The 57,671-nt window shown below is 67.0% G+C and carries 54 protein-coding genes and 1 riboswitch (1 of these 55 only partly in view); of the genes, 27 read left to right on the forward strand and 27 right to left on the reverse strand.

Features of this window, described 5'->3' with window-relative positions; all coding sequences use genetic code 11:
* A protein-coding gene (locus MKW15_RS11005) for a citrate synthase (protein ID WP_240857658.1) crosses the window boundary here: on the reverse strand, positions 1–234 show its 5' end (the start). Its footprint begins 1,089 nt before the window's first position; only the first 234 of its 1,323 coding nucleotides appear in the window; it begins with the start codon at positions 232–234; the stop codon falls past the left edge of the window.
* A 60-nt stretch (positions 235–294) separates the two neighbouring features.
* Positions 295–1,242, reverse strand: coding sequence for a carbohydrate kinase family protein (locus MKW15_RS11010; RefSeq protein WP_240857659.1), 948 nt, complete (start codon positions 1,240–1,242; stop codon positions 295–297).
* An 87-nt stretch (positions 1,243–1,329) separates the two neighbouring features.
* Between MKW15_RS11010 and MKW15_RS11015 the strand changes: the two genes are divergently transcribed.
* From MKW15_RS11015 to MKW15_RS11025, 3 genes are read left to right on the forward strand one after another with little or no spacing between them, the layout of a single operon-like run.
* Positions 1,330–1,983, forward strand: coding sequence for a 5-oxoprolinase subunit B family protein (locus MKW15_RS11015; RefSeq protein ID WP_240857660.1), 654 nt, complete (start codon positions 1,330–1,332; stop codon positions 1,981–1,983).
* The gene (locus MKW15_RS11020; RefSeq protein WP_240857661.1) at positions 1,980–2,852 is read left to right on the forward strand and encodes a 5-oxoprolinase subunit C family protein; all 873 of its coding nucleotides are present in this window, start codon (positions 1,980–1,982) and stop codon (positions 2,850–2,852) included. The genes MKW15_RS11015 and MKW15_RS11020 overlap by 4 nt, the downstream gene beginning before the upstream one ends.
* 46 nt (positions 2,853–2,898) lie before the next feature.
* Positions 2,899–3,975, forward strand: a complete 1,077-nt coding sequence (locus MKW15_RS11025) for an oxygenase MpaB family protein (RefSeq protein WP_240857662.1) — start codon at positions 2,899–2,901, stop codon at positions 3,973–3,975.
* A 105-nt stretch (positions 3,976–4,080) separates the two neighbouring features.
* Here MKW15_RS11025 and MKW15_RS11030 read toward each other — a convergent pair whose 3' ends face one another.
* From MKW15_RS11030 to pdxH, 3 genes are all read right to left on the reverse strand, one after another.
* Positions 4,081–5,154: an isopenicillin N synthase family dioxygenase gene (locus MKW15_RS11030; protein WP_240857663.1), complete on the reverse strand. Its 1,074-nt coding sequence runs from the start codon at positions 5,152–5,154 to the stop codon at positions 4,081–4,083.
* Between the two features lie 28 nt (positions 5,155–5,182).
* Positions 5,183–6,478, reverse strand: a complete 1,296-nt coding sequence (locus tag MKW15_RS11035; protein ID WP_240857664.1) for an MFS transporter — start codon at positions 6,476–6,478, stop codon at positions 5,183–5,185.
* Between the two features lie 70 nt (positions 6,479–6,548).
* Positions 6,549–7,244, reverse strand: coding sequence for a pyridoxamine 5'-phosphate oxidase (pdxH, locus tag MKW15_RS11040; RefSeq protein ID WP_276614861.1), 696 nt, complete (start codon positions 7,242–7,244; stop codon positions 6,549–6,551).
* Positions 7,245–7,383: 139 nt separating this feature from the next.
* Between pdxH and MKW15_RS11045 the strand changes: the two genes are divergently transcribed.
* Entirely contained in the window at positions 7,384–8,511 is a 1,128-nt protein-coding gene (locus MKW15_RS11045; protein WP_240857666.1) for a citrate synthase 2, read from the forward strand.
* Between the two features lie 85 nt (positions 8,512–8,596).
* On the opposite strand, the gene MKW15_RS24550 is transcribed toward MKW15_RS11045, so the two are convergent.
* From MKW15_RS24550 to MKW15_RS11065, 4 genes are all read right to left on the reverse strand, one after another.
* Positions 8,597–9,175, reverse strand: coding sequence for a DUF559 domain-containing protein (locus MKW15_RS24550; RefSeq protein WP_240857667.1), 579 nt, complete (start codon positions 9,173–9,175; stop codon positions 8,597–8,599).
* Positions 9,176–9,635: 460 nt separating this feature from the next.
* On the reverse strand, positions 9,636–11,258 hold the full coding sequence (locus MKW15_RS11055) for an ABC transporter permease (protein WP_240857668.1): 1,623 nt from the start codon (positions 11,256–11,258) through the stop codon (positions 9,636–9,638).
* Entirely contained in the window at positions 11,258–12,151 is an 894-nt protein-coding gene (locus MKW15_RS11060; RefSeq protein ID WP_240857669.1) for an ABC transporter ATP-binding protein, read from the reverse strand. Before MKW15_RS11060 ends, MKW15_RS11055 begins: the two co-directional genes overlap by 1 nt.
* On the reverse strand, positions 12,148–12,819 hold the full coding sequence (locus MKW15_RS11065; protein WP_240857670.1) for a TetR/AcrR family transcriptional regulator: 672 nt from the start codon (positions 12,817–12,819) through the stop codon (positions 12,148–12,150). Before MKW15_RS11065 ends, MKW15_RS11060 begins: the two co-directional genes overlap by 4 nt.
* 537 nt (positions 12,820–13,356) lie before the next feature.
* On the opposite strand from MKW15_RS11065, the gene MKW15_RS11070 reads away from it, so the two are divergent.
* The 4 genes from MKW15_RS11070 (at position 13,357) to MKW15_RS11085 (ending at position 16,896) form a co-directional block, all read left to right on the forward strand.
* Complete coding sequence (locus tag MKW15_RS11070) at positions 13,357–13,662, forward strand: hypothetical protein (RefSeq protein ID WP_240857671.1); 306 nt, start codon at positions 13,357–13,359, stop codon at positions 13,660–13,662.
* 31 nt (positions 13,663–13,693) lie between these two features.
* Positions 13,694–14,839, forward strand: coding sequence for a phosphoserine transaminase (serC, locus tag MKW15_RS11075; protein WP_240857672.1), 1,146 nt, complete (start codon positions 13,694–13,696; stop codon positions 14,837–14,839).
* A 188-nt stretch (positions 14,840–15,027) separates the two neighbouring features.
* Complete coding sequence (gene sepH, locus MKW15_RS11080) at positions 15,028–16,116, forward strand: septation protein SepH (RefSeq protein WP_240857673.1); 1,089 nt, start codon at positions 15,028–15,030, stop codon at positions 16,114–16,116.
* 3 nt (positions 16,117–16,119) lie between these two features.
* Complete coding sequence (locus MKW15_RS11085; RefSeq protein WP_240857674.1) at positions 16,120–16,896, forward strand: DUF6928 family protein; 777 nt, start codon at positions 16,120–16,122, stop codon at positions 16,894–16,896.
* Positions 16,897–17,583: 687 nt separating this feature from the next.
* On the opposite strand, the gene MKW15_RS11090 is transcribed toward MKW15_RS11085, so the two are convergent.
* Positions 17,584–17,877, reverse strand: coding sequence for a DUF2537 domain-containing protein (locus tag MKW15_RS11090; protein ID WP_240857675.1), 294 nt, complete (start codon positions 17,875–17,877; stop codon positions 17,584–17,586).
* Positions 17,874–18,728 (reverse strand): TrmH family RNA methyltransferase, encoded by an 855-nt coding sequence (locus MKW15_RS11095; RefSeq protein ID WP_240857676.1) that lies wholly within the window; start codon positions 18,726–18,728, stop codon positions 17,874–17,876. The genes MKW15_RS11090 and MKW15_RS11095 overlap by 4 nt, the downstream gene beginning before the upstream one ends.
* A gap of 97 nt (positions 18,729–18,825) precedes the next feature.
* Between MKW15_RS11095 and MKW15_RS11100 the strand changes: the two genes are divergently transcribed.
* Entirely contained in the window at positions 18,826–20,061 is a 1,236-nt protein-coding gene (locus tag MKW15_RS11100) for a GNAT family N-acetyltransferase (protein ID WP_240857677.1), read from the forward strand.
* 7 nt (positions 20,062–20,068) lie between these two features.
* Here MKW15_RS11100 and MKW15_RS11105 read toward each other — a convergent pair whose 3' ends face one another.
* Complete coding sequence (locus MKW15_RS11105; protein ID WP_240857678.1) at positions 20,069–20,509, reverse strand: MarR family winged helix-turn-helix transcriptional regulator; 441 nt, start codon at positions 20,507–20,509, stop codon at positions 20,069–20,071.
* 116 nt (positions 20,510–20,625) lie between these two features.
* Positions 20,626–22,107, reverse strand: a complete 1,482-nt coding sequence (locus MKW15_RS11110; RefSeq protein ID WP_240857679.1) for an NCS2 family permease — start codon at positions 22,105–22,107, stop codon at positions 20,626–20,628.
* A gap of 22 nt (positions 22,108–22,129) precedes the next feature.
* Here MKW15_RS11110 and MKW15_RS11115 point away from each other — a divergent pair, with 22 nt between their 5' ends.
* A complete protein-coding gene (locus MKW15_RS11115; protein WP_240857732.1) occupies positions 22,130–22,378 on the forward strand; it encodes a DUF2530 domain-containing protein in 249 nt (82 codons plus the stop codon).
* Here the strand turns inward: MKW15_RS11115 and MKW15_RS11120 are convergent.
* The 5 genes from MKW15_RS11120 to MKW15_RS11140 all read right to left on the reverse strand — a co-directional run bounded on the left by MKW15_RS11120 (position 22,360) and on the right by MKW15_RS11140 (position 29,359).
* A complete protein-coding gene (locus tag MKW15_RS11120) occupies positions 22,360–23,019 on the reverse strand; it encodes a hypothetical protein (RefSeq protein WP_240857680.1) in 660 nt (219 codons plus the stop codon). The two genes, MKW15_RS11115 and MKW15_RS11120, sit on opposite strands and share 19 nt — an antisense overlap.
* Positions 23,020–23,621: 602 nt before the next feature.
* Positions 23,622–24,686 carry a phosphotransferase family protein gene (locus MKW15_RS11125; RefSeq protein ID WP_240857681.1) on the reverse strand — a complete coding sequence of 355 codons (1,065 nt, stop codon included), beginning with the start codon at positions 24,684–24,686 and terminating at the stop codon, positions 23,622–23,624.
* A 14-nt stretch (positions 24,687–24,700) separates the two neighbouring features.
* The gene (locus tag MKW15_RS11130) at positions 24,701–25,951 is read right to left on the reverse strand and encodes an acyl-CoA dehydrogenase family protein (RefSeq protein ID WP_240857682.1); all 1,251 of its coding nucleotides are present in this window, start codon (positions 25,949–25,951) and stop codon (positions 24,701–24,703) included.
* A 79-nt stretch (positions 25,952–26,030) separates the two neighbouring features.
* The gene (locus MKW15_RS11135; RefSeq protein ID WP_240857683.1) at positions 26,031–28,661 is read right to left on the reverse strand and encodes an outer membrane protein assembly factor BamB family protein; all 2,631 of its coding nucleotides are present in this window, start codon (positions 28,659–28,661) and stop codon (positions 26,031–26,033) included.
* 110 nt (positions 28,662–28,771) lie between these two features.
* Positions 28,772–29,359, reverse strand: a complete 588-nt coding sequence (locus tag MKW15_RS11140) for a phosphatase PAP2 family protein (protein ID WP_240857733.1) — start codon at positions 29,357–29,359, stop codon at positions 28,772–28,774.
* Between the two features lie 121 nt (positions 29,360–29,480).
* Here MKW15_RS11140 and MKW15_RS11145 point away from each other — a divergent pair, with 121 nt between their 5' ends.
* Both MKW15_RS11145 and MKW15_RS11150 read left to right on the forward strand, forming a co-directional pair.
* Complete coding sequence (locus MKW15_RS11145; protein WP_240857684.1) at positions 29,481–31,661, forward strand: MMPL family transporter; 2,181 nt, start codon at positions 29,481–29,483, stop codon at positions 31,659–31,661.
* Positions 31,662–31,825: 164 nt separating this feature from the next.
* Positions 31,826–32,596: a hemerythrin domain-containing protein gene (locus tag MKW15_RS11150; RefSeq protein ID WP_240857685.1), complete on the forward strand. Its 771-nt coding sequence runs from the start codon at positions 31,826–31,828 to the stop codon at positions 32,594–32,596.
* A gap of 225 nt (positions 32,597–32,821) precedes the next feature.
* Here the strand turns inward: MKW15_RS11150 and MKW15_RS11155 are convergent, their stop codons facing one another.
* Complete coding sequence (locus MKW15_RS11155) at positions 32,822–33,961, reverse strand: acyl-CoA dehydrogenase family protein (RefSeq protein ID WP_240857686.1); 1,140 nt, start codon at positions 33,959–33,961, stop codon at positions 32,822–32,824.
* A gap of 91 nt (positions 33,962–34,052) precedes the next feature.
* Here MKW15_RS11155 and MKW15_RS11160 point away from each other — a divergent pair, with 91 nt between their 5' ends.
* Positions 34,053–34,631, forward strand: coding sequence for a TetR/AcrR family transcriptional regulator (locus tag MKW15_RS11160; protein WP_240857687.1), 579 nt, complete (start codon positions 34,053–34,055; stop codon positions 34,629–34,631).
* Positions 34,632–34,848: 217 nt separating this feature from the next.
* On the opposite strand, the gene MKW15_RS11165 is transcribed toward MKW15_RS11160, so the two are convergent.
* Both MKW15_RS11165 and MKW15_RS11170 read right to left on the reverse strand, forming a co-directional pair.
* Positions 34,849–37,620 (reverse strand): sacsin N-terminal ATP-binding-like domain-containing protein, encoded by a 2,772-nt coding sequence (locus MKW15_RS11165; protein WP_240857688.1) that lies wholly within the window; start codon positions 37,618–37,620, stop codon positions 34,849–34,851.
* Complete coding sequence (locus tag MKW15_RS11170; protein ID WP_276614846.1) at positions 37,617–38,444, reverse strand: DUF3027 domain-containing protein; 828 nt, start codon at positions 38,442–38,444, stop codon at positions 37,617–37,619. The genes MKW15_RS11165 and MKW15_RS11170 overlap by 4 nt, the downstream gene beginning before the upstream one ends.
* A 65-nt stretch (positions 38,445–38,509) precedes the next feature.
* Here MKW15_RS11170 and MKW15_RS11175 point away from each other — a divergent pair, with 65 nt between their 5' ends.
* Both MKW15_RS11175 and MKW15_RS11180 read left to right on the forward strand, forming a co-directional pair.
* Positions 38,510–40,540, forward strand: a complete 2,031-nt coding sequence (locus tag MKW15_RS11175) for an MFS transporter (protein ID WP_240857690.1) — start codon at positions 38,510–38,512, stop codon at positions 40,538–40,540.
* Between the two features lie 15 nt (positions 40,541–40,555).
* On the forward strand, positions 40,556–41,095 hold the full coding sequence (locus MKW15_RS11180; RefSeq protein WP_240857691.1) for a DUF2771 family protein: 540 nt from the start codon (positions 40,556–40,558) through the stop codon (positions 41,093–41,095).
* Between the two features lie 198 nt (positions 41,096–41,293).
* On the opposite strand, the gene MKW15_RS11185 is transcribed toward MKW15_RS11180, so the two are convergent.
* Positions 41,294–41,707 (reverse strand): cold-shock protein, encoded by a 414-nt coding sequence (locus tag MKW15_RS11185; RefSeq protein WP_240857692.1) that lies wholly within the window; start codon positions 41,705–41,707, stop codon positions 41,294–41,296.
* Between the two features lie 196 nt (positions 41,708–41,903).
* Between MKW15_RS11185 and MKW15_RS11190 the strand changes: the two genes are divergently transcribed.
* From MKW15_RS11190 to MKW15_RS11210, 5 genes are all read left to right on the forward strand, one after another.
* Positions 41,904–42,113, forward strand: coding sequence for a hypothetical protein (locus tag MKW15_RS11190; protein WP_240857693.1), 210 nt, complete (start codon positions 41,904–41,906; stop codon positions 42,111–42,113).
* A gap of 4 nt (positions 42,114–42,117) precedes the next feature.
* On the forward strand, positions 42,118–42,657 hold the full coding sequence (locus MKW15_RS11195; protein ID WP_240857694.1) for a flavin reductase family protein: 540 nt from the start codon (positions 42,118–42,120) through the stop codon (positions 42,655–42,657).
* Entirely contained in the window at positions 42,657–43,757 is a 1,101-nt protein-coding gene (moaA, locus tag MKW15_RS11200; RefSeq protein WP_240857695.1) for a GTP 3',8-cyclase MoaA, read from the forward strand. The genes MKW15_RS11195 and moaA overlap by 1 nt, the downstream gene beginning before the upstream one ends.
* A gap of 7 nt (positions 43,758–43,764) precedes the next feature.
* Complete coding sequence (locus tag MKW15_RS11205) at positions 43,765–44,013, forward strand: MoaD/ThiS family protein (RefSeq protein WP_240857696.1); 249 nt, start codon at positions 43,765–43,767, stop codon at positions 44,011–44,013.
* Between the two features lie 264 nt (positions 44,014–44,277).
* A riboswitch (cyclic di-AMP (ydaO/yuaA leader) is annotated at positions 44,278–44,457 on the forward strand.
* Positions 44,458–44,463: 6 nt separating this feature from the next.
* Positions 44,464–45,099, forward strand: coding sequence for a transglycosylase family protein (locus MKW15_RS11210; protein WP_240857697.1), 636 nt, complete (start codon positions 44,464–44,466; stop codon positions 45,097–45,099).
* A gap of 665 nt (positions 45,100–45,764) precedes the next feature.
* Here MKW15_RS11210 and MKW15_RS11215 read toward each other — a convergent pair.
* The 4 genes from MKW15_RS11215 to MKW15_RS11230 are packed head-to-tail and all read right to left on the reverse strand — an operon-like array spanning position 45,765 to position 47,424.
* Complete coding sequence (locus tag MKW15_RS11215; protein ID WP_240857698.1) at positions 45,765–46,199, reverse strand: molybdenum cofactor biosynthesis protein MoaE; 435 nt, start codon at positions 46,197–46,199, stop codon at positions 45,765–45,767.
* Positions 46,196–46,696, reverse strand: coding sequence for a MogA/MoaB family molybdenum cofactor biosynthesis protein (locus MKW15_RS11220; protein ID WP_240857699.1), 501 nt, complete (start codon positions 46,694–46,696; stop codon positions 46,196–46,198). Before MKW15_RS11220 ends, MKW15_RS11215 begins: the two co-directional genes overlap by 4 nt.
* Entirely contained in the window at positions 46,689–47,195 is a 507-nt protein-coding gene (gene moaC, locus MKW15_RS11225) for a cyclic pyranopterin monophosphate synthase MoaC (RefSeq protein WP_240857700.1), read from the reverse strand. The genes MKW15_RS11220 and moaC overlap by 8 nt, the downstream gene beginning before the upstream one ends.
* A 4-nt stretch (positions 47,196–47,199) precedes the next feature.
* Positions 47,200–47,424: a hypothetical protein gene (locus MKW15_RS11230; protein ID WP_240857701.1), complete on the reverse strand. Its 225-nt coding sequence runs from the start codon at positions 47,422–47,424 to the stop codon at positions 47,200–47,202.
* Between the two features lie 154 nt (positions 47,425–47,578).
* Here MKW15_RS11230 and MKW15_RS11235 point away from each other — a divergent pair, with 154 nt between their 5' ends.
* Positions 47,579–49,780: a protein kinase domain-containing protein gene (locus tag MKW15_RS11235; RefSeq protein WP_240857702.1), complete on the forward strand. Its 2,202-nt coding sequence runs from the start codon at positions 47,579–47,581 to the stop codon at positions 49,778–49,780.
* A gap of 161 nt (positions 49,781–49,941) precedes the next feature.
* Here the strand turns inward: MKW15_RS11235 and MKW15_RS11240 are convergent, their stop codons facing one another.
* The gene (locus MKW15_RS11240; protein ID WP_240857703.1) at positions 49,942–51,051 is read right to left on the reverse strand and encodes an alanine racemase; all 1,110 of its coding nucleotides are present in this window, start codon (positions 51,049–51,051) and stop codon (positions 49,942–49,944) included.
* Between the two features lie 60 nt (positions 51,052–51,111).
* Here MKW15_RS11240 and MKW15_RS11245 point away from each other — a divergent pair, with 60 nt between their 5' ends.
* The 6 genes from MKW15_RS11245 (at position 51,112) to MKW15_RS11270 (ending at position 57,609) form a co-directional block, all read left to right on the forward strand.
* Positions 51,112–53,442, forward strand: a complete 2,331-nt coding sequence (locus MKW15_RS11245; RefSeq protein WP_240857704.1) for a helicase-associated domain-containing protein — start codon at positions 51,112–51,114, stop codon at positions 53,440–53,442.
* Positions 53,443–53,533: 91 nt separating this feature from the next.
* Entirely contained in the window at positions 53,534–54,745 is a 1,212-nt protein-coding gene (locus tag MKW15_RS11250; RefSeq protein WP_240857705.1) for an RtcB family protein, read from the forward strand.
* 91 nt (positions 54,746–54,836) lie between these two features.
* A complete protein-coding gene (locus MKW15_RS11255) occupies positions 54,837–55,460 on the forward strand; it encodes a TetR/AcrR family transcriptional regulator (protein ID WP_240857706.1) in 624 nt (207 codons plus the stop codon).
* A gap of 525 nt (positions 55,461–55,985) precedes the next feature.
* A complete protein-coding gene (locus MKW15_RS11260) occupies positions 55,986–56,144 on the forward strand; it encodes a hypothetical protein (RefSeq protein ID WP_240857707.1) in 159 nt (52 codons plus the stop codon).
* Entirely contained in the window at positions 56,141–56,692 is a 552-nt protein-coding gene (locus MKW15_RS11265) for an oxygenase MpaB family protein (RefSeq protein WP_240857708.1), read from the forward strand. The genes MKW15_RS11260 and MKW15_RS11265 overlap by 4 nt, the downstream gene beginning before the upstream one ends.
* On the forward strand, positions 56,689–57,609 hold the full coding sequence (locus MKW15_RS11270) for an oxygenase MpaB family protein (RefSeq protein WP_240857709.1): 921 nt from the start codon (positions 56,689–56,691) through the stop codon (positions 57,607–57,609). Before MKW15_RS11265 ends, MKW15_RS11270 begins: the two co-directional genes overlap by 4 nt.
* Positions 57,610–57,671 lie beyond the last annotated feature (62 nt).

Consider the following 57,671-nt stretch of genomic DNA (forward strand, 5'->3'; position numbering starts at 1 on the left):
CAGGATGCCCACGTCGCCGTCGATGTAGGTGATCGCAGACTTGGTCGACGCAGTGTTGACGAAACCACCGTCGAACGTGGTCAGGCCGGTCTCGGCGAGGAACTTTCCGAGTGCGACGGAGTCGCTGCCCTCGGTGGCCTTCAGGATCGGCAGCTCCAGCTGTCCACCGGGGTAGGTGACGGTTGCTGATGCGGTGTCGGATGCCTGGTCGGCTGGGACTGTTTCAGCAGACACACGAACCCCTTTGCTCAGGTCAGAGTTGACGATGTCCGGGTGGGACATACAGGTATAAACCTAGTCGCTTCTGAGCTCGCTCGCCCACGGAGGGTCCGCGCCCGGGCGGGTGACGGTCACCGCAGCGACGTGAACTGCGAATTCGGCGACGCTGCGCCACTGTTCGGACCCCAGCGAACCGACGGCTGCGGGAGTGAGCGCGCCGAGCCGGTCGAGCCCGTGCAGGACGCCGCCCATGATGCTGTCGCCGGCCCCGATGGTGTCGACGACGTCGACCTCGGGCGCAGACACTGTCACGGTGTCGCCGGCGGTCCGGATGCTCAGGCCGTCGGCTCCGGCGGTGGTCACGACCGCGGTGACCCCGTTGTCGATCCAGTCCTGCGCACCACTTCCATCGGTCCCGGACGCCAGGAACGCGGCGTCCTCGTCGGATAGTTTCACGACGTCGACGAAGGGCATCCAGGCCCGGAACCTGCGGCGATAGGCGTCGGCGTCGTCGATCACGGCCGCGCGGATGTTCGGGTCGAGGGCCACCAGCCGACCGTCGTCGTGGCAACGGCGCAGCAGGTTCTCGTACACCGTCGCGCCCGGCTCCAACACCAGCGAGAGCGTGCCGAAACAAACGGCGGCAACGGTCGCCGGCAACGAACCCGGGTCGCCGACCGCACGATCCGCGGTGCCCCCGACGTAGAACGAGTAGTGCGCAGCACCATCGTCACCGATCGTCGCCAGCGCGAGTGAGGTGGGCTCGTCGCGGCGCTGGACGAACGCGGTTCCCACGCCACTGGCCTGGAGGGCGTCGAGGATTGCGGTGCCATATGTGTCCGACGACACCGCTGAGAGAAACGACACCGCACTGCCCAGCCGACCGAGCGTCACCGCAACGTTGAACGGGCCGCCCCCGAGTGCGGGCTGCAGCGGCGACAGGGGGCGCCCCGACCCACGTGCCACGCGATCGGTCGCCACGACGTCGACCAGCGCCTCACCGCAGACGACGATCTCCCTCATCGAGCCATCCGATCGACGCATGTCACGGGCCCAGTGTGCCACTGCGTGATACCCGCTCGGGGCGTTCCACGCCGGTAGGCTCGGTTCATGCGGGAGTTGCCGGCCGGTCACGACGCGGTGGTGCTCGATTTCGCGCTCGACGAGTCGCCCACCGACGCTGTTCTGGCTGCGGTGTCGGCACTGCGGGCGGCCATCGAGGCGGGCGGGCTCGTCCACGTCACCGACGTGATCCCCAGCGCCCATACGGTCGTGGTGCAGGCAACCCCGGGACGCGGCATCGATGTGCTGGGAGTTCATCGGGCGCTGCGATCGGGTCGCGCGCGGGATGATCCCGCGCGAGCGCCGGCCGAGGTCGAGATCCCGGTGATCTACGACGGCGACGACATCGACGACGTGGCACGGTTGCTCGACACCTCCGCCGAGGAGGTGGGCCGATTGCACCGCGACACCTCCTGGCGAGTCCAATTCATGGGCTTCGCACCGGGTTTCGGATATCTGGTAGCGGCGGGTCCGGCGTCGGACCCGTTTGCCACCGTCGGTCGGCGCTCCGAGCCGCGCACGCGGGTACCCGAGGGGGCGGTCGCGATCGCCGCAGGCTACAGCGCCGTCTACCCCCGGCAGAGCCCGGGTGGCTGGCAATTGTTGGGCCGCACAGAAATTGCGCTCTGGGATCAGACCGCGACGCCGCCCGCGCTGCTGGCGCCGGGCACGATCGTCCGGTTCGTCGAGGCCCGCACATGACGGTCGTGACCGTCGTCGCCACCGGACCGCTGGCGACGATCCAGGACCTCGGCCGTCCCGGGTACGCACATCTCGGGGTGCCCGGTTCCGGCGGCGCCGACCGCGCCGCGCTCACCCTGGCCAATCGCCTTGTGGGCAACCGCATCTCGGCGGCGGCCGTCGAGTCGACCTTCGGCGGGTTGCGGTTGCGCGCCGACACCGACGTCCTGGTGGCGGTGACCGGCGCAGAGGCCACCGTGCGCCTCGCGGGCACGCCGGTCGGGCTCGCCGCCGGCATCGTGTTGCGCGCCGGGGCCGAACTGACCGTCGACCCACCGACGTGGGGATGCCGCAACTACCTCGCGGTCCGCGGCGGCTTCGACGTGCCGGCGGTCCTCGGCTCGCGGTCCACCGATGTGCTGTCGGGTTTGGGTCCCGACGCGCTGGCCGCCGGCGACCGGCTGCCGGTCGGCACGGACGCCGGCGAGTGGCCGGAGGTGTCGTCGGCGCCGCGGGACTCCACACACGCAGCGGTGCCAGTACTCATCTGCTCCCCCGGTCCGCGCACCAGCCACGTCGCAGAACCCGCCGCGCTGTTCACGGGGCGCTGGGAAGTGGGAGCGGAGAGTAACCGCGTGGGCGTCCGGCTCGGCCGAATTCAGAACTCCGACGAGCCGTTGATCACACATCGTCCGGACGCCGAGGAACTGCGATCCGAGGGCATCGTGCACGGATCGGTCCAGGTCCCGCCCAACGGGCGGCCGGTCATCTTCCTCGCCGATCACCCGGTGACCGGCGGCTATCCGGTGATCGCGGTCCTCGACGCCGCGTCGATCGATCTCGCGGCGCAGCTGGTCCCTGGTTCGACGATCCGGTTCCGACGACGCTGACCCGGCTCGTTGACACCTGATTGAGACGAACATAAACTTTCGTCTCATGACCGAGCTTCTCAACGACTCCGCGGCCACCTGCCCGATGCACCACATGGACGACGAGGGCTCGATTGGTGCCGACACGATCGCCACCACCGGCGCCAAGAACACCAGCGAGTACCCGCCCTTGGGTCCCGACTCCCTCACCTGGCAGATCTGGGGCACCTGGACCGGCATGTTCCAGGGACTGTGGGCCGGTTCGATGCAGAACATGCACCCCAAGCTCGGCGCCGCCGTCTGGGACCACTCGGACTTTTTCGGCGAACGCTGGCAGCGCCTGATGCGGTCGCTGTATCCCATCAGCGGCGTCGTCTTCGACAGCGTGGCCGGCGCGGAGACCGGGCACGAGGTGCGTGACTACCATCGCGAGATCAAGGGCACGATGCCCGACGGCTCGCGCTACCACGCTCTCGATCCCGACGTCTTCTACTGGGCACATGCAACCTTCTGGTACGGCAACGTCCGCCTCTGCGAGCGGTTCGGTCCGTGGCTCACCGAGGACCAGAAGCGGCAACTGTTCGAGGAGTCCAAGGCCTGGTACGCCCAGTACGGCGTGTCCATGCGCCCGGTCCCGGAAACCTACGAGGACTTCCTCGAGTACTGGGACCACATGTGCCGCAACGTTCTTCGCGACCACGAGTCGGTTCGGGTGGTCCTCGACATCTCCGTGCTCCCGCCGCCGCCGTTCCTGTCGTTCATCCCCGACGGCATCTGGCACAAGTTCATGGTGCCCACCAATCAGCGGTTCTTCACCTGGCTGACCACCGGCTTCTACGACGAGTCGATCCGCGAGATGATGAACCTGCCGTGGACCGAGCGCGACGAGCGACGTTTCCGGCTGCTGGGCAAGGTCGTCAACCTCGTGATGCACCGCCTGACCCCGAAACGCTATCTGCGCCATCCTCGTCCGCGTGACGCCTGGGATCGGGTCAGCGGCCGCGTCGCCAAGGACGCTCCGCTGGTGCAGACACCGGCGCGCAACCTGCCGCCGGAGAACGAACGCGACAATCCGATGCATTACTGCCCGGTCGGCGCCGCCCGGCGGGCCACCTACCCGGGCCATGTCAGCGAAACCCGTTGATGTCGGCCCGGCGGAGGCGCTCCTGACACTCTGTGTCCAGTTGGTGAATCTGTGTGCTGCAGCGCACAGATTCACCGATTCGGCACAGGGTGTGGGCTGAGGCCACTACTGCTGGCCGAGACCGCGCTGCATCGCGCGCTGGACTCGGGCAGCCTCCCGCTTGGCATACGGATTCGATTGTCCCGCACGCGAACCCGCCAATTTGGCGCCGATGTGCTCGCCGACGGTGATCGGCGAGTAGCGGCTGCCCGCGCCGACGCAGGACGGCAAGGTGGAGATCGTCGCGTCGATGTTGCCGTCGTGGAAGTAGGCCGCCGAACGTCGACGCTGGATGGTGCCGTCGACGATGGGTGGTTTGACCCGATGCAGCGTCGACATCCAGCGTTCGTTGGTCCAGCGCGCCATCAGGTCGCCGAGATTGATCAGCAGCGCTCCCTCGGTGGGTGTGACGTCCTGCCACTGTCCGTTAGGGTCGAGCACCTGCAGGCCGCGGACCTGATCGGCCCACAGCACGGTGACGATGCCGTAGTCCGTGTGCTCGCCCATCCCGGTCAGTTCACCATCCAGCGTTACCTCACCCGGCTCGAGCGCGTAGTTGTTCATGCGCAGGACATCGAGCGAATGGTCGGTGTAGCCGTCGAAGAAGTCCGGCGGGAGGTCGAGGGCGTCGGCGAAGATCCGCGTCAGGGTGTGCGCCACGCGTCGGGCCTCGGAGAAATAGGTCGACACCGCGGCCTGGAAGTGGTCGACCTGCGGCCAGGTGTTGTCGGCGTACTGATCGGCGGGGAGTTCCAGCTCGGGATACTCGCCCGCCTCGACGCCGACATTGAACGCCTCGAAGAAATCGTTCATCCCGGCCGCCGACTCGAGGCCGAGACTCAGCGACAGCGACTCCGATTTCGGCGGCGCATACCCGCGGTTGATCTCCGGCGGTGTGCGATAGGCCTTCTTGTCCTCCAACGGCAAGGCGAAGAAGTCGTCCATCACCGCGGTGAACTCCTCGATCACCGCGGACGGGATCTCGTGACCGACGATCTGGATGAAGCCAACGGAACTGGCTGCGTCGTCGATCTGGGCGGCTACCACCGCGCGGTCGGCCGCAGTTCCGTTGGCGGTGTAGGCACTGATGTCGACAATGGGCACACGAAAACCGGTGGTGGCGGCGGTCATGGCATCCATGGTGACATCGAATCGGCAAACGCGCTGATCAGGCCGTGGGCGGTGCGGCGTCGCGTCCCTTCGGCTGCCCGACGCGATAGCGCACGAAGGCCGGAATCAGCAGCGCCGCAACGATGGTCAGCACCACCACGCCGATGCCGCCGAAGGCTGTCGTCACCGCGACACCGAAGGACGCGGCGGCCGCACCATGCAACACGTCGGCGATCCGCGGTCCGCCCGCGACGACCACGATGAAGACGCCCTGCAGACGACCCCGCACCTCGTCGGTGGCGGCGGCCAGCAGGATCGACTGCCGGAACGCAGCCGACGCCATGTCGGCCGCACCGCCGATCATCAGCAGGACAAGCGTGATCGGCAACATCGGAATGGCCGTCCCGCCGGCCAGTCCGACGGCGATGCCCGTCCCGGTGATCGCCAGACCCCAGATGATGATGCAGACGATCACCGCGAGCCCTTGCCGCTTGACCCGGGTCACCCAACCGGAGAAGATGCCGCCGACCACCGCGCCCGCCGAGATGGCGGTGAACAGCAGCGCAAATGCCCACCCGCCCTCTGTTGGACCACCGAAATTCTCGTGCGCCATCTGCGGGAACAGCGCCCGCGGCATGCCGAAGATCATCGCGATCAGATCCACGAGGAACGATGCGAGCAGGATCTTGTGCCCGCCCAGGTAGCGGAGGCCATCGATCACCGACCGCAGGCCGGGCACCTTGGGCGCGTCGTCGCTCTCCGGTCGCAGCGACGGCAGCCGGATGACGGCCCACAGCGTCGGGATCAGGAAGATCGTGTCGAGGAAGTAGAGCAGCGAATAGCCGAGCACCGGGATCATGGCTCCGCCGACCAGCGGCCCGGCGATCGCGCCCGCCTGCATCACCGTCATGTTGAGCGACAACGCCGCCGGAAGCTCACGATCGTCGAGCAGCCGCGGGAGCACGGCCGTCCGCGTCGGCTGGTTGATGGCGAAGAATGCCTGCTGAATTGCGAAGAGCACCAGGATGATCCAGACATTTCGGACACCCATGGCCGACTGTGCCCAGAAGAGAGCACTACAGACGATCAGGCCGCACGTGGTGATGACGAGCAACGTCCGACGGTCGAAGACGTCGGCGAGCGCGCCTCCCCACAGCCCGAAGACGACCAGCGGCACCAGACCGAACACGCCCGTCAGGCCGACGTAGGCCGAGCTCCCCGTCATGACGTAGATCTGTGCTGGCACCGCGACGATGGTCAGCTGCGCCCCGATGACGGTGATGATGTTGGCCGTCCACAGCCGCCGGAAGTACGGATTCTGCAGCGGGGTGGTGTCGGCGAGAAGACGTCGCACCAGAGAAGCTTAGGTGAGGTAACGGACCATGTGGATCGCCGCCGCCCGCGGGGTCAAGCTCCCGGGTCGGTCAGGGCTGTAGCCGACCGGCATGCCAGCCGTCGTCGGAGTGCGTGAGTCGTACCCGGTTGTGCAGGCGATTCGCGCGGCCCTGCCAGAACTCGACGACGGTCGGAATCAGCCGGAACCCACCCCAGGTGGGTGGCACCGGAACGTCTGCGTCGCCGTCGAACCCACCGAACTGCTCGGCCACGGCAGCGGCCTTCGCCTCGAGGTCGGGGCGGGTGCCGATGGGCCGGGACTGGTCGGAGGCCAGCGCCGACAGTTGCGAGCCGCGCGGCCGGTTGAACCAGTAGGCCTCGGTTTCCTCCATGCTCACGTGCTCGACGGGTCCACGGAAATGCACCTGACGCTCGAGGGCGATCCACGGAAAGGTCACCGACGCGAACGGATGGGCGGCGAGGTCGCGGCCCTTGTCGGAGTCGTAGCCGGTGAAGAAGACGATGCCACTCGCGTCGACCCCCTTGCACAGGACGGTGCGGGTGGCGGGATGACCCTCGGCGTCGGTGGTGCCCAGCACCATGGCATTCGGTTCGGCGATGCGCGCGTCGACCGCTTCGCGCAGCCACACCGTGAACAGCTCGAGCCAGGGCGGATCACCACGCAGCCAGCTCGGGTCCAGATTCTCTCGGATGCCGTCGGCACCGGCGGCGCGATCCCCTTCGCCGATGTTCGGCGGAATACCGCCGCCATATCCGACGCGCATGTTCGGAAGGTCTATCGGTTGGTCCGCCACCCTTGGAAAGGCTACTCCCCGGTATGCCGACGGGGGCGGACTGTCCTACAGTTCAGTTAGTTCGTATCAACTCAGCACACGATGGCGTGTCGACGAGGGGTAGATCAGCATGTCCAACACGGTTCCCGACGATTTCGTCCCCGGTCTCGAAGGCGTGGTGGCATTCACCACCGACATCGCCGAACCCGACAAGGATGGCGGCAATCTCCGCTACCGCGGCGTCGACATCGAAGACCTCGTCGAGAACAAGGTCACCTTCGCCGACGTGTGGGCGCTGCTGGTCGACGGGAAGTTCGGGGACGGATTGCCGCCCGCCGAACCGTTCCCGCTGCCCATCCACACCGGCGACGTTCGCGTCGACGTGCAAGCCGCATTGGCGATGCTCGCCCCGATCTGGGGTTACGAACCACTTCTCGACATCGACGACGCCACCGCGCGCGAGAATCTCGCCCGGGCGTCGGTGATGGCGCTGTCGTACGTCGCACAGTCGGCGCGCGGCATCCATCAGCCAGCGGTACCGCAACACGTCATCGACGAATGCGACACCGTTACCGCGCGATTCATGACCCGCTGGAAGGGCGACCCGGACCCGCGTCACATCGCGGCGATCGACGCCTACTGGGTGAGCGCCGCCGAACACGGACTCAACGCGTCGACGTTCACCGCGCGGGTGATCGCGTCGACCGGGGCCGACGTCGCGGCGTCGTTGTCGGGCGCGATCGGCGCTATGTCGGGACCGCTGCACGGTGGGGCTCCGGCGCGAGTACTGCCGATGATCGAGGAGGTCGAGGAGACCGGCGACGCACGCGCATTGGTCAAGGGCATCCTCGACCGCAAGGAGAAGCTGATGGGCTTCGGTCACCGGGTGTACCGGGCCGAGGACCCCCGTGCACGCGTATTGCGTCGCACCGCAAAGGATCTCGGCGTTCCACGCTACGAGGTGGCGGCCGCGTTGGAGCAGGCCGCCCTCACCGAGTTGCGTGAGCGTCGTCCCGACCGCGCGATCGAGACCAACGTCGAGTTCTGGGCCGCGGTGATCCTGGACTTCGCCGAGGTCCCGACGCACATGATGCCCGCCATGTTCACGTGTGGCCGCACCGCCGGCTGGTGCGCGCACATCCTCGAGCAGAAGCGTCTCGGCAAGCTGGTACGACCCGCCGCGATCTACACCGGCCCCGCACCGCGACGCCCGGAGGACGTCGAAGGCTGGGGCGACGTCGTGAAGCCCGGCCTCTGACCGTCACCTCGTCGACCGTGCACCCCAAACCGTTGACCGTGCGTCGTAATCCGTCGACCGTGCGTCGTAATCCGTTGACCGTGCATCAGTAAGCCCCACGCGCTCGCAACGCGGTGTTGATCTCGACGACGACCCCGAATGGATCCTCGCGAAGTCGCTTCTTGTCGACACGGATGATGATCCAGCCCAGCTCTTCCAACTTGGCTTGACGTTCCTCATCGTGCGCTTGCTGTTCCGGTGTCGAGTGAAAATCCTCACCGTCGTACTCGATCCCAATTCTCAGGGCCTCGTATCCGAGATCGATCTTCGCGAAGACCCAGCCCGACTCGTCGGCCACCTTGATCTGTACGTCGGGCGTCGGCAATTCCGCCTTGAACATCAGGTGGGCCACCCAGCATTCCGGCGGCGACTCCGCTCGCTTGTCCACGAGCAGGGCGAGTTCTCGAGCTTGCACGACGTGACGAACATGTCGTTGGCGTTGCGCGTATCGCAGCAGTTCCTTGGGATCGATTTCGACGGCGCGGGCGAGCATGGAGACGTATCCGAGTGCCCGCCAAGCAGGCTTGATCCGCAGGAGATCGAATGCCGTCCGCAATGGGGAGGTCACCTTGATGCCGTCGATCATCACGATGTCTGCCGCGTCGAGGTCCACTCTGCGCGTCACCGATCCCTCTGCGGGGCGGCCGGAGCAGGTCGGCTGTCGAATCAGCTCAATCGTGAAATCATCGTCGTACCACTCAGTTCCAAGCATGATGCTCGCTGCGGTCCCACACACGACGGGATCGCCCTGGGCCGACCGAGCCGTGTTGATGATCCACTCACGCGCGCTCAGGATTGCCGATCGATCGATCGAGTTTCCGTTACGCAGGTGCCGAAAGGCCTTGCTGAACTCTGGTGGTGTCATCCCGCTCTGTTCGAGAGTCCGGCGTCGCCGAACGAGACCCGGGGATTCTGACCGAATTGTTGTCATGTGAAGTTGGACGCAACCCAGCCGTATCCGGTTCCCTCCGTCGGCGTCGTTCCCGATTCAGAACGCACGGTCAACGGTTTGGGACGCACGGTCAACGGTTTGGGACGCACAGTCAACGGTTTGGGACGCACGGTCAACGGTTTGGGACGCACGGTCAGCCGACGTCGCGACGGCGGAAGGCAGCCCATCCCGCGACCGTCACCACTGCGGCGACACACAGCATCACGACGATCGGGGTCCACTGCATCCGCGCGACCGGGACCTGCGGTGTGTGCGTGAACGGCGAGAGGTCTTCGGCCCACTGCGGGAGACCGAACATCCCCGACAACGGACCCAAGAACAGTGCGGCGATCACCAGAATCCACCCGGCCGGCACGAGTGACGATCGAAAACCGTACAGCGCCAGAGCAACAGAGGCCATGACGAGCGATGCCGGAATCTGGGCCGCGCCGGCGCGCAGGGCATCGGAGCCGGCCGACGACCAATTGCCGCCCGCGATCGCATTCCCGACCGTCATCGCCGCGACCGCCAACAGCAGGATCACCACCACACCGCCCGCCGCGATCGTGACATAGGCGAGGTGCTGGCGGGTGCGCGACGTCGGACTGGACAGGATCAGCTCGGTTCTCGACGACTCCTCTTCCGCACGCATACGGGTGGCAACATTCACCGCCCACGCACTCGCGGCGACCGCGAAGAACCCCATCATCGTCATCCCGAACAGTGTGCTCAGGTCTGCGCCGAGCTCGGAGGATCGCACGACATCCTCGAAAGGTGAATTGCCCGACGCCAATTGCTCGACGGAGGGCTGCATGAACCCGACGATGAGCCCGTATGCCGCCACCCCACCAGCCCATGACGCGAGCAACGGCACCGTCAGCCACCCGTGGATCGACAGCACCGACCGCAGTCGGTCCGACCACGCCGGCCCTGGCCGCGGGGCGATGAGTCCAGCGCCGAGATCGCGCCGCATCACCACGCTGCACGCCAACGCCAGGCCGATGACGAACACCGCCATCGACGCGAGCGCGAACCACAGGTTGTTGGCGCCGAACGGGTCGATCAACTGCGCCCAGCCCAGCGGAGTGACCCACCGCAGCCAATCCCAGCCGTCGATCGCGTCCGCGACCCCGCGCAAGAGATAGCCCACCAACACCACCGACGCGGCCGCCAAGTTCGCGATGTGCGAGGTCTTCGCCACCTGCGCCGTGACGAGCGCAGCCCCGGCCGCAGCCAGACCCGTCGTCGCATACTGGGCAAACACCGCGACCACATCCATCGGGCCCGCACCGAGCGGAAACAGCATGAGCGACATACCCAATGCCACGACCACCGAGAACAGCAGAGCGGTGACGGCCGCCGCGACCACGGGCGCCAGCGGCCCGGTGACCGACGCCCGCAACAGTTCGGTTCGCCCGAGTTCCTCCTCCTTGCGGGTCTGGCGAACCACCAGAAGCACCACACAGACACCGAGCGCGGCGATCATGAACAGGCCGGCCCGCCACACGGTCATCGACGCGGTGGAATCGATGTGGTCCAGCGGTCCGAGCAGGAACCGGAACGCGGCATTGCCGCCGAGACCCGCTTGCGCTCCGAGCCTTTCCTGGGTCGTCGAATACCCACTGGCGATCGATGCTGCCGTCGACACGTTCAGCGCCACGAACACCACGAACGTGATCAGCATCGTCCAGCGCTCGCGACGCAGCATGAGCCGCAGCAGTTTCCCCGTGTTGGCGAACGCGTCCCGGGAGATCGACAATTCGGCAGGTGCAGTCATCACGCCTCCGAATATGCTTGCAGGAAAAGCTCTTCCAGACTGGGCGGTTCGACCGCGAGCGCTGTCACACCTTGATTGGCCAGCGCACGCGTGACCTCGGCAAGACCGGATTCGTCGACGGTGAACGTCGCCTGGTGGCCGTCGATGACCAGATCGTGGACGGCGGCAAGACGTTCGAGGCCCGCCGGATCGTCGCGGAGGGTGACCGTGACGCGCGACCGCCGAAGATGCCGCAACTCGGTCAGCGTGCCCGACCGCACCGTCTTGCCGGCCCGGATGATGGTCACCGTTTCGCACAGTTCCTCGACCTCGGCGAGGATGTGGCTCGACATCAGAACCGCGGATCCCGTTGCGGCTCTCTCCCGTACACACTGCGTGAACTCACGTGTCATCAGCGGGTCGAGTCCGGAGGTCGGTTCGTCGAGGATCAGTAGTTCACTGTCCGAACACAGCGCGGCGACGAGCGCGACCTTCTGCCGGTTACCCTTCGACAACGTCGACGCCTTCTTGGTGGGGTCGAGTTCGAATCGTTCGATGAGTTCGGCTTTGCGAGTGGCAGATTGGGAGCGAACCTCGCGCAAGGAGAGCAGAAGATCGATACATTCGCCGCCGGTGAGTTGCGGCCACAGATTGACATCGCCCGGCACATAGGCGAGGCGCCGATGGATCGCCACCGCATCGGTCAGCGGATGCCGTCCGAATACCTTTGCGGTACCGCCGTCGTGGCGGTACATGCCCAGCAGAATCCGGATCGTCGTCGACTTCCCCGAACCGTTGGGGCCGAGGAATCCCGCGACCTCCCCGGGTTCGACGGTGAGATCCAGGCCGTCAAGAGCGTGAAATCTCCCGAACCGCTTGCGAAGTCCCGCAACCTCGATCACCGGAGTGTTCATTGACCTTCGTCCTCTCGGTTGGCGCCGGTCCGGTGCGCGAGCACCGCATCGAGCAAACTCTCGTCGGCCATCACGCCGTGGACCGCCAGTTCGGTGGCGGGGACCACCACCCGATCGACGTAGGACCGCAGGATGGCTCCGGCATCCGACCAGTCGTCGGGCGGATACATCACGACGTCGACGAGGAGCGCCCCCATCGACTGCGCGAGCAGGTAGCGGGCGCGGGCGGCCTCGTCGATCGCGGGTTTGACGGTGCCCGCGGCCACGCCCGCCCGTAAGGTCGCCTCGCCGTCGGTGGCGAGGTGGTCGAGAAGCTCGCGCGCCATCGCACCACCGGACTGGAGGCTCCGCACGATGTAGATGATGCGCGGGCCACTGTCTTCGACGGTGTCCATCTGGGCCAACAACGCCCCGAACGGCGATGCACCTGCGTCCTTCTCGAGGCTCCGCCGGTTGTCGTCGCGGGTGCGGGTCAGGACATACGAGTCGCACTCGGCGCGGAGATTGTCCTTGCTGCCGAAGTGGTGGATCACCAGCCCCGGACTGACCGACGCGGCGTCGGCGATCGTGCGCACCGTCGCGTCGAAGCCGTCACGGGCAAACACCTCGATCGCCGCGTCACGTATCCGTGCACGCGTCGTTCGGTCGTCGGCCGTGGTTGAACGCATGTTAAATACATTAAACGCGCGTTCAGTCCCGGTCAAGGGTGAGATGTCGGCCAACGTCATCCCGGCGCATGACGATCCGGGCGACCGTGCCCGAGACCGCCTAAACTCGCAGGCAGCAGACAGGGAGCGCCATGCGGTCGATCACGACGATCTTCACCGACGAGGGACCGGAACTGTCTGCGGACGAACAATCGGCGGCAGTGGGCGAAGCCCGGCGGCTCGCACTCGCGTCGCTGGGACGTTCCGGACCGTTCACATCCAGTACCGCAGCTATCGCCGCATCGCAGGCCACCGATTCATGGCCTTCCCCGAGTGGCGTACCCACTACCGCCAGGCCCAACGCGGCTTCATGGCGAACGCCCCCAAGGACCCGACCCACGGGATACCACCGGGCGGCTTCGGATACTGACGAGTCGCGTCGGCTGTCGACATCGGCGATACGTCATCGAACAGGCCCGCCTGGGGTGTACCCGCTGCCGATCGCGGTGTGACGGTGACCGGCCCGTCGGCCTGCGCGTCCTGGGAAGGTCGAGGTTGTTGCGCTACGAGATCCGGTGCTGGCGCGACGGCCCGATCCCCGACCTCGCGTACGCGATCGCAAGCCACTCCGTCCCCGACGACGAGACCGTTGCACGGAGCGTCGTCGACCTCACCGCGTCGGTTCCTGCGCACGTCTGGGGCCGACGTGCACCCGGGACGTCGGAGATGTGGAACTCGAACGCTGTCCTGGCCTGGCTGTTGACGGCGAGCGGGGTCGACACCGAGGACGCGGGATTGCCCGACGGTTGCCGCGCGCCCGGTTGGCGGGCCGGGATCGACGCGGCCACCAGGGCCGCACCATAGTGGTCGCGGCCACAACCCTAGAATTGCGAGCATGAGCGATACCGCCACCGCACCCATCACCCTGCCCGCCGATCTGTTGCCTGCCGACGGTCGCTTCGGTTGCGGGCCGTCGAAGGTGCGTCCCGAACAGCTGCAGTCGCTGGTCGACACCGGTGCATCGGTGTTCGGCACCAGCCATCGTCAGGCGCCGGTGAAGAACGTCGTCGGCTCCATTCGCGCCGGTCTCGCCGACCTGTTCTCGCTGCCCGACGGCTACGAGGTGGTGCTGTCCAACGGCGGCACCACCGCGTTCTGGGATGCCGCGGCGTTCGGCCTGATCAAGCGTCGGTCGCTGCACCTCACCTACGGCGAGTTCTCATCGAAGTTCGCGACGGTCGCCAAGAAGGCACCGTTCCTCGATTCGCCTGCGGTCATCTCCACCGAGCCCGGCACCGCCCCCGATCCGGCCGCGCTGACCGCCGATGACTTCGGCGGCGTCGACCTGATCGGCTGGGCACACAACGAGACGTCGACCGGCGTGGCCGTGCCGGTGGTCCGCCCCGCCGAGTCCGACGACGCGCTCATCGCGATCGACGCGACCTCGGGTGCGGGCGGTCTTCCGGTGAACATCGCCGACGCCGACGTCTACTACTTCGCGCCGCAGAAGTGCTTCGCCTCCGACGGCGGACTCTGGGTTGCACTGATGAGCCCGGCCGCCCTCGAGCGGGTCGCACGCATCGCGGAGACCGACCGCTGGTGCCCGGAGTTCCTGTCGCTGCCGACCGCGGTCGACAACAGCAGCAAGAACCAGACCTACAACACGCCTGCCGTCGGATCGCTGCTGCTGTTCGCGAATCAGATCGAGTGGATGAACGGCAACGGCGGACTCGACTGGTGTGTGTCGCGCACCGCTGACTCCTCTTCGCGGCTTTACGACTGGGCGCAGGCGAGCGAGTTCGCGACACCGTTCGTCGCGGAGCCGTCGAATCGCAGCCAGGTGGTCGGCACCATCGACTTCGACGACGAGGTGGACGCCGCGGCCGTCGCGAAGACGTTGCGCGCCAACGGGGTTGTCGACACCGAGCCGTACCGCAAGCTCGGCCGCAACCAGCTGCGCATCGGCATGTTCCCGGCCATCGATCCCGAGGACGTCACCAAACTGACCCAGTGCATCGACTACATCGTCGAGCGTCTCTGACCGACGCCGCCCCGTGTGAGCGGGGTTGACTTCGCGCGTACCGTGGACACCAATGACCACATCGATCACGCGTGTATCTATGGCCACAGTAGTTCTGAACTGCGGTTTTGCCGCGTGTCAACCGTGGATTCATCAGAGCAACGGTTAGTGTGGCGATGGAATTGCAGCACTCAGCGGAGGAGGAGCAGATGCGTGAGCTCCGGGTCGTCGGGGTAGAAACCGATGGCGCGCATGTGATCTGCCAGGATCCTGAGTCCGGTGAGAAGTTCCGCGTCGCCTCCGACGAACGTCTGCGAGCCGCGGCCCGCGGCGACATCTCACGATTGGGACAGATCGAGATCGAGATGGAAAGTGCACTGAGACCCCGCGAAATCCAAGCACGCATCCGGGCGGGAGCCACGGTCGCCGAAGTCGCGGCCATCGCCGGGGCGCCGGTCGACAAGATCGAACGCTTCGCCCATCCGGTGCTCCTGGAGCGCACCCGCGCCGCCGAACTGGCCGGCCACGCTCACCCGATCAGACACGACGGCCCGTCACTGTCGACCCTCGACGAGTCCGTCACCGAAGCGCTCATGGCCTACGGCCAGAATCCGCAGGACGCAGCCTGGGACGCGTGGAAGGGCGAGGACGGATACTGGGTCGTCCAGGTGACCTGGCAGGTCGGACGCTCGGACAACGCTGCGCACTGGCGCTTCCAACCGGGCTCCCACGGCGGCACCGTCGACCCTCTCGACGACCTCGCCGACGAGCTCAGCCACCCGGAATGGATTGCCCCGCGACGTCGCCTGACTCCGGTTGCGACCCCCGAGCTGACCCCGCCGGTCGACGTCGCCGCCGATGGACATGAGGCGGTCACGGTCGACGCCAACTCCGTGATCGGCGCCCAACGCGCCCGACTCGAACGTCGGCTCCCCGACTCCGACGCACACGGCACGGTCCCCTTCGATTTCGACGCGATCGATGACGAGCCGCATCAGGTTCCGCCGTCGAACCGATCCGACGATCATTCGTCGACCGTGCATTCGACCACAGACTTCACGGTCGCGGACCCCGATCCCCGCGTCGGGCCCGGGGACGTTTCCGAGCCCGACGCGGCCCCCAGCGACCCGACGCCCGCGCAGGATTCCTCCACCGAGGAGTCTGCTGTCGACCCCATCCCGGCAGGTGCCGACAGCGGCCCGGCCGATCACAAGCAGCGTCGACGCAAATCGCGTAAACCCGCGGTGCCTGCGTGGGAGGACGTACTGCTCGGCGTGCGCAGCAACGGGAGCAGCTGACCGGTGGCCGCGCGCGCCGTCACGCTCTGGTTCATCGACACCGACCAACCCGTCGATGCGCTCAGGGCCCACGTCGAGCAGGGCCTTCCCAACGACGTCGGACACGCGCAGGAGCTTGCGACCCAGATCTTCGGCGACAGCGTCCTCGTGCCTGCCATCGACACCGACCTGGTCACTGCTGCCGGCGCGCAGGACTCCCACGTCTACGCCGGCTGCTACGGACCGTTGGCCGTGGTGTCGTGTTCCCTGTTCGCGACGCGACGACCGTCCACCCTCACCCGCACGATCGCCACGATCCGCCCGAGCGCGGTGTCGACCTTGCTGTGGACCAACCCCGACGACTCCCTCGGCGTGTTCGCCCGATGGGAATCGGGGAGCCTGCGCCGCTCGTTCGCCGCCGACCCGGTCAACATCGACGAGGACGAGGGACTGCCGTTCACCTTCGAGGGCCCGTTCTGGGGTGGTGAGGTTCCGCTGCGCTACGCCGAAGGTGTGCCCGCCGAACCGATGGCGCTGCCCTTCCATCCCTCGCAGTTCGCCGAGGAATCCAATCGGGCGTGGCTCGGATTCCGGTTCACCCCGCCCGTCGTCGAACCAGATCTCGATCCGCGTCGAATCCCGGTGACCGGCTTCGTGATCCACCCATCCGACTATGAGCCGACGGAAACCGATCTGTCGGCCTATCGCGATCAGAACGGTCCGAGCACACCCGTGACCGAGGAAGCCGAACCGGCACCGAAACGCGGACGGATCGCACGGTACTTCGGCTTCGGCGGCTGATCCGAAGAGTTCGGTGACCGACGCTCTGACCTGGGCAAACGCCACAGTGCTCTGTCCCTGAAAATAGGGGAAGAACTTCTTCCCCGGGGTTCACAGTCGTCCCCTAGAAATTCCTAGGGGAGGACTCCAAGAGTAGGGGACGAGTTTTCTTCCCCTAGTTTCTTGGCAGCAAAGAGCGCTTTCTGTGCTCGACGACGATGTTCGGAGTCCGAGGTCTGCGCTCGCCAGGGACCTCTGTGATGGTTGACCGCGACGGCGGCTTCGCCGACCTCCCACGCGCGTCGTCGGCGAGTCGTGGTTTCAGAAACCGCGTGTCTGGTCAGAAACCCGAGGTGCACCAGCGGTTTCTGGCGACCAATGCGGTTTCTGCGATGAGGCCGCACTCTTCCCGCCTCCACGATCGCCGACGACGTCGGCGAGTCGGTCGCTAGTTCGAAGAGTCTGGCCTCCGGTCTGATCGGTTCCGCGCAGGCCCCATCAGCCTGATCTCCGCTCCCGCGCAACTTCGCAGAGTGCACCTGGAAGGAGTGCAAGAAGCGCTACAGCCAGAGCCTGAAACGTAGATGGCATGCGGAGACCGTACTTGGCGCAGAACGCTTTTCAGCGCATCGACCACCGATGGGGGATAACCGAGCACGATGCGTGGCGGATGGCCGGCCGGTCGGCGGACTTCCGTGAGGCGCCAACTCAACGACCCACGGCGAACAAAGCCACCGACGACGCGGCGCCGGCGAGCATCCCCAGTAGCAGGCCCCAGACGATCCAGCGCAGCACCGCTCGGAAACGCAACTCCCACAGGGTCCAGCCGAGCCCGCCGGCGACCACCGCGACCGCCACCAGACCCAGCCACCGCTGCGCGTTGCCGACGAGGTCGTACAGCCCGATCAGGACCAGCGTCGCGAAGACCGCGCACGCCACAGCGACGATCAGTCCGAACAACCACGGAGTCGGTTCCGCGGGGTGTTCTGCGCCGCCGGTCATCCCTCCATCGTGCCGGACCGGACGCGTTCATAGAACGCGATCGCCGCGGCCGTTGCGACGTTGAGCGAATCGGTACCGCGACTCATCGGAATTCGTGCGCGCACATCGGTGGCGGCCATGGCCGACGCGGTGAGTCCCGGGCCTTCCGCACCCACGAGGAACCCGACCTTCTCCGTCCGCACCGCATCCGCAAGCGTCACCGCAGCGGGATCCGGAGTGAGAGAGACCAGGCGGAAACCCTGGTCGCGCACGGCGTCGAGACCAGAGGGCCACTCGTCGAACTGTGCGAACGGCACGAGCAGTGCGTGCCCCATCGACACGCGGACGCACCGCCGGTAGAGCGGGTCGGCGCAGCCGGCGCCGAAGAGGACCGCGTCGACACCGAGTCCCGCGGCGTTGCGGAAGATGCTGCCGATGTTCTCGTGATCGTTGACGCCCTCGAGGATCACCACGCTGCGCGCGGATTCGAGAGCGGCATCGACGGAGAGGACCGGTGCGCGTCGGGCGACGGCGAGCACACCGCGATTGAGGTGAAACCCGACCACCTCGGCCATCACGTCGGCAGTCGCTCGGTAGAACGGAACGCCGGCCAACGCACCGCTCCGCAGATCGGTGTCGAGTTCGTCGAGACGTTTGCCTACCCCGAGAAACGCGTGCGGCGCGAACCGCGACGCAATCATCCGCTGTGCGACCAGCACGCCCTCTGCGACGACCAACGCCTTTCCCGGCCGGCCACCCGGCAGCGTCGGGAGGTCGGGACGACGATCGACCGAGCTGAGGTCGCGGAAATCGTCCACCCGCGGATCGGCGGGGTCGTCGATGTCGATCACGTCGACGGCGAGTTCCGGCACCGCAACAGTGTGCCATCGCCGCGCATCATCGCCGGCACTCGCGCCGCAACGCGAAGGGTTGCGACGATCGCCGGCCCGGGATGGATACGGTGGAGGTGTGACCATCACTTCTACGAGCGGGCTGTCCCTGCGACGCGCCACCGACGCCGACTGGGACGACATCATCGCCACCGACGCGCGTGCCTTCGCGATGCGCAACCCGCTGCCCGATGACGAACGTACGGACCTGCGGGGCAAGGTCGCCGACTCCGACATCGTCCTGGTCCGCGACGCCGCCCTCGATCCGGCGCCGCTGGTCGGGGTGTCGATGTTCTACCGGATGACGATGACCGTGCCGGGCGGCTCGGTGCGCAACGCGGCCGGGTTGTCGTGGGTGTCGGTCGCCGCCACGCACCGCAGGCGCGGCATCCTGCGCACCATGCTCACGGAGCTGTTCGAGCAGTGGGAGGCCGACGGTCAGATCTTCGCGATCCTCACCGCCAGCGAGGGCACCATCTACGAGCGGTTCGGCTTCGGGCCCGCCACCTTCGCCCACGACGTGAAGATCACGCCGGGACGAGCACGGATGCGTGCGTCCCAACCGGAGGGTTCGCCGGTCCACTATGCCGACGGCGACGAGGTGGACGCGGCGGTTCCCGACTTGCATGCCCGCTGGACTCGCACCACCCCCGGCGCACTCGGTCGCACACCGGCGTGGTGGCGGCCGCTGCTGGCCGACCGCCCCTCCGAACGACCTTTCGCCGGGAGCGGACTGCACTATCTCCTGCACGACGACGGCTATGCGTCCTACCGGATCATCAAGCAGGATTCGGGCAAGGTGCACGCCGAGGTCAAGGAGGTGGTCACGGCCACCGACGATGCACACACGGAACTGTGGCGCGTGCTCACGAGCCTCGACCTGATCCCGTCGGTGACCGCCGCGATCCCCGCCGACGACCCGTTGCCCGCGAAACTCACGGACCTGCGCGCCGTCGAATTGACCGGACGCGCCGACACCATGTGGCTGCGCATTCTCGACGTTCCTGCGGCACTCGGCGCCCGGCAGTATGCCGCGGACCTCGACGCGGTGATCGAGGTCGTCGACGAATTCCGTGGGCACGGAGGTGTTTTCGATGTCGCCGTCCGCCATGGGGGTGCGATCGTCGCACCGTCATCCGCGACGCCGACCGTACGGCTCGACACCGCCGTCTTGTCATCGATCTATCTCGGCGGCATCCGGCCGTCGACGTTCGCGGCGGCAGGTCGGCTGTGGACCGCATCGCCGGAGATCCTGCAGTCGCTCGACCAGGCCTTCGCCACCGAACGCGCACCCTTTGCGGGCACGTTCTTCTGACGGCGAATCAGTCCTCGGTGTCGGCGAGGACCTTGTTGAGGATCAGCACCGTGTCGCGGAGGGTGTCGCGCTCGTCGGGCGTGAGTTCCCGAAGCCGGTCGCTGAGCCACGCCTTGCGGGCCGCCAATTCCTCGGTGACCACTTCCATCCCCGCCGGGGCGAGCGTCACGATCGCCTGCCGGCCGTCCGTCGGGTGCGGTTCGCGTTTGATCATGCCCAGATCGGACAGCGAGGCGATCACCCGGGTCATCGACGGCGGGCGGACGCGTTCGGCGGCTGCAAGTGCACCGGGCGTCATCGGCCCCTCGTGGTGCAGTGTGGACAACGCCGACAACTGAGTGAGTGAAACAAGCTTGTTCTCGCGGCGCCCCCGAAGGCGCCGCGCGAATCGGACCACGGCCAGCGACAAATCGCCCGCCAGGCTCCCGTCCCCGTACGGTGAGTGCACGCGCTTAGCGTAGTTCACTAACTAGTCGTTCACCCTGTTTACGCAGCGCAGACCAGGCCAATTGGGCCAATCAGACGACAACCGTTTCCCAATTCATACCAACTGGGTGAGAATGTTCAGTTGAGCAAATCCGAAATCGGCGCCCTCGCGAAGTAGGCGATGAAGATCGCCGCGATCCCCCACATCAGCGGATGGACCGAACGTGCCCTGCCCGCAGCGGTGGCCATGACGACCCAACTGATGAATCCCACGCCGATGCCGTTGGCGATCGAATACGTGTAGGGCATCACGACCACTGTCAGGAATGCCGGCAGTGCGTAGTCGAAGCGGGTGAAGTCGATGGACCGCAGCTGACCGATCATGAGTGCACCCACCACCACGAGCGCGGGCGTCACCGCTTCCAGCGGGATCACCTCGTAGAGCGGGGTCAGGAACATGGCGGCCAGGAACAGCAGACCGGTGACCACGTTCGCCAGGCCGGTCCGCGCGCCCTCGGCGATACCCGAGGCCGATTCGACGAAGACCGTGTTCGACGACGACGACGCGGCACCACCGACGATGGCGCCGGTGCCCTCGACCACCAGCGCCCGACCGATCCCGGGCAGATTTCCCTTGTCATCGGCCAGACCGGCCTCTTTGCCCAGGCCGGTCATCGTGCCCATCGCGTCGAAGAAGTTCGACAGCACCAGGGCGAACACGAACACCGACGCCGCGAGCACCCCGATCCGTGTGAACGCACCGAAGACGTCGACGTTGCCGACGAGCGCGAGATCGGGCAGCCCGCCGAGACCATCGGGTAGTTGCGGGATGGACAGACTCCAACCGTCGGGATTGTCCTGGGATGAACCGAGATCGAAGACCGCCTCGGCGATGATCGCCACCACCGACATGATGACGATCCCGATCAACAGGCCGCCGGGGACCTTCCGCACCACCAGGACACCCATCACCAAGACACCGATCGTGAAGATCAACGTCGGAACGGTGGTGATCGAGTTCTCGCTGCCGAGCTGGACCGGCGTGGTGCCTGCCTCGGGTTTGGTGACGAACCCGGCATCCACGAAGCCGATGAACGCGATGAACGCGCCGATGCCGGCGGCGATCGCGGCCTTCAGCTCGGCCGGAATCGCGTTGAACACCGCCGTGCGGAACCCGGTGACCGCGAGCAGCACGATGATGATGCCGTCGATCACCACCAGTCCCATGGCCTCGGGCCACGTCACCTCGGGGGCGATCGTGACGGCGAGCAGGCTGTTGATACCCAGCCCGGTCGCAATCGCGAACGGGTAGTTGGCAACCAGACCGAACAGGATCGACATCACGCCTGCGACCAGGGCGGTCACCGCGGCGACCTGCGCCAGCGGCAGCACGTTGCCCAGGACGTCGGCGTTCTTCGCGGGCTGGCCGTCGGTGGCCGGGATACCGCCGATGATGATCGGGTTGAGCAGCACGATGTAGGACATCGTGAAGAAGGTGACGAGGCCGCCGCGGACCTCGCGATTCAGCGCGGAGCCACGTTCGGAGATCTTGAAGAACCGGTCAAGCGCCCCGGGCGCGTTCGACGGTGTGGTGGGCTCGCTCGACGAATCGGTGGGCACCCTCGAAAGCTACCCTGGTGGCATGGTCGACGCAGCGCAGATCCCGCAACTCCCACGCGTGTTGCGTGCGCCGGAACCGGTGATCGTCGTCGGGATGCTGGCCTGGGCCGTGGCCACTGTGGTCGTCTGGGCCACCGGCACCGGCGGCGACCGCGCACTGGCGGTCTGCCTGGTGGGCCTGGGGGTTGGCCTGCTGGGAACGACGATCGTCGGCGTTCAGCGCGCCGGTGTGCGCCGAGGCGCGCGCGGCGCTCAGGAGGGGCTGGACTGACCCGCGCGGCCGGCCGTCGTCCCTGGACGCCGGAATGGCTTGAGCCGCAAGATATGCCGCAGGACAAACGCGAGTACCGGCCGGATCAGCGGAGCAGCCCAGCGCCACGGCAGGAAGCCCACCCACTTCGGTGAACCGGCGATCTCCCACGTCACGGTGACCGTGTTGAGGCGTTCGCCATCGGTGAGGGTGAAGCGTTCCGCGAAGTTCTTGATGGCGAAGGGCACCGACACACCGGTACCGATCAGCACGATCCGCTCCCGCTCTTCGACATCGGCGAGACGCTGTGAAACCGAGAGGACGGTGCCGGACATGGTGCGCGTCGCCCCGACCGCGACGCGCTCAGATCCGGACACCGACCACTCGGGACCCCGCAGCAACGGCAGGGAACTCAGGTAGGGCGCCTCGGTCAGGCGCTCCCAGACCTCGCGGCGCGGCAGCGGCGTGGTCTCCACGATGGTGATCGCGAACGCCGCCCGACGCTCGATGTAGTCGTCGACGTCATCGAGCGTCATATCCCGCACCGCGAAGCGGTTGGGCTTCGACGCCAGTCCGTACAAGACGAACAGCGCCAGCAGCCCGAGGACTCCGAGTACGACGAGGACGGCCACCACCCCGACCACGATGGCCGTCGCCGTCACACCGGTCTCACTTCACGTTTCATATATGAAGCATAGCGAGCAGTTGGCGGCGTGTGAACAAGAACCGCTGATTTCGTACTGCCGACGCCGTCGGCAGTCGTGGAGCCGGGAAGGGCCGGGGGCGTCCGGTGAGACCACAGGAACACGCCGCCAATCCCGTCGGATGTCTGTACGCCCCAGCCCGACCACATCCACTGTGCACTTGACTGGGCTCCCAGGTACAGATTCCCGCAGGTCAGCAGGCCGAAAGCAGTATTCTTCGGATCAGCGACCCACCCGCCGACGGCGTCGGCGATCGTGGAGGCGGAATTGCGTGAGCCTGCTCAAGAATCCGCGCATGCGGCCAGAAACCTCAGGCCTGGCCAGAAACCGCTGGCGCGCATCGGGTTTCTGACCAGACACGCGGTTTCTAAGTCGCGACATGCCAACGCTCACTCGGACGGGTGGTCGTCCGGCCTTGAGCCGCACCGAAAGTAGGGGAAGAAACTCGTCCCCTACTCCTGGAGTCCTCCCCGCGGATTTTCTCGCGGACGACTCACAAGCAGGGGCAGAAAGTAGGGGAAGAACCTCCGCTACTTTCAGTGGTCCGGCGGCTCGCCGAGTCACTCCCCCGCGATCGTCGCCCGCATGCGCGAGCCCAGCAGTCCGATTGCGTCACCCATCCGTGCGAACGCGGGATTGTGGGTTTGACCGTGGTAGTAGCGGTAGTAGATCTGCTGGGCGATCACGACCGCCCGGAACAGCCCGAACGCCTCGTACCAGCGCCAGCGATCCGGGGTCATGTCGAAACCCATTCGCTCGCAGTACCGTTCGACGAACTCGCGACGCGACACCATGCCGGGCAGGTTGGTCGGGACCCGCCGGATGGCCTGCATCGCGGCGTCGTCGTCGGCCTGGACCCAGTACGCGAGCGAACCGGCCACATCCATCAACGGATCGCCCAGGGTCGCCATCTCCCAATCCAGGATGCCGATCACCTGGCTGACGTCGGCGTTGTCGAGGACGACGTTGTCGAGTTTGTAGTCGTTGTGGATGACGCAGTTCGCCACGTCGTCGGGCTGGTGCTCGGCGATCCAGGCCATCTCGGCCTCGAACTCGGGCACGTCGTCGGTGTGCGCGTTGCGGAACCGGGTGGTCCAGCCGTCGACCTGTCGGCGAACGTAGCCGAAACCCTTGCCGAGGTCGGCGAGTCCGGCGTTCTCCGGATCCACAGAATGCAGTTCGACGAGCGTGTCGATGAAGTTGTGGCACAACCGTCGGGCCTTCTCGGCGTCGAGCGGCACGTCGGCAGGCCAGTCCCGACGCGGGATCACCCCGTCGATGCGGCCCATCACGTAGAAGTCCGCACCGAGCACCTCGTCGTCGTCGCAGAAGGCCACCAGCGGTGCGATGTAGGGCAGCACTGTGCCCAGCCGCGACTGGATTCGGTACTCCCGTCCCATGTCGTGGGCGCCGCGGGCCTTGGTGCCGCGCGGTGCACGGCGCAGGATCAGGTCCCGGTCCGAATAGTGCAGCAGGTAGGTCAGATTCGACGCACCGCCCGAGAACTGCCGAACCTCGGGTACTTCGCCGATGCCCGCATTCTCGCCGAGCCAGGACGCGACCCGCTCGACGTCGAACTCGTCCTCGGCCCGGACTGCGGTGGCCCCGCTCTCCCCCTCAGCCATGTCCTGTCCTCTCACTATCGGTACTTGGCCAGTTCCAGGCGTGCGACGACGCTGCGGTGGACCTCGTCGGGCCCGTCGGCGAGACGCAGCGACCGTGCACCCACCCACGCCGCCGCCAGCGGGAAGTCGTCGGTCAGTCCGCCGCCGCCGTGCAGCTGGATTGCGAGGTCGATGACGTCGAGCGCCATGTTGGGCACCTCGACCTTGATCTCGCTCACTGCGGAGAGCGCCTCGCGACCCATGCCCTGGTCGAGCAGCCATGCGGCGTGCAGGACCAACAGCCTCGACCGGTTGATCGCGATACGGGCATCGGCGATACGTTCGGAGTTGCCGCCCAGCTTGGCCAGTGGCCGCCCGAATGCCTCGCGCGAAAGCGCGCGTCGCACACCGAGTTCCAGAGCTCGTTCGGCAAGCCCGATGGCGCGCATACAGTGATGGACGCGGCCCGGGCCGAGTCGGCCCTGGGCGATCTCGAAGGCCCGACCGGGCCCGAGCAGGACGTTGGATGCCGGCACCCGCACATCGGTGAACGACACCTCGCCGTGCCCGAACGGCTCGTCGAAGTAGCCCATCGTGGTGAGCATCCGCTCGACCCGAACACCCGGCGCGTCGATCGGGATGAGCACCATGGTGTGCCGAGCATGCCGATCGGCCTCCGCGTCGGTGACGCCCATGAAGATCAGTACTTTGCAATCGGGATGTCCGACGCCTGTCGAGAACCACTTGATGCCATTGATGACGACGTCCTCGCCGTCGGGCACCACCGTGGCGGCCATGTTGGTGGCATCCGAACTGGCGACGCCCGGCTCGGTCATGCAGAAGGCGCTGCGAATGTCGGCGCGCAACAACGGTTCCAACCACTGCGACCGCTGCTCGGCGGTGCCGTAACGCAGCAGCACCTCCATGTTCCCGGTGTCGGGTGCGCTGCAGTTGAAGACCAACGGACCGAGCGTCGATGCACCCATCGCCTCGGCGAGCGGAGCGTAATCGACATTCGACAGCCCGGCGCCACCGTCGGTCCCGAAGTCAGCTGCGTACTGCCCTGCGTGCGCCTCGGGCAGGAAGAGGTTCCACAGTCCTTCCTTGCGTGCCTTGGCCTGCAGTTCGGCGATCAGGGGCGACGGCACCCACGGGTCACCACCGCCCTCGCGACGGCTCGCGATGTCGCGGTGGATGTCCGGCTCGACAGGGTCGACCTCGGCGGCGATGAATGCTCGAACCCGCTCGGTCAGATCTGCCGATCGCGGTGACGGAGAAAAATCCATGTCGATGACCGTACGTGGCGCGGGTCGCCACCGCAGCCACTTGGGGTAGGTGTCGCAGACGACGTCGAGTGGCCGGGCGTTACGACCAATATCTGGTCGAACCGTCGGGTCCCGCGGTGCTGCTCACCAGCTTGGCGAAACAATGCTCCTTGTCGAATCCTTGTGCCCGACACCAGTTGTTGGCCTGGTCGGGCCCCGGGAAGGTGGCCGCCGCCACGGTCACCCACCAGCCCTTGTAACTGAACACCGGCCACTCGTCGCTGTAGAGCAGGCGCACGTCGCTGAACCGCAGGCGCAGGGCCAAGAACTCGTCGAGAATGGCCTGGTTGTCCCAGATCCGGCCTTCCGCGTTCAACCCCGGACGTTTGGAGCTGAGCTGCGCGACCCACCGATTGTTCAGGTTGGCCAGGATGAACGCGCGGTCCGAATTGGCCTGCACCCGTAACGCATCGACGCTCGTGGCGGTGATGTTGGTGCCCGCGGGCAGGGCCGGGCCGGTCGCGGTCACCGGCGGTGCGCTCGCGCCGCCGTCCGGCACCGTCAGCGCAGGTGGCTGTCCGTTCGTCGGGCCCTTGTCGCAATCGACCAGGAAACGGTCCGAACCCGACTGCGTGGCCAGCGTGTCCGGAAGGCGGAAGAACGAGCCCGGCGGATAGGTCAGCTCCATCGTGAGGCCCTCCCCGGCGTCGTCAAGCGACGGAACCGCAATGGGCGCTTGGGAGAAGTCGAAATTCCCCGACGCGACGAGGTCGCCGCCGTCCTTGATCGTGATCCGCGTCCGCGGACCGAACAGGATATCGCCGCCGGGGCACTGGGCCGACACCTTCATCCGCACCCCGAGGCCGCCACTCGTCGTCCGGAACGACTCCGGGGTGAACACCGGCGGACTCCCGCACGCGGTCACGTACTCGTCGTCGCCGGAACCGTTGTCGCTGGTCGTGTCTCGCGTGGTACCGGGCACGATGGCGCGTGGGCCGGTGGGGGCCAGAGCGGTGATGGCATCGGCGGTCACCGTGACGATGCGATCTCCGATCGCAAAGATTCGCGGGGCCGAATTGCCGGTCGCATCCGAACGACTCCCGACCGCGGGCGCCGAGAGCGACCACACCGACGCGCCGGATGCCATGTCCACCGCCGCGAGACCCCCATTCTTCGCGATGATCACTCGCTCGCCGTCGACGACGCCGGGGCCGTCCGACAGATAACTCACGCCGTTCACAGGCTGCGTCCAGCGCTGCGCTCCCGTCGTCGTGTCGAGGGAGACGAGCTGCGCACCCGAACCCTGATCACGTGTGACGACAACGGTCTCGCGATCGTCGGCGACCAATATCTGGACATCCTGGCTCAGTGCCGAGGACGTCCACCTGGTGGTTTTGTCGTCGAGGCTCGTGAATCCGCCGCCGATCGCGACATAGCCGCGTTGCGCCGGCGTCGACACCTCGGGAATCGCAAAGTATGAACCTTCGAACGAGGTGGTCGAACCATCCGACCGAACGTGAAGGACCGGCCCCTTGCTCGGGGAGCCGGAGTTCACCGAGCCCGTGACGGCCAGCAGCGATCCATCGGGCAGTGCCGTGATCTGGGCGGTTCCGGGCTTCGACACAATCTCTCGACCGTCATCTGCCGAAACCACGACGACGTTGGCACCACCCGAGGCGACCAGCGACGTGGATGCCGTGAACCGTGACGAGTCACCGGTCGGCAAACCGTCGGGGAGGGTGAGGCTCTTCTCCCACTCGGTCCCTGACCGTGTGACCTTGGTGATGTGTAAGCCATCGCTGTCGAAATGGCGCACGAACGCGGCTCGGCCGTTGAAGGCGATTCCGTACGGCTGACTCGTCGGCAAGACGGCCGTCGCCGTGGCAGTACCGGTGCGAGTGTCGACGAAGTAGACGTTCGACGATCCATAGCACGCGATCGTGTGGTCGACGATGGCGTCTGAGCACGCACGCACCAGTTCGCTGAGTTTCCAGTTCTGACCGGTCGTCACGTTGACGCCGACCAGGTTCCGCGTGGCGTCGGTTCCGCCGTACTGAGACTGCGAGATGAGGGTCACGAGTGTGTCGCCGTCGTGCACAGCGCCGACAGCTCCGTACATGTTGGCCTCGGGCAACACCGACTGGAAGTAGCTACCGCCGACATCCTGCGGAGTCACCGTCCACGCCGCGCTGCTCGGCGCGCTCGGATAGGACCCGGTGAGTTGTCCGGCGACGAGTTCGGGCAAGTCGTCGTCGGACTCCTTCTGTTGCCAGAAGATCACACCGCCGACGACGAGGGCGATCACGCACACCAGCACGATGCCCGACACGATCCACGGTGCGCGCGAACGCTTCTGGGGCGGCGGGCCCTGCGGACCCCAATAGCCAGGTGGTGGCATGCCAGGTGGCGGGCCCTGTTGCGGCGCGATCGCCGGGAACGGCGTGGACGGCGCCATCTGGGTGGCCTGGTAGGGGCTGGCGTTGGGCGGCATGGCGTTGGGCATGGTCGCACCGATGGACGTCGGGCCGGCGGCGGCCGAACCTGGCGCACTGGGTGGTGCCGGCTGCGTGTCCTTCTGCAAGTCGATGCGATGCTGCACCGTCTTGCGCAACTCGGTCCGGTCGATCGGCTCCATGACCGTCGGAGATTCTTCGGGCGCCGGTTGATCCGGGTCGCTCGGTATCACCGTCGGATCGGCGACCGGCTCGATCGCGGTCGGCGACTCGGACATCTCCTGCCCCGGAGATTCTGGCGATTCGTCCGATGAACCCGGCCCAGGATGCGGCATCGTTCAAGTAAAGCGGCACGTCGACAACCCCGCCATCCTTCGGGCGGACCAATTCAGGTGGCCGTCCTGCCGACCCGCACGTCGAGGTCCCTGCGCGACGACTCGAACCAGACGAGAGCCAGTGCGCACAGACCCACCCAGGCAGCACCCAACAGCCAGCCAGCGAGCACGTCCGTCGTCCAGTGGACGCCGAGATAGATTCGGGTGCAGCCGATGGCGATCGACCACAGCGGAGCGATGAGCAACACCCAACGGTGTCGTCGGACCCAGTCGACGTGCCGGTAGGCGACGATGGCCAACAGGCCGAAGATCACCATGCTCATCATCGAGTGGCCCGACGGGAACGAGAACGTGTCGATGTCGACGAGCCGGTTCACCTCGGGTGGGCGCGGTCGGCGGAAAAGATGCTTGAGCCCCACCATGAGCAGGTAGCCGATCAGCGCGCCGGCACCGAGGAACACCGCGTCGACCGTGTACCGACGCACGGCGAGGACGATCACCACGGCAAGGGTGACCAGCGCCATCGGGAGCGTATTGCCGGTGACCGTGACGACATGCGCGACGGTGATCCACGGTTCGGAGCGGTTGTCGACCACCCACCGCGCGACCGTCTCGTCGAGGTTGGTGGGAGTGACGAACACCGCCATCTCCTCTCCCGTACGTCTGCGAACCTCGCCTTGACGGGCACTCAAGTTGAGCACAAGTGCGCCGCAAGTCCTGCCGACCACCCTATCGGGGAAACCACACCCCGAAAGGAATCTCATGAAGACTCCCCTGCTCTACCGGATCGGGCACGCCTGCGCGTCACACCCGTTCCGCGCATTGGGCGGCTTCCTCGCCGCGCTCGTCCTCGTCACGGTCCTGGCCACCGCGTTCGGCGGCGCCACCCAGGAGAACTGGGACGTGCCGGGCACCGAATCCCAGCGCGGAATCGATCTGCTCCGCGATCATGTTCCCGGCGCCGGCAACGCCGACGCACGCATCGTGCTGCACGACGACGGACCACTGGACATGCGCACCGTCGACGACCTGCGCGCTCGGCTTGCCGGCCTCGACCACGTCGCCACTGTCGACGCACCGCAGTTCAGCAGCGACCGCGACACCGCGATCATCGTCGTCGGATACGACGTGCCGGTCACCGAGCGGTCGTTGATGGGCAACGTCGAGCCGCTCGAGAAGGCCGTGCAACCCACCCGCGATGCCGGTGTGCAGGTCGAGATGAACGGCGGATTGCCCGAGACTGCCGCCGCGCCGCTGAAGGGACATGCCGAGATCATCGGAATCACGCTGGCGCTTCTCATTCTGGTGCTGGCGCTCGGCTCCGTCGTTGCCGCGGGTCTCCCGATCCTCACCGCCATCGGCGGACTCGCTGTCGGATCCGCCGCAATCACGCTGCTCGCCGCCACCATGGAGGTCAGTCCGTCGGCACCCTTGGTGGCCACCATGGTGGGCCTTGGCGTCGGCATCGACTACGCCCTGCTCGTGGTGTCCCGGCACTCGGAATTCCTACGGGCGGGCCACGATCCGGTGGAGTCGGCGGCACGCGCGGTTGCGACGGCCGGACGGTCGGCGATGTTCGCCGCGCTCACCGTGTTGATCTCGCTGATGGGGCTGCGTCTGGCCGGGCTGGCGACCTACTCGTCCTTCGGCTTCGCCACCGCGATCGCGGTGATCGCCATGCTGGCCGCCACCCTGGTCGTCGTTCCGGCGATGTGCCGACTGTGCGGTCGGCGGATGTTGCCCCGCAAGGTCCGTAAGGCAAGTGCCGCAACCGCTCCCGTGGCATCGACCGGACGGGAACCGCTGAGCGCGCGGTGGGCGGCCGCTGTCGGACGACGGCCGGTGGCCTTCGGGCTGCTCGCGGTGATCGTGATGGTCACCCTCGCCGTCCCCGCACTCGGCATGCGCACCTGGCCGCAGGACTCCGGCGCCCAGTCGACCGAGCTCACCACGCGACGCGCGCACGACATCCTGGTCGACGAGTACGGTCCCGGCGCCAACTCGCAGATCCTGATCGTCGCACCGACCGACACGGTCAGTGGCGCCGAGCTGGCCTCGGCGACAGCACGTATCACATCCATTCCGGGCGTGGCCGCGGTGTCGGCGCCGGCGATCTCCCCAGACGGTGAACTGGCCGTCATCTCCGTCACCTCGGCCTACGATCCGGCTGCGGACGGTACGCCGGAGATGCTCGCCGCAGTGCGTTCGGCCCTTCCCCAGGGCGCGATACTGACCGGTGCGACAACGTATTTCAGTGACATCTCGGACAAACTCCAGGAACGTCTGTGGGTGGTCATCGGGTTCGTCGTCGCGGCGTCGGTGCTGGCGCTGATGGTTCTCTTCCGGTCGATCGCGGTGCCGATCAAGGCAGCGTTGATGAACCTTCTCTCGGTGGTCGCCGCATACGGAGTCATCACCGCGGTGTTCCAATGGGGTTGGGGTATGCAACTTTTCGGCCTCGACCACACCGTCGCCGTGTCGAGCTGGGTGCCGATCCTCATCTTCGCGATTCTCTTCGGACTCTCGATGGACTACGAGGTCTTCCTGCTCTCCCGAATCCGGGAGGACTGGCTGGCAACCGGCGACGCCAAGGGCAGCGTGGTGCGCGGACTCGCCCGGACCGGACGCGTCATCACCAGCGCGGCGGCAATCATGGTCGCGGTGTTCCTGAGCTTCGCCACCGAAGCCGATGTGGTCCTCAAGATGCTCGGACTCGGCATGGCCACCGCCGTGCTGCTCGACGCGACGCTCATCCGCATGGTCCTGGTGCCCGCGACTATGACGCTCCTGGGCCGGTTCAACTGGTGGCTGCCGGGCTGGCTGGACCGAATCCTCCCGAACGTCGACGTCGAAGGTCATGGCCATCCGACGCCGTCCGTCGAACAGCAGACCGTGCGGCCGACCGCGACTGAAGATCCCGACGGCGAACTGCAACCGGTCTGAGTGACCACTGCGCCGTCAGCACCCCTGACCGGGTGCTGTCGGCGCAGGTCACGGGCCGCTGCGCTGCGGCTCAAGTCGCCCTCAAGTGGGCCACAAGCGACCACGCGCATGGTTGACCCAGCAACCCGAACACCCACCGATCACGCACAGAGAAAGCCACCACGATGACCACCTCCGCCCGCCCCCTCGCCTACGCGTCGCAGATCGAGACCACGGACGAGACCTACCCCGTCCAGTTGCGTCTGCCCGGGCAGGCCGCAGCGCCGGAAGGCCCGATCGACCCGTTCATGATGTACGTCGTGCACCACGCCTTCCGTCGGGATCTGGCCGATTTCGCGGCGTGCGCACCACGCACCCCGGTAGACGACCTCGACACCTGGGGAGCGCTCGCCGAGCGCTGGGCGATGTTCAGCGAGATGCTGCACCACCATCACACCGGTGAGGACGAAACGCTGTGGCCGCTGCTCTTGGGCCGGAGTTCCGACGCCGAGCAGGTGGTGCTGTACGCCATGGAAGCCGAACACGAGGTCATCGACCCTCTGCTGGCACTGTGCACCGCCGGGTTCCTGCGGATGGCCACCGACGACCCCGAATTCGGAGGCGACGAGGGCGTCCGAGCCGAACTGTCGGATGCACTCGCCCGGACTCGTGACGTGCTGTCTGCGCACCTCGCACACGAGGAGGGCGAGGCCATCGCCATCGTGCAGCGACACATGACACCCGCCGAGTGGAGTGCCTTCGAGGACAAGATGGGCGAGGGTTCGTCGCTACGGGACACGTTCCGGATGGCACCGTTCATGGTGAAGGGACTCAGCGCCGCCGATCGCGCATCCGTGTTCGCCCGAGTGCCGGCGATCTTGAAACTGATTGTGCGACTGGGTGAACCCAGCTTCCGACGTCGCGAACGCCGCGCGTTCTTCTACGATCCTCGGTGAACGAGGCGAACATGAAGTGCTCAAGACGACAGCCGAGCGCCTCCCCCTCCCCCCGCTCCCTGAGGTGCGAGCGGAGCGAGCCTCGAAGGGCTGGTGAGACGACGGTGTCATCTCGCCCGGCCTTCGAGGCTCCTCGCTAGCGCTCGTCACACCTCAGGCAGCGGATGGCAACTCCTCGCACGCGGGCAGCGGATGGCACCCTCCCGACAAGGCGCGCACCAGTCCTCAGCCGGCGAGCGCACGTCCGATCACGAGTCGCTGAATCTGGTTGGTGCCCTCGAAGATCTGGGTGATCTTGGCCTCGCGCATGTACCGCTCCACGGGGAAGTCGCGAGTGTATCCGTAGCCGCCGAAGACCTGCACCGCGTCGGTCGTCACCTTCATTGCCGCGTCGGTGGCGACGAGTTTGGCTGTTGCGGCGGCGCGCGAGTACTGCATTCCAGCGTCTCTGCGGCGGGCTGCGTCGAGGTAGGTCGCCCGCGCAGAATCCACCGCCGCCGCCATGTCGGCCAGCACGAAGGACAGCCCCTGGTGGTCGATGATCTTGCGACCGAACGTTGTTCGCTCTTGGGCATACTCGACCGCCGCGTCGAGCGCCGCCTGCGCAAGACCGGTCGCGACGGCAGCAATGCCCAGACGCCCGGAGTCCAACGCGGAGAACGCGATCGGTAGCCCCTGACCCTCGGAGCCGATCAGTCGGTCGGAGTCGATCAGCGCGTCGTCGTAGTTGGCCGCGGTCGTCGGCACAGCGTGCAGACCCATCTTGTCCTCGGGCTTGCCGAAGCTGAGCCCTGCCGTGTCGCGTGCAACCAAGAAGCACGAAATCCCTTTGGACCCTTCGCCTGTGCGGGCAAAGAGGTTGTACACGTCGGCGATCCCGCCATGAGTGATCCACGCCTTGGACCCGTTGATTCGGTATCCGTCCTCGACGGCGGTGGCTCGGCAATTGAGTGCTGCCGCATCCGATCCGGCCTGTGGCTCCGACAAACTGTAAGCACCCACCAGCCGGCCGTTCAGCAGATCGGGCAGCCAGCGTTGCTTCTGCTCGTCGGTACCGAAGTTCATCAGTGGGTGACACGCCAAACCGTGCACACTCACCGCGACGGCGACGGCTGCCCATCGGGCACCCAGTTCCTCGAGTACCTGCAGGTACACCTCATAGGGTTGACCGCCGCCATCCCACTCCACCGGGTATGGCAACCCGAGCAGGCCGGCGGCACCCAGTTCGGCGAACAAGCCGTCAGGGTAGGTCTGTGCCTTCTCGTGATCGTCGACGATCGGCGCCATCCGCTTGTCGGCGACGTCGCGAACCAGCGCGATCAGGTCACGTGCCTCGTCGCTGGGAAGCAGTCGTTCGACCGGCATTGATACCTCCAACAAGAAACTGAAATAGTACTCAAGTACTGTCTACAGTACTATGAGGTCGCCGGGCAACCGAAAGGACAGGGGGTATCCAATGACGTCCTCCGCATTCGCGACTCGTCGTCGTGCGGCGCTGTTCGACGCGATGGTCACACTCTTCCTGCGCGACGGCTTCGCTCATCTGGCCATATCCGACATCGCGGCGCAGTTGCGCTGCTCCAAATCGACGCTCTATACCCTCGCCGACAGCAAGGAACAGCTCGCGACCATGGCGGTGACCCACTTCTTTCGCGAAGCGACGACTGAGGTCGAGCAGCGCGTGGCTGCCGTCGACAATCCCCGCGAGCGCGTCATCACGTACCTACTTGCGGTCAAGGATGCGCTCGCACCTGCGTCGGCCGCGTTCATGCGGGATCTGGACGCGTTCGCGCCGACGCGGGCGCTGTACGAGATGAACACCGAGGCGGCAGCTCGACGCGTGGGTGAACTGATCGCCGACGGTGCGGCCGCAGGCGTTTTCCGCGATGTCGACCCCGTCTTTGCCGCCGATCTCGCAGCGTCGATGATGACGCGCATCCAGCGCGGCGAGGTCGCGACGGCGACCGGGCTCGACCACGCCGCCGCGTACCGCCAACTCGCGTCGATCCTCACTGCGGGGATCGACGCGGACTGACCCACCCCGCCGGCTGGGTGCGAGAGCCCCCTCCCGACGGGTGAGGCGCCGCCCTGAGGAGCGAACTTGCGAGCGTCTCGAAGGGTGCGGGCTTCGCCCTGGTGAGATGACATCGCAAGCGCACCTGGGCCTTCGAGGCTCTCGGCTAGCGCCTCGAGCACCTCAGGCAGCGGAAAACGGGCTAGCGCCTCGAGCACCTCAGGCAGCGGTACCTGGGTCAATGGCCGGCGCGCTCGAGGTGGGTGACGCCCTGATGGTCGATCCACCATCCCACGCGCGACTCGATCACAGAATCGTTGCGGCGCAACGTCACCCACAACTCGTCGTGCACTCGCACCTCACCGTGTCGCACCTCGACACCCCGCTGAGCGGCAAACCGCACCGCCTCGGGATGCGACCACGTCACGGCATCACCCGGATCCCGGATCTCGGCGGCGAAAGCCTCCGATGCGAGCGGCAAGTCCAGCACGACGCCGAGTGTCTCGGCGTCTGCAGCCTCGGCCGCTGTTCCGGCCAAGACCACAGATTCTCCCGAAACCATCTGCAGCAGATACGGTTTGTCGAGAACAACCGCGTCGGCGACCGCCGTTGCAGCCAGTGTGCGCACCCGGTCGGGCAGGTCGATGTCGGCTGGGTCGATCACCCCGGACCGACACGCGCCGACGATCGACGCGTGGACCGACACCGCGACACCGGCACTCACCTCGCGGTCGGGGTCGCCGAGGCGGTCGAGGAGTCGCGACGCCTCCGCCGCGGACGCGGGCGGAAGTTCGGCGAGCGCGCCGGCGACGGCGTCGGCCTGTGGGTGATCGAGCGGATCCAGAACCCCGACGAGAGTCTCGTCGGAGGGCGCACGGTAATCGCCGAGCGGGTGGCCGTCGATGATCGCGAACCGCCGCAACCACCACGCCGTGTACCCGTCTCGATCACCCAGCAGCTCGACGATCTCCTCGTCGTCGGCGAGCAGCGTCAACGCCGCCGCCCAGCGCTGCTCATCGACGAGGTCCAGATCACCTACCGCAGAGAGGCTTTCCGGCAGCTCGGTCAGCGAATCCCACCACATCTCCTCGTCGGGAAGGTCGTGGTCGGGGGCGGTGGGGAGTTCGTCGGAGACCACAAGGAATCCCCAGCCCACCCCGACCCTGCGCAACGTCGACGCACCGTGGCGCTGCGTCAGCTCGCGATCCACCACCCCGAAGGGATGGTCGTCGACGAGGACGGCTCCGAGAGGACTGTCGGGCAATAGCAGTTCGTCGGCAGGGCGCCACTCACCATCGGCGTCGGGCAGCGGCAGTTGCGCAAGCCAAGCCGGAAGGGCGGCGTCGGGATCGGCCGCGACCAGCGCGAGTACTTCATCCGCGAGCCCGCCGTCGGAGTCGAGGTCCGCGTCCTCGATCAGCTGCCGCAGAGCGGGATCCGACAACGCCTGTTCGACGGTCAGTTCTTGGGCACCCATACGTTCGACGAGTGGGTGACGCGCTTGCCGATCGACCATCGGCAGCCATCGCGCCGCGCCGGTGATCCGATCGGAGACAAACAAACCGCGCGCACCGACCGCCATTCGCCCGTCTGACCGCGGAACCGGCAGCGCGGCAATCTCTTCCACCTCACGGCCGGTACCCACCAGCGGGGCGAGCGCCGCATACAGGCGCTGCCACCACTGCGACGGACGCTCGACGCCCGTCAGCCGATCGGCCAGTCCGGCCAACCCCAGTTCGACGACGCCGAGCCGACCCAGCACCGATGTGCTTCCCGCGTCGGAGATGTCGGGGTGGACGAGGTCGCCGAACAGGTCGCCGAGCACGTCGGCGAGTTCGGCGGTGAGTCCGACCAGTACGACTGATCTCGATGGAACCAGATCGGCACCATCGGCGGCAGGCAACCACGACGTTCGACGCAGGTCCGCGAGCACCGCGTCGATGAGGCGCGCATCGTCGCGGTTACGCGCGAGGTGCGGCTCGGGTACCAGCCGCAGTCGGCGGCGCGGCCCGAAGAGTCTGATCAGATCGGCGTAACCCACAGCCGCAGAGGCGATATCGGCACTCGGGTGCAGGTTACGGCGGTCCGGAGTGAGTGGTAGGTCCGCAATCAGCCGGCACGGCAAACTCAGTTCGATACCCGTCGGGGTGGGCGCCCGCAGAACGTCATGCCCCGCAACGGTTGGGCCGTCGACCGGGGCGAGCCAACGGGTCGTACCGGTCGCAACCTGCAGCCAGGCCGCCGACTGCACGCCGTCCCGGGTCGGGGCGATGCGGGTCACGACCGCCCCGTCCGACGACAACTCGGGCAGACGGTGCCGATCTACCCCGAACTCCACTTCCCCCACCGAGATTCGCTGCAGAGAAGGCAGTTCCAGAAGCAAGTCGGACGCCTCGCTGATCATCGGCGCGACGAGGTTGTCCGAACCGTCGCGGAGGTAGAGGACAACTTCGGTATCGAATCCCTTGCGCGGCCGAACATCCGACGGCCACGGCAATCGAAGGAGAGGAACCTCCACCGAATCGGCCAGCCGCGCTCCGGCTTCACGAATGACCTCCTCGGTCAGCGCACGGTCGAAGACCACCGACCCGGTCGTCGACCGCATCTCGACCCGGTCGGCCACCACCGCGGTCGCCGTGAAACCCACCCCGAATCGGCCGACCTGTCTCGAATTCCTTTCCGCCACTGCGGTTGTCGGCTTCGCGGACACCCGCAACGCCGACAACGACCGCACTCCTTCGACGGTCAGCGGCGCCCCGGTGTTGGCGACGTGCAGTTCGCGCCCGGACAGCCACACCGCCAACTCTCCCGGCTCACCGGCGACCGCGGCCGCGTCCGCGGCGTTGGCCGCGAGTTCGGTCAGGAGTCGGTCGCGGTATCCGACCGTCACCAGATCGGTCTCGGCCGCGATGTCCTCGGCGAGTCGCGTCGGAGACGACCGCCAGGATTCCAGGGTTGCCGCGCGCACGGCGGCGGTGTCGAACGGGTCCGGCGCGGCGGCGGGGTTCAACCGGTCGGCAGGCTCTGCGCCGCGGCGACGATCTCGAGCGCGCCGTCGTCGTAGGCGTCGTAGGCAGGCGATCCCTCGCCGCCCTTGGGTGGCGGCACGTCCGAATGCGCCCCACATCCGTATTCCGCGGAGACCACCCGGCCGTCGGCGGCGTACTCGTTTGCACAGGCACCGAAGGCGGCGTGCAGCGCGCCACTCAGCGGAATGTAGAAGCCGCAACTGCAGCACGAGAACTGCGCAGCTCGCGCCATCTCCGACGCCGGGCCGAAATCACCGTCGTACCAACGCTGTGCGGCGTCGTCGCGGCCATCGCGGCTCAGCAGGCGCCGACGGCCCAGTCCGATCTCGCCGTCGACCTGCCCGACCTCGTCCGGGTCGGGCTCGTCGGAGGAGAACCGGAATTCGTCGCCGGTGTCGATCTGATTGGGCACCAAACGCGGGTCGTCGGGTTCGGCGGCCAACAGGTCGCCGGCCGCGAGGTCTCCCGTGCTGATGCGGTCGGCCCACGGCACCCAGGCCGGGGCGAGCAGCGCCCCGTCACCCGGTAGCAACACGAGCTCGCTCACCGTGATCTCGTCGGTGCCCGGCGCGCCCGCTAGCACCACACACCACTGCCATCCGCGGTAGCCGGCGAGGTCGGCGTCGAAGTAGTGAGCGGCCGCCCAGTCACCTTCGGCCACGCTTCGACGATGCGGTCCCGGGTGCTGACCGTCGTCGATCAGCGCATCACGGGCGACATCAACGGCGTCCAACAGCCGGGGCGAGGTGTCGCCGATTCGATCGATGTCACTGGGTTCGCTCACCTCTCCAGTGTGCAACACCATGCGGGTGTCGTACACGGGCGGCCCGCTTCAAGCGGGCAGGGCCCCGGATGAGGAAGAATCGAGGAGTGCACCGACCGAGTTCCCGACAACATGACGAGGGGCGCGGGGCCCCCGGCGGTCCGGCGAACCCCCAGTACCGACCGGCCGATGATCCTCGCCGTGCCCAGCCGCAGTATTACGGCCCCGACAACGGCAGAAGCGATCGCCCCCGAGCCGATCCCCGCGCCGATCACCCTGGTACGGCCAACTATCCGGCGCAGGAAACCACTCGTCGAGCGCGGCGCCCGGCGCCCGGTTTTGGTCCGCCGACGCCCGGCGGCCCCGGACGCCCCGCTCCCGGCCCACGCGGGCAGAACGCCTACCTGCCGCCACCGACCCACAATCCCCACCTGCCACCGCTGGACGAGCAGGATGCCACCGACCAATTGAATGACGGCAGGTCCGGCACCCGTGCGATGCCGACCTCCCCGGACAACGTCCGGATGCCCAAGAAGCTCACCGTGGTGCGCGTGGCGGCGTTGCGCGGACGCGAACTGACCGGTCGCGGCATCGACAAGATCCAGCGGGCCGCGACCGCCGACGGCGCCGACCAGTCGGGGCTCACCGCGCTGACGCTCCCGGTGATCGCGAACTTCGCGGTCGACGCGGCGATGGCCGTGGCCCTGGCGAACACGCTCTTCTTCGCTGCCGCGTCCGGTGAGTCCAAGGTCAGCGTCGGGCTCTATCTGGCGCTGACGATCGCGCCCTTCGCGTTGATCGCGCCGTTGATCGGGCCGCTGCTCGACCGGTTGCAGCGAGGACGACGCATCGCGATGGCGACGACCTTCGGGCTGCGCGTCGTGCTTGCCCTGCTGATCATGGCCAACGTCAGCTGGGACGAGGCCGCCGGGCAACTCAACTACGACCCCTGGGTCCTCTACCCGTGCGCACTGGGTCTGCTGGTGCTGTCGAAATCGTTCGGGGTGCTCAAATCCGCGGTCACGCCACGCGTGGTCCCGCCGACCATCGACCTGCCGCGAGTGAATTCACGCCTGACGATGTTCGGTCTGGTCGGCGGCACCATCATCGGCGGTGCGATCGCGGCCCTGATCGAGGTGGTCCTCGCCAAGGCATTGCCGTTCCATCTCCCCGGCGCGATGCTGTGGCTGGCGATCGTCGCGGCCGCCGGCGCCTACCTGTGCATGCGCATCCCGTCCTGGGTCGAGGTCACCGAGGGCGAGATCCCGACGACCTTCACCTATCACGGCGAACCCGCACGCTCGACGGTCCCCGAGCACGAGAGTGTGCTGGGCAGCGCCAAGGACGGTGCCAAGGGACTCGCCGCGAAGATGCGGCAACCGCTGGGCCGCAAGGTCGTCGCCGGCTTGTGGGGTAACGGCACCATCCGCATCCTGACCGGATTCCTCACCCTGTTCATCGCGTTCTACGCCAAGGCGCAGCAGACGGCAAACCCCGACGAGGGCGGGCTCACCCAGCTGCTCCTGATCGGCGCGGTCGGTGCGGCGGCGGGTGTGGGAAACGCGATCGGCAACGGTGTCGGCACTCGGCTGGAGTTGAAGAACCCACCGATGATCGTGGTGTGGTCGACCGCGGCGTGCTTCGTCGTCGCAGTGCTCGCCGCGATCTTCGGCAACGTGCCGGCCGCGTGCCTGGCCGCGCTGGTCGCGTCCGGCACCAGCGCGATCGGCAAGGTATGCCTCGACTCGTCCATCCAGGACGACCTGCCCGACGAGTCGCGCGCGTCGGCGTTCGGCCGGTCCGAAACCGTCCTCCAGTTGTCGTGGGTGTTCGGCGCCTCGCTGGGAGTACTGCTGCCGCCGTATCTGTGGCTCGGGTTCACCGTCGTGTCGGTGCTGCTCGGGATCGGGCTGTTGCAGACGATCATGACGATGCGCGGGTCGTCGCTGGTGCCGGGGCTCGGCGGCCGCCGACCGGATCACGCGATGCCGACGATGGCCTTCGCCGCGGCCAACACCGAACGAGTGCGCGCACATCCGCGCACCGAGCGCGCCTCCGGACCCGGTGCCGCACCGACCCGGCCGCACCCCAGTGCGCCGGGGACCCACCCCCGCGCGAACCACGGCGAATACCGCTGAGACCATTTGAGCGTTATGAATCTGAGCAGTGGTGAGAAGAAGGCCGTCTCGATCATCGCCGCGGTAGCGGTCGCGTTCGTCGCGGTCGTCGGGGTGTCGGTGTTCCTCCTGGTGCGTGACGCACCCGAGGAGCACGTGCCGTATCTGCACCTGAGCGTCGATGGCGATCTCCACCAAATCGAACCGGTGCGTTGGTGCGACATCTTCGTCCGGCACTGCGACCCGCCGCTCTCCGCGCCCCAGTCGCCGACCCCACAGGTCGCGGTGCCGATCGGTTCGACGGCCGCGTTGTCGGTGTCTGGCGACATCGCGGAGGGCCCCTGGGCGCTAACCCGCCTGTATTCGACGCCGAAGGGTCTCATCGAGGACGAGGGCACCTTTCAATCCGGCACGACCTTCACGGTGATGCTGCGATCACAGGCGGACCGGGTGCTGATCGGTCTGACGGTCAATCTGCCGTCGGCACTCGTCGGGCCCGACGGCACGATCGACACCGCGCGTGGCACCTTCGCCATCGACACCAAGCCGCAGGACTACGTCATCCCGCAGGTCTGAAAAGCGGCGGTCCGATCGCAGTCACCGTGCCCACAAAAAGTAGGGGAAGAAACTTCTTCCCCGGGCCTTGGAGTCCTCCCCCAGAAATTTCCCGCGGACGACTACGAACCCCGGGGAAGAAGTTTCTTCCCCTAGATTTTGCGGCAGGACGCCGACGTATCTCCCCAGTTCACAGCGTCGCTCACCGAACGCTTCGAGTCAGTGCTCGAGTTCGCGGGCGACCGCGCGTACCACTTCGGAGATCCGCTGCGCCGTCTTGCGGTCGGGGTAGCGGCCCTTGCGCAGGTCCGGTTGCACCTTGGCTTCGAGCAGGGTGATCAGATCGGCGACCATGCCGTGCAGTTCGTCGGGACTGTGCCGCTTGGTCTCCTTGCGCACTGCCTCTCGCGTGTTCTTGGCGACGCTCGGCGCCGGCTCGAGAACCTTCACGCTGAGCGCCTGCGGCCCACGCCGTCCCGCAGCCATGCCGAATTCGACACGCTGGCCCGGTTTGAGGCCCTCGACACCCTCGGGCAACGCCGAGGAGCGGACGTAGACGTCCTCGCCCTCGTCCTGCGCGAGGAATCCGAAGCCCTTGTCCGCGTCGTACCACTTCACCTTGCCGGTCGGCACCGTGCTCACCTTCATCTGATCGGATCTGTCACAACAAAAGACGCCGTCACCCATCCTCACAAGAACAAGCTCGGACCGATGAGCAAGGCGTCTGGTTTGTCCATGGTAGCCAACCGGAGATCGGGCCGTCACGGGCATTACCGGTGCGCGTACCGCTCGACGTCGGATCGCGGTTGCAGTGCATTACCGTGGAGGTATGCAACGTGCTGGATCACCACGCCTGGTCGCGATCGCCGGGGTGGTTTTCGTCATCGGCGTGCTGGCCGTCGTGGCCCTGTTCGTGACACCTCTGGTGGCCGACGGATCCACGGCACCCACCGCCGTCTACCTGCTGACGATGTGCGCACCGCTCGGTTTTGTCCTCGGCCTGGTGGCCGCGCTGCGTTCCGGGCGAAGGGTGAGGTGAGACCGTGACCGTCACACAGCACATCGGCCCGGATCTGGCGCCCGCGTCGGACGCCGCCGCCCTACGCGCCGCCTACAGTTGTTTCCCCTCCGGTGTGGTCGCGGTGTGCGCGCAGGACCCGGCCGACGCAGATTCGCGCGAACTGATCGGAATGGCCGCGAGCTCGTTCACCACGGTGTCGCTCGATCCACCGCTCGTCTCGGTCTGTGTGCAGAACACGTCGAGCACGTGGCCGCGGTTGCGCGGGGCACACGCGGTGGGGGTCAGCGTCTTTGCCGGCGACCAGTCGCTGCTGTGCCGTCAGCTCGCCGGCGCCGCCGAACATCGCTTCGACGGGATCACCCCGCTGCTCGCCGACAACGGCGCCGTCTTCGTACCGGACGCGGCCGCCCACTTGTCCTGCACCATCCACAACGAGATCCAGGCGGGCGACCACACCGTCGTCCTGCTCGAGATCGAGACCCTGCGAGCCGACCCGACCGTCGAGCCACTTGTGTTCCACGCCAGCACTTTCCGCGCGCTGGAAGCCCGTAGAGGCGACTGATGACCGCGGTCGCGCTGGGGTTACCTACGCGTCGGGTGGCGCAGCCCGCGACGTGGAACCCGCGCGAGCCCGCCCCGGTCGACGGCCCGCTCGTGGACACATTCGGCCGCGTGGCTCGTGATCTGCGGGTGTCGGTTACCGACCGGTGCAACCTGCGGTGCACCTACTGCATGCCCGCCGAGGGCCTGGACTGGATGGATACCGCCGACGTCCTGACCACCGAGGAGATGGTGCGCATCCTCACCGTCGCCGTGCGCGACCTCGGGATCGAGCGGATCCGATTCACCGGCGGTGAGCCGCTGCTGCGCCGCGACCTCGAAGAGATCATCGCGCGGGTCGCCGGGTTGCCGCAGCGACCCGAGATCGCGATGACCACCAACGGGCTCGGGCTGACCCGGCGCGCCCAAGGACTCGTCGACGCCGGACTGAGCCGTATCAACGTCTCCCTCGACACCGTCGATGCGCAGCGCTTCGCCGAGATCACCCGGCGCGACCGGCTCGACGACGTCCTCGCCGGCCTGGCCGCCGCGCACGCCGCCGGACTCGACCCTGTGAAGGTGAACGCGGTGCTCGCCGACCACACCGATCTCGCCCGGTTGCCCGACCTGCTCGAGTACTGCCTGCGCCACGGCTACGAGCTACGCATCATCGAGCAGATGCCGCTCGACGCCGACCACGCCTGGGTCCGTGGACAAATGGTGACGGCCGACGAGATCCTCGCCACGCTGAGGGGCACGTTCGACCTGCACGACGACCCGGCGCCCCGCGGCAGCGCACCGGCGGCCACGTGGATCGTCGGGGGCCGGCGGACCGCCTCGGGAAAACCGGCCCGGGTCGGCGTGATCGCGTCGGTGACGCGGCCGTTCTGTGGGGATTGTGACCGGACTCGCCTCACCGCGGACGGGTCTCTGCGCAACTGCCTGTTCGCCGAGACCGAGACCGATCTGCGCTCCGCACTGCGGACACTCCCCGACCACGAGATCGATGCAGCGATCGCCGACAGCTGGCGTGCCAACGCCTGGGCCAAGGCCGCCGGGCACTCGGTCAACACCGCCGGCTTCCGCCAGCCGTCGCGGCCGATGTCGGCGATCGGCGGTTGATCGCCCGATGCGCCTGACCGTCCGCTACTTCGCTGCCGCGCGCGCGGCGTCGGGGACCGAGCACGACGTCGTCGAGATCGACGCCGACGCCACGCTCGGCGATCTGGAGCGGTTGCTCGCGGCCGAGAAGCCTTCTCTCGCTCCGGTACTGCAGCGCTGCTCCTATCTGCGTGACGAGGTCGCACTGTGCGACCGTGCTCGACGATTGGGCACGTGCGAAGTCATCGACGTCCTGCCCCCGTTTGCCGGTGGCTGAGGCCACATTTGCGATGTGACCTTGCTCACATAACGGTAGGGTAACGAGTAGGACACGAGACGACCACTAGCGCCGTGAACTGCAATGACACCAATTTCGGGCCGAAAGTCCCGAATTCGACACCGAATTCAGCTTTACCGAGACGTGTGATTCGACCGAATGAACGACGTACTGTACGAGACGACCGCCCACGGGGGGTCACGACAAAGCAAACAGAACGATAACGTCCCGTCGGCCGCGCCGAGCCTCGCTCCGCTGACGAGACGGACCAAGAAACAGATTTCTAGGAGCGAGGACGGGGGACCCACCCTCATCCCCTGAGACCGGGCATCCACGCGGATGTCCTTGGGGTTAAGTCCACGGGGCAGCAGTCAGGCCCCGGGACCGAGCAGCCTCTCGCTCGAACCCGACAGCTGACTTCGTAGGCGCGTGGAGAGAGGAATTCGATTCATGTCCGGACGTCATCGCAAGCAGACGACCAACACGACCACCAAGACTCTCGCCAAGGTCGCTCTCACCGGAGCGGTTCTGGGCGGTGGCGCCGCACTCATGGGCACCGGTTCGGCCAGCGCGGCCACCGACGCCGAGTGGAACCAGGTCGCCCAGTGCGAGTCGGGCGGCAACTGGGCCATCAACACCGGCAACGGCTACCACGGCGGCCTGCAGTTCAGCCCGAGCACCTGGGCCGGCCACGGCGGAACCCAGTTCGCACCGACCGCCGACCAGGCCACCCGCGAGCAGCAGATCGTCGTCGCCGAGCGCGTGCTCGCCGGCCAGGGCAAGGGCGCATGGCCGAGCTGCGGTGGCCCGCTGTCGGGTCCGACCCCGCGCACCGCGCCGACCGACACCCCGAACCTCAACGCGCCGAAGCCGAAGCCCAAGACCCCGGAGTTCAACCTCTCCAGCGCGCCCGACGCGAAGACCACCGGCGATGTCGCCAACCAGGTCGACAGCTCGCTCGACGCCGCCAACGTGCGTCCCGAGGTCAAGCAGATGTGGGCCGCTGCCAAGGGCACCGGCGTCCAGCTGAGCCCCGAGCAGATCAAGCTGTTCAACCAGAACAAGCACCTGATTCCGGTGCCCTGATCGTCTGACGATCCGCCCACCCGGGCCCCTTGTCGAAGGGCCCCGCACGATGACTGATCCGTGCGGGGCCCTTTTCCATTTCTCATCGACGGTCGCGGGGTGGCGACGAAGCTCCTCGCGAGCCCGAAAAAGTAGGGGAAGGAACTTCTTCCCCTGGTCTTGGAGTCCTCCCCCAGAAAATTCTCGCGGACGACTACGAACCTCGGGGAAGAAGTTCTTCCCCTAGATTTTGCGAGCACGACCAGACGCATTTCCCCAGTTCAGCGGGTGTCGGGCGACTCGCCTTCGAGTCAGCGTCCCTCCGTCGGCGTTGCCGACGATCGTGGAGGCGGGAAGGGTTGGCGGTTGGGCCGGTGGCCAGGATCGGGCCCCTGACGGTGGTCCTCCGGGTATATCCCAGAAGCGGACGCTGACGGGCCCGATCTCAGTCACCGATTGCCGGTCGCCGCGTTCCGCCGACGGCGACGCCAGGAACATGCGCCCACAAAAAGTCGGGGAAGAAACTTCGTCCCCGACCCTTGGTGTCTTCCCCCCGAAATTTGTAGGGGACGACTGTGAACCTCGGGGAAGAAACTTCTTCCCCGAGATTTTGCGGGCACGACAGTATCGTGTTTACCCAGGTCAGAAGGCTGGTCACCGAACTCTTCGGGTCAGCGATCCGCGAATCAGGCCGACCCGACCCATTCGTCGCTGCCGTCGACAAAGAACTGATGTTTCCAGACCGGCAGTCGGGCCTTCACCTCGTCGACCAGGCGCGCGCAGATCTCGAAGGCGGCGCGACGATGATCGGCCGCGACCGCCACGATGAACGCGGCGTCGCCGACCACGAGGTCGCCAACGCGGTGCGACACCGCAACCGCACGCACCTGAGCATCTTTGACGATCTCGCCGACCACTTCATCGAGCACGTTCGGCGCGGTGGGATGCGACGAATACGAGAGCGCCGTCACTCCCCTACCGCCGTCGTGGTCGCGCACCGCACCCACGAATCCGACGATGGCTCCGGCCCGTCCGCCCGCGGCGTCGGCGACCCACGCCTCATGTTCGACCAAATCAATGGATGATTCGGCGACGGCCGTGCGGATCTGCGGCGAACTCACCGGTGGTCACCGCCGTGAATCTGGTCGATGGCGTGGTGCACGACGCCGGCCAGCACCTCCAGGCCGTCCCGGACACCACCGGTGGAGCCGGGCAGGTTCACCACGAGGGACGAGCCGGCCACGCCCGCTGTTCCTCGCGACAGCACAGCCGTCGGAACGGCCGGCAGGCCCGCGGCGCGGATGGCATCGGCGAGACCCGGAATCTCGAAGTCGAGCAGTTGCCGGGTCTCCTCGGGAGTCCGGTCGGTCGGGGTGAGACCCGTTCCGCCGGTGGTGATCACGAGGTGTGCGTCGGCGTATAGGGCCGCTCGGATCGCCTCGCCGACCGGTGGCCCGTCCGCGACGACGATGTGCTCGTCAACCACAAATCCCTGCGCAGTCAGCCATTCGGCGATGATCGGCCCGGACCGATCCAGGTATTGGCCGCGACCGGCCCGCGTCGACGCGACCACGATCCAGGCGCGCAGTTCACGGCCGGGTGCGGCGTCGTCAGACATCGTCGTCCCGCCGCCAGGTGCCCGACTTGCCACCGGTCTTCTCCAGCAGGCGGATGTTGTCCATGTGCGCGCGGCGGTCGACGGCCTTCACCATGTCGTGCAGGGTGAGGCCGGTGACAGCGACGGCGGTCAACGCTTCCATCTCGACTCCCGTCTGGCCCGACGTCGAGGCCGTAGCGGTGACCTCGATCCGATCGTCGCCGATGACGAAGTCGATCTCCACCGCGGATAACGCCAGCTGGTGGCACAGCGGGATCAGCTCGGACGTGCGTTTGGCCGCCATGATGCCCGCGATGCGGGCAGTGGCAAGGACGTCGCCCTTGGGCAGTTTGGCCTGACTGAGCAGGTCGATGACCTCGGCCGTGGTGCAGAACGTCCCACCGGCCACAGCACGCCTGTTGGTGCTCTTCTTGCCGCCCACGTCGACCATCCGGGCCGTCCCCGACTCGTCGATGTGGGTGAGGCCCGGGTCGCGGTCGGCGGAACTGGCCGACGACATCAGATCAGCGGTTGATGACCGTCTTGGCCTGCACGAACGGCAGCTCGTCCTGCGGCAGCGGGAACTCGACGTCACCGAACGGCGACAGCGCACCCGAGATGTTGGTCGCGAACTCGGAGACTGCGTGCTCGCCGTCCGCGAACGGCCAGCCGTTGTCGACGTAGCGCTTCTTGCCGGACTTGTCGGCGCCGGCTTCTTCGGTCACGGTTTCTTCGGTCACAGCCAGCATTCTGCCATGGCGCCTGCGACCGCACCGACCTCCTCGGCACCCAAAGATCGTCCAGTCCGTCCCACCCTGACCAACTGAATGAGTCAGCACCACGATCATCAGGCCATTCGGTATCGTCCCTCTCGTCCCCACCCACTTGACCAGGGAGATCGAGGTGGCGCTGAGTCCCGGAAGTCAGATCGCCGGCTATCGCGTTCTCTCGCAGCTGGGTCAGGGTGGCATGGGCGCGGTGTATCTCGTCGACAACCCGTCGCTGGAACGACGTGAGGCACTGAAGGTCATCTCGATCGCAGGCGCGGGCGACCCGAGCTTCCAGCAGCGTTTCACCAACGAGGCCAGAACCGCCGCCAAGCTGAACCATCCGAGCATCATCACGGTCCACCAGTACGGCATCGACAACGGGGCGCCGTGGTTTTCGATGAGCTACATCGAAGGGCGGGATCTTTCGGCCGAGCGTCTCCGGCCCGCCGAGGTCGCCCAGGTCGTCGGCCAGGTGGCCGACGCGCTCGACTACGCGCACCGGCACCGGGTGATCCATCGAGACATCAAGCCCGCCAACATCATCGTGACCCGGGAACCCGGCGGGGTCGAACATGGCGGGATCGAACATGGCGGGGGTGCCATCGAACGCACCGTGGTGCTCGACTTCGGAATCGCGAAACTTGCCAACACGGCGGGACTGACCGGCACCCAGGGCTTCATCGGCACACTCGCGTACTCCGCGCCCGAGGTGATCGACGGCGGCGAGGCAACACCCGCCGCGGATCAGTACTCACTAGCCGCAACGGCGTACGCGCTGCTGACCGGGCAGCCGCCACTGGTGGGCAGCACACCGTCGGCCGTGGTCATGGCGCACGTCCGCGGTGCGATCACGCCGGTCTCGCAACTGCGGCCCGACCTGGCCGCCACCGACCATGTGTTCGCGCGGGCATTTGCGCGCAACCCCGCCGACCGATTTCCGAACTGTCGCGCGTTCGCGGCCGCTCTCGGCAGCGCATTGACCGCTCAGACGCAACCGTTCACGCCCCCACCACCGCAGACTCCGCCACCGCCGACCCCGCACCACGATCGCATTTCCACTCCGCGGCCGATACCCGGCGCGCCGACGCCTCCGCCACCCGCGCGCCGTCGAACCGGCCTCATCGTCGCGTCGGTGGCCGCGGTCATCGTGCTTCTCGTGGCAGCCGGTGTCGGGGTGTTCTTCTGGAACAAGTCCCGATCGGGGTCCGACGAGACATCCACCACCGTGGCCGCGCAGAAGCTCATCGCGACTGACGGCGGAGCATCATGCGCGGCGCAGGGCGGCACGCTTCGATGCTGGGGCAACAACAATTTCGGACAACTCGGCGACGGAACGACGACCGAACGCCCCGCGCCCGTCTCACTCAGCGGTATGACCGAGATCACCGATATCAGCATCGGCGCGTTCCGCAAGTCGGACAACACCTGGCCGGCGACGACCTGCGCGGTGTCTGCCAGTAAGGCATTCTGCTGGGGCGACAACGCCTTTGGTCAAGTCGGTGACGGTCAGACCGGCACCACCGTGTCGACACCCACCCAGGTCGGCTCATTGAGCGACGTCACCGCGATCTCTACCGGCTGGGGCACCACATGTGCGATTTCAGCCGGCGAGGCATATTGCTGGGGCGACAACGACCGCGGACAGCTCGGGGCGTCGACACCCCGGACGTCGACAAGCCCTGTCAAGGTTCCCGGTCTCACCGGAGTGCGGGCCATCGCAACCGGATTCGGCACCACCTGCGCGATCGCCGACACCGGCCTGCATTGCTGGGGCGACAACCGAACAGGGCAGGTCGGAAACGGCTCGACCTCCACGGAACCAGTGGCACCGACGAAGGTCGCGCTGGACAAGGTCACCTCGGTGTCCGTCGGCGGCTACAACTACGACCCGAACACGGAAGACAGTGCGGACGGCGAGTACCGCCGCACAACATGCGCCACCGCCGACGGCAAAGCCTATTGCTGGGGTGACAACACGTACGGTCAGATCGGCGACGGCACGACCACCCAGCGCACGTCACCGACGCCCGTCAACGCACTCGACGGCGTGACGTCGATTGCCACCGGGTGGACTTCCACGTGCGCCGCCGCACAAGGCAAAGCCTATTGCTGGGGCGACAACGCCGATGGCCAGCTCGGGTTCTCGAGCGACGGGCAGGTGGCAATACCGCACGAGGTGACCGGACCGGAAGGTCTGACGACGGTGGCCGCAGGTTTCGGGACTGCCTGCGCACAATCGGACTCCGAAGTGTTGTGTTGGGGCAACAACAGCAACGGCCAAGTGGGGAACGGCAACACGACCGACCAACCCACGCCGCACAAGGTGTCCTTCTAGGGCGTGTCTCCCAATGCCACTGCGAGGGATTGGCGGAGTCGATTGTGCCCTGGGAAGGCGGAGCAGAGAGCAATAGCGGCGCTATTGTGATTCGACGACAACGAGCCAGGGTGCAATCGAGCCGCCAAGACCCGCAAAGGGCATTGGGAGACACGCCCTGGTCAGCTGTTTTCCCCTCGCGCCACGACGTCCCACCGCTCGGTCACATCACCTCGATCGTCGACGATCATCAGCTCGTCGACCAGGTTGACGGCGGTACAGACATGATTGGGAATCAACCGGATTCGTGATCCGATCGCCGGAATGCCTTCCGAAGCCGCACCATCGGGGAACTCGACGACGGCATGATGTTCCGACAGCGACGTCACGCGGGCGTCGAGGTGATCCGGCAGACGACCGAACCCTGTTGTCCACGAAGGACGGTCCGCGCCGAGGATCTTGCTGCCAGCATCGACGACGACGCGGTGGCCGGTGCGGTGGACCACCGTCGTCACCGCCCACAGGCTCGCGTCGTGGATGCCGCACGAGCACATCTCCAACTGCTGCGCGTCGTTGAACGGGTAGACACCGGGCCGGATCTCGGTGAGTACCCCACCGTCGGCGAAGTCCAGGGTCGGTGTCGAGCCACCACTGCGCACCCGAGGCTCGATCCCCTCGTCGGACAGTCGTTGCGCGGCAACGGAAAGCACCCTCGCCTCGTCGTGAGCCGCGTCGCGCCGGGTATCACCGATCCCATATCCGTGCCCAGGAAAGGTGAACACACCCACCACGTCGAGACCCAGATCTCTTGCCGCCGAGGCTACTTCACCTGACCGCTCGGGCGCCACCCCGGTGCGGTGCTGCCCCGAGTCGACCTCGATCACCACCTCGACCGACCGAGTGCCCAGCTCACCGGCCAACTGGCGCGCGCCCTCGACGGAATCGACCCCGACCCGAACGCGCACCTGGTCGGCCAGCGCGGCCAGCCTGCGACCCTTGGTGCCGGTCACCCACAACGGATAGGCGATGAACAGATCACGACATCCGGTCGCGGCGGCGTGCGCGGCGAACACCTCGGCCTCGCCGATCGTCGCCACGGTCAAACCCGTCGCGCCGGCAGCGATCTGACGCCGCGCCACCTCGAGGCATTTGTGCGTCTTCGCGTGCGGTCTCAGTTCCAGTCCCGCGGCGCGGGCCACCCCGGCCACCCGATCCAGATTGTGCTGCATTCGTGCCGCGTCCACGGCCAGAAACGGAGTGTCGGGCCCGGCCGGCACAGAATCAACTGGCATGGGCCCAGCCTGTCACCCGCGACCCCGCAATCGGAACCCGGCGTCGGTAGACTCGATCGAATGAGTTCGGATGACCAGCGGCGCAGCCTCGCGCAAGACCTGGCCGGCCGATCCGACGACGCACTCGCCGAGCTGCTGGCGCAGCGTCCCGACCTCGCCTCGCCACCCCCGCAGGGCAGCGCCGTCCTCGCACAGCGCGCGCTCGCGCCCGCGTCGCTCGCACACACCGGCGAGGATCTCGACCTGTTGAGCGTTGCCGTCCTCGAGCAGGCGCTGGCGCTCGGCGCTCGTCGAAACGCAGGCAGTTCGCACGCGACGGCCGGCGCCATCGTCACCGCGATCGGCAATCGAGCTGATCCGCAAGACATCGCAGACCGCATCGACCTGCTGACACTCCGCGCCGTTCTCTGGACCGAGGGCGCCACGCTGCAGGCCGGGGCCCATGCCGACGCCGCGCTGCCGTGGAAGGCCCATCACCTCACCGGCCTGCTGTGCACGCGTACACCCGAGACCATCAGCGCCCTCCTCGAGAAGCTCGACGACCGCCAGCGCGAACTGTTGCAGACGCTCTCTCGCGGCCCGGCACTCGGCCGCAGCCGCGACGCAGGGCCGGCAGCCGACCCCAACGCACCCATCCCACGTCTCATCGAGGCCGGCCTGCTGGCCCGCGTCGACGATCACACCGTCGAACTCCCACCGACCGTCGGCACGATCCTGCGTGGCGAACCACCACTGCGCACCGACGATCTGCGCCCACCAGTGCTGCACGAGCCGGGTGCGAAACCGCGATTCAGCGCCCGCGCGGTCGACGACGCGGCGGGTGGCGAGGCGCTCGAACTGATCCGCCACATGACGAGCCTGCTGGGTGTGCTCGGCACGACGCCGGCCTCGGTGCTCCGCAGCGGCGCGCTCGGAGTTCGCGAGCTGCGCCGCCTGGCCAAGGTCACCGGCCTGGATCAGGGCCGCGTTGCCCTTCTTGCCGAACTCGCCGGTTACCTGCGCCTCATCGACGCCGGATTCCCGGAACCACCGCCGGCGGGCGACACCGGGGAACAAGCCTTTGCGCCCACCGCGTCCGCCGACAGCTGGCTGCACCAACCACGCGAAAGGCAGTGGGCCGCACTGCTCGACGCGTGGTTGCACATGCCCCGCAACGCATGGCGGGTCGGCGAGCCAGGTATCGACGGGACCACCCTGGCGGCGCTCGGCGGCGAACTCCACGACGCCTACGCCCCCATTCACCGACGACTCGTCCTGTCCACCCTCGCCGATGCCCGCCCGGCGGTCACTGTCTCACCGGAGGCGACCACCGCGGCGCTACAGTGGCGCCGACCGCGTCAGATGCGCCGCTTTCTGCTGTCGACGGTCCGCGAAACCCTGGATGAGGCAAGACAACTCGGTGTCGTCGCACACGGGGCGCTCACCGCGGTCGGCCGGGCGGCCATCGCCGACGGCGATCCCACTGACATCGAGGCCGCCACCCACAAGGCCATGCACGCGGCCCTCCCCGAACCCGTGGACCACTTCCTGACCCAAGCCGACCTCACGTTGACCGTACCCGGACCGATGACACCCGAACTCGCCGAACAGGTGGAACTCGTCGCCGATCTCGAATCCGGCGGCGCCGCTTCGGTTTACCGCGTCTCCGAGGAGAGCGTACGACGCGCCCTGGATGCCGGGCGCAGCAGCAGCGAACTGGTCGCCATGTTCACCACCCATTCCCGCACACCGGTCCCCCAGTCGCTGACCTACCTGATCGAAGACGTCGGCCGCAAGCATGGCCAACTGCGGGTCGGGATCGCATCCTCGTTCATCCGATGCGAGGACGCCACCACGATGGCGGCCGTACTTCGTTCTCCGGCAGCCGAACCCCTCGCCCTGCGCGCCCTGGCGCCGACCGTCGCCGTATCACCGTCGGAGCTCCGTGCCGTGCTCGACCAACTGCGTGCAGCCGGATTCGCGCCGGCCGGCGAGGATTCGTCGGGCACCATCGTCGACCTGCGGCAGCACGGCAGCCGGGTGAACGTTGCGCGCCAGAACCGGCACCTGCCACCCAGACGCACCCCACCGTCGGCCGAGCAGATCCGAAATGTGGTCAACCGCATGCGATCTCACGACCGCGCTGATGCCGCCACGCCGGCCGGCACCTCGCGCGCCCCGGTTCGGGCGGTCGGCGGCGGCGAGAGCTCGACGGCCCTGATCCAATTGGCGCTACGGGCCAACCGGCGCCTGCGTGTCGGGTACGTCGACGCCCAGGGATCGGCCAGCCGCCACGTGGTGAGCCCACGCACCCTGGGCGCGGGACAGCTCGTCGCACTCGAAGATGGCACCGACGACGAACAACGCTTCTCGCTGCACCGGATCACCAGCATCGAACTGCTGGACAACTGAGCTCGAGAAACTCGCTCGACCGCCGTCCACCGCGCGCGTACGGTGGTCGAGCCACACCCGTGGCGAATACCTCACGACCACAGGAAGAATCATGAACACCCAGTTCCCGGTACCCCTTTCCGGCGCGTCCGCCTCCACCCTGCTGTGGGCCGACGAGACGTCGATCGAGTACCAGGCGCTCAACCAGCTCCGCCGGGTGTCTGCTCTGCCGTGGGTACACGGGGTCCGGGTGATGCCCGACGTCCATGTCGGCAAGGGCGCCACCGTCGGCTCGGTCATCGCCATGCGCGATGCCGTGTGCCCGGCTGCGGTCGGCGTCGACATCGGATGCGGAATGGCAGCCGTCCGAACCGATCTCACCGCGTCGGACCTGCCCGACGACCTCTCCGGACTGCGCGGCGCCATCGAGGCGAAGGTGCCGGTGGGCTTCACGTCGCACAAGGAGCCGGTCAACATCCGGCGACTGCAGGTCGGCGGCGGCTGGGACGGATTCTGGTCCCGGTTCGCTGATCTGCATCGCGGTGTGCGGCAACTCGATACCCGCGCCGGCAAGCAGATGGGCACCCTCGGTGGCGGCAACCACTTCATCGAGATCTGCCTCGACGAGCCCGCCGACGGTGCCGAATCCCATGTGTGGATCATGCTGCACTCGGGGTCGCGCAACATCGGCAAGGAACTCGCCGAGCGGCACATGTCCATCGCGGCGAAGCTGCCCCACAACGCGGACCTGTCCGATCGTGATCTTGCCGTATTCGTCTCCGGGACAGCGGAGATGGATGCCTACCGACACGACCTCGACTGGGCGCAGGAATACGCTGCGCGCAACCGCCGGGTCATGCTGGCGCTTGTGTGCAGTGCGGTCCGGGAGAGCTTCGCGCAGCGGCGCGTCGTGTTCGACGAGCCGATCAGCTGCCACCACAACTACGTGGCCACCGAGCACATCGACGGCCTTGAGTTGCTCGTCACCCGCAAGGGCGCCATCCGCGCCGTGGCAGGCGAGCTGGGGTTGATCCCCGGGTCGATGGGTACCGATTCGTACGTGGTGCGCGGCCTCGGGTCGGTCGACTCGTTCTACTCCGCGTCGCACGGCGCGGGGCGGACGATGAGCCGGAGCAAGGCACGCAAGATGTTCACCGCCGAGGACTTGGTGGCCCAGACCCAAGGTGTCGAGTCGCGGAAGGACGCGGGTGTGGTCGACGAGATCCCGGCCGCGTACAAGGACATCGATTCGGTGATCGCCGCGCAGACCGATCTCGTGGAGGTCGTCGCCCGCCTGCGCCAGGTGGTGTGTGTCAAGGGTTGAGATGGTTGCCCGGGGTCGGAGGCACCTCCGATCCCGGGTGGCCTTCGGCGTGGACGTAAACTGGTCGGGTGCAACGTTTCCGAGGAATCCGATGACCGACGCGGACTCGCCGTGGGAATTGCCCGGCAACCTCGACCCCACTGCGCGCAAGATCGTGACCGCCGCGCGAATCCGATTCTCCGAGAGCGGATTCGCCGACACCACAATGGAAGACATCGCGCACGCAGCCGGGGTGGGGGTCGCCACGGTCTACCGGCGATTCGGCCACCGCAAGCGCATCGTCCGCTACGCGATCATCGACGAGGCGATCCGGCTCGGAAATCTCCTGTCGGCTGCGGGCGCATCGGCGTCGGGCCCCGAGGAACTTGTCGTCGAGACTTTCACCGCCTTCGTCCACGAAGCCTCACAACCCAAACTCCTCACCCGAAATCTGCGCGAGTCCGGCGAGGCCGCCGAATTGTCGGCGTTCCTGAACGACGCGACGATCATCAGCCTCGGCCGCTCGACAATCGCCACCAGCCTCCGGCCGTGGCAAGAGGCGGGCCGACTGCCCGCCGACCTCGACCTCGTCATCGTCGGCGAGATGATCTCCCGCCTGATGAACTCCCTCATCGAAGCGCCCGACGACAGCGCCATCCCCATCGCCGACCCCGCCGCAGCACGGCGCTTCGCGCAGACCTACCTGGTCCCGCTGCTCCAAGCGACCGGTCGCTGACTCGAAGAGTTCGGTGACCACAGCGCTGAACTGGGCAAATACGTTAGTGCCGTGCCCGCAGAATCTAGGGGAAGAAGTTCTTCCCCGGGGTTTGTAGTCGTCCGCGAGAAATTTCTGGGGGAAGACACCAGGGGTAGGGGACGAGTTTTCTTCCCCTAGTTTCTTGTGCGGCGGATAGCGCCTTCTGTGCTCGACGTGCGAGCAGATCTCAGCAGACCGTCGGGCGAGAAGGGTTTGCGCGGGCGCCCAAGATCGTGGTCGCGACGGCAGCTTCTCCCACCCCCGGGGCGCGTCGTCGGCGTGTCGCGCTTTCAGAAACCGCGTGTCTGGTCAGAAACCCGAGGCGCACCAGCGGTTTCTGGCCGCACCGGCGGTTTCTGGCAACAAGTGCGGTTTCTGTAGCGAGGCCGCACTCTTCCCACCTCCACGATCGCCACCACGAGGTTGAGTGTGCTCCACGTCTCATTTTGATAGACTAGCGCCGCTTTATCTATCAGACAGGATTCGGGGGGCGCGACGATGCGAGTGGACACCAGACATTCCGGATCGAGCGACGACGTCGGATCGGCGGAACCATCGGCCCAGCCGTTGGGGCCGGATTCGGCCAGCTGGCAGTACGGCAACGACTGGCGTGGCCTGTTCGGCGCCCTGGACGCCGGGAGCGCAGCGAGCGGGTCCGAATGAAACGGTCGACCATCTGGTTGGAGGTGGCCCACCCCGTGGTCGGGGCGGGTGTGGGCCAACACTCCAGATTCGACACCGACCGGTGGGGCACCCTGACCCGGCGGTTCAAGACGATGTTCGCCATCTACGGCGGGCACGGCGACGAGGGTGCCCGCGTCGCTTCCGAACATCTACGCGCGATCCACAGCCAGGTGAAAGGTGTTGACAATCAAGGACGTTCGTATCACGCCCTGAACGCCGACGCATTCCTCTGGGTGGCCGCGACCGGCTACTCGACGCAGGCCGACATCCGTCGGGCCTTCGGCGGGCGGGTCGACGACGAACTCGAGGACGCCCTCTACGAGGACTGGAAACGCACCGCACGAGTCCTCGGCGAGTCCGAACGCGTCATTCCGCCCACCCGCGTCGAATTCTGGGCGTATTACTGGCATGTGGTCGACGACGTCCTGGAACGCAATCTGTGCACCGATCGGTATCCGTTCCGGCGTATCACCCCGACCCCGAAGCTGCCGGACTTCTTCACCACACGAGAGGCGGCCAAGCCATGACCGCGGCGCCCGAGTTCATCGATCCGCCCGACGTCGTCGACACCTACCAGCACGACCTCGTGGCCGCGATCCCGCGCGCCCGGCGTCGTCGCCCGATTCGGCAACCCGCCGACCTCGTCACCGGCCTCGGACCGACCATCGCCGGCGCGAACGTGATCATGCAGCTGGCCAACCCGAAGGTCGGATACGGCGTCAACGAGAGCCGCGTCGACTCCGGCAACGCCATCAAACGACCCATCAAACGCGGCCGCACCACCGGCACCTTCCTGGCGGTGGCGCTCCTCGGCAACGCCGACGATCAGGCGTATGTCCACCGAGAGGTCGGCCGAATCCACCAGCAGGTGTACTCGACCGCGCAGAGCCCGGTCCGCTACAGCGCGAGCGACGCGCGACTGCAGCTCTGGGTCGCCGTCTGCCTGCTGAAGTACTTCATCGACCAGTACGAACTCCTCTACGGTCCGCTGTCGGCGCGGGAGAAGGAGCTGGTGGTGCGCATGGGTCACCCATTGGGGACCGCGCTCAACGTGCCGGTGTCGAAGTGGCCGCACAGCTACGACGCGCTGATCCGCTACTGGAACGACGAGGTGACACGCCTACGCATCGATCCACCGGTCCGCGAGGAGTTGCAGAGCTTGTCGGACCTGTCGTTCCTCGAGTATCGCGTCGGGCGACTCGGGACGCTGGCGCACGTGACGCTGGGTTCCTTCCTGACCTATGTGATCAGCGGCGGACTGCCCGAGGAGGTCCGCGACCTCATGGGGTGGGAATGGACCGAGCGTGACGCACGTCGTTACCGGGCCACGCTCGCCGGATTCCGCCTCGTCGACCCGATCCTCGGACCCGTCGTCAAGGGCATGCTGCATCTGAACCTGCTCGACCTGCGCGTCCGACGTCGGCTGGGTCTGCGCGTTTTCTGATTCACTCGTTTCCGCGGGCGGTGAACGGGGTGGCCCGGATTTGCACTGACCTGGACAATGGA

Source organism: Gordonia gummivorans (assembly GCF_022513585.1).
GTDB lineage: Bacteria > Actinomycetota > Actinomycetes > Mycobacteriales > Mycobacteriaceae > Gordonia.

What these genes read in the sequence shown, in the direction of transcription:
- MKW15_RS11090 (WP_240857675.1), bottom strand. Translation starts at nt 17,877, where the DNA reads ATGACCGGCGGCGCAGAACACCCCGCGGAACCGACTCCGTGGTTGTTC.
- serC (WP_240857672.1), top strand. Translation starts at nt 13,694, where the DNA reads ATGAGCGATACCGCCACCGCACCCATCACCCTGCCCGCCGATCTGTTG.
- pdxH (WP_276614861.1), bottom strand. Translation starts at nt 7,244, where the DNA reads ATGCGCGTCGGATATGGCGGCGGTATTCCGCCGAACATCGGCGAAGGG.
- MKW15_RS11205 (WP_240857696.1), top strand. Translation starts at nt 43,765, where the DNA reads ATGCGCCTGACCGTCCGCTACTTCGCTGCCGCGCGCGCGGCGTCGGGG.
- MKW15_RS11130 (WP_240857682.1), bottom strand. Translation starts at nt 25,951, where the DNA reads ATGGATTTTTCTCCGTCACCGCGATCGGCAGATCTGACCGAGCGGGTT.
- MKW15_RS11160 (WP_240857687.1), top strand. Translation starts at nt 34,053, where the DNA reads ATGACGTCCTCCGCATTCGCGACTCGTCGTCGTGCGGCGCTGTTCGAC.
- MKW15_RS11270 (WP_240857709.1), top strand. Translation starts at nt 56,689, where the DNA reads ATGACCGCGGCGCCCGAGTTCATCGATCCGCCCGACGTCGTCGACACC.
- MKW15_RS11245 (WP_240857704.1), top strand. Translation starts at nt 51,112, where the DNA reads ATGAGTTCGGATGACCAGCGGCGCAGCCTCGCGCAAGACCTGGCCGGC.
- MKW15_RS11060 (WP_240857669.1), bottom strand. Translation starts at nt 12,151, where the DNA reads ATGAACACTCCGGTGATCGAGGTTGCGGGACTTCGCAAGCGGTTCGGG.
- MKW15_RS11210 (WP_240857697.1), top strand. Translation starts at nt 44,464, where the DNA reads ATGTCCGGACGTCATCGCAAGCAGACGACCAACACGACCACCAAGACT.
- MKW15_RS11240 (WP_240857703.1), bottom strand. Translation starts at nt 51,051, where the DNA reads ATGCCAGTTGATTCTGTGCCGGCCGGGCCCGACACTCCGTTTCTGGCC.
- MKW15_RS11230 (WP_240857701.1), bottom strand. Translation starts at nt 47,424, where the DNA reads ATGCTGGCTGTGACCGAAGAAACCGTGACCGAAGAAGCCGGCGCCGAC.
- MKW15_RS11150 (WP_240857685.1), top strand. Translation starts at nt 31,826, where the DNA reads ATGACCACCTCCGCCCGCCCCCTCGCCTACGCGTCGCAGATCGAGACC.
- MKW15_RS11190 (WP_240857693.1), top strand. Translation starts at nt 41,904, where the DNA reads ATGCAACGTGCTGGATCACCACGCCTGGTCGCGATCGCCGGGGTGGTT.
- MKW15_RS11025 (WP_240857662.1), top strand. Translation starts at nt 2,899, where the DNA reads ATGACCGAGCTTCTCAACGACTCCGCGGCCACCTGCCCGATGCACCAC.
- MKW15_RS11055 (WP_240857668.1), bottom strand. Translation starts at nt 11,258, where the DNA reads ATGACTGCACCTGCCGAATTGTCGATCTCCCGGGACGCGTTCGCCAAC.
- MKW15_RS11115 (WP_240857732.1), top strand. Translation starts at nt 22,130, where the DNA reads ATGGTCGACGCAGCGCAGATCCCGCAACTCCCACGCGTGTTGCGTGCG.
- MKW15_RS11250 (WP_240857705.1), top strand. Translation starts at nt 53,534, where the DNA reads ATGAACACCCAGTTCCCGGTACCCCTTTCCGGCGCGTCCGCCTCCACC.
- MKW15_RS11135 (WP_240857683.1), bottom strand. Translation starts at nt 28,661, where the DNA reads ATGTCCGAGTCGCCGACCGCGATCGAGCCGGTCGCCGATCCGACGGTG.
- MKW15_RS11020 (WP_240857661.1), top strand. Translation starts at nt 1,980, where the DNA reads ATGACGGTCGTGACCGTCGTCGCCACCGGACCGCTGGCGACGATCCAG.
- MKW15_RS11145 (WP_240857684.1), top strand. Translation starts at nt 29,481, where the DNA reads ATGAAGACTCCCCTGCTCTACCGGATCGGGCACGCCTGCGCGTCACAC.
- MKW15_RS11265 (WP_240857708.1), top strand. Translation starts at nt 56,141, where the DNA reads ATGAAACGGTCGACCATCTGGTTGGAGGTGGCCCACCCCGTGGTCGGG.
- MKW15_RS11255 (WP_240857706.1), top strand. Translation starts at nt 54,837, where the DNA reads ATGACCGACGCGGACTCGCCGTGGGAATTGCCCGGCAACCTCGACCCC.
- moaC (WP_240857700.1), bottom strand. Translation starts at nt 47,195, where the DNA reads ATGTCGTCGGCCAGTTCCGCCGACCGCGACCCGGGCCTCACCCACATC.
- sepH (WP_240857673.1), top strand. Translation starts at nt 15,028, where the DNA reads ATGCGTGAGCTCCGGGTCGTCGGGGTAGAAACCGATGGCGCGCATGTG.
- moaA (WP_240857695.1), top strand. Translation starts at nt 42,657, where the DNA reads ATGACCGCGGTCGCGCTGGGGTTACCTACGCGTCGGGTGGCGCAGCCC.
- MKW15_RS11065 (WP_240857670.1), bottom strand. Translation starts at nt 12,819, where the DNA reads ATGCGTTCAACCACGGCCGACGACCGAACGACGCGTGCACGGATACGT.
- MKW15_RS11125 (WP_240857681.1), bottom strand. Translation starts at nt 24,686, where the DNA reads ATGGCTGAGGGGGAGAGCGGGGCCACCGCAGTCCGGGCCGAGGACGAG.
- MKW15_RS11015 (WP_240857660.1), top strand. Translation starts at nt 1,330, where the DNA reads ATGCGGGAGTTGCCGGCCGGTCACGACGCGGTGGTGCTCGATTTCGCG.
- MKW15_RS11220 (WP_240857699.1), bottom strand. Translation starts at nt 46,696, where the DNA reads ATGTCTGACGACGCCGCACCCGGCCGTGAACTGCGCGCCTGGATCGTG.
- MKW15_RS11030 (WP_240857663.1), bottom strand. Translation starts at nt 5,154, where the DNA reads ATGGATGCCATGACCGCCGCCACCACCGGTTTTCGTGTGCCCATTGTC.
- MKW15_RS11180 (WP_240857691.1), top strand. Translation starts at nt 40,556, where the DNA reads ATGAATCTGAGCAGTGGTGAGAAGAAGGCCGTCTCGATCATCGCCGCG.
- MKW15_RS11010 (WP_240857659.1), bottom strand. Translation starts at nt 1,242, where the DNA reads ATGAGGGAGATCGTCGTCTGCGGTGAGGCGCTGGTCGACGTCGTGGCG.
- MKW15_RS11045 (WP_240857666.1), top strand. Translation starts at nt 7,384, where the DNA reads ATGTCCAACACGGTTCCCGACGATTTCGTCCCCGGTCTCGAAGGCGTG.
- MKW15_RS11155 (WP_240857686.1), bottom strand. Translation starts at nt 33,961, where the DNA reads ATGCCGGTCGAACGACTGCTTCCCAGCGACGAGGCACGTGACCTGATC.
- MKW15_RS11170 (WP_276614846.1), bottom strand. Translation starts at nt 38,444, where the DNA reads ATGGTGTTGCACACTGGAGAGGTGAGCGAACCCAGTGACATCGATCGA.